The sequence below is a fragment of the Sediminimonas qiaohouensis DSM 21189 genome (assembly GCF_000423645.1).
Lineage (GTDB): Bacteria > Pseudomonadota > Alphaproteobacteria > Rhodobacterales > Rhodobacteraceae > Sediminimonas > Sediminimonas qiaohouensis.
This window is the reverse complement of the sequence record NZ_AUIJ01000026.1, coordinates 1-40,496: the sequence shown is the minus strand read 5'-3', so window position 1 is coordinate 40,496 and position 40,496 is coordinate 1. Positions and strand designations below refer to the sequence as shown.

Sequence of the window (40,496 nt, the reverse complement as noted above, 5' to 3'; positions counted from 1 at the left end):
AAAACGCCAAGCCGTGGAAGACCGTCACCGCGGGTGCAATGGCCAGAAACGAGGCCCTGCGAGCTTCGAAATACCTCGGCCGCGCGATCTGGCGAAACTGGAGTGGATACCACCGCCGAAGCCGCGTCGAGACCAAAATGCACTGCGTGAAAATGCTGGGCCAGCGCCTCATGGCGCGGGACTTCGATCGTCAGGTTGCGGAAGTCCAAGTCCGCATCCTCGTCATGAACGGCTATACCGCGCTCGGCATACCCATAACTGAGCCCGTAGGATGAGTCTGTCTGGGGAAAGGGGGCGTCTGGCCTTCAACCAATTTGTGCAACAGAGTCACAATCAACAGTCGCAAAGGGCATGAAACGCACCGTGAATGTGATTTCACTTTGGAAGGAGATGAATTGCACACGGCCGATCGTCGATCAGCTTTTTGCCGACCGATTGCTTACCCCCATCTATTACGGGAGGCCGGGCGCAAAGGGGCGGACCCAGAAAGCCGTGGATTGCGGGGAGGTTGCCATGCTGGTTGGCAAGCTGCACGCGAGGGCGGTCGCACTGGTTGCAGAGACTGATGAGCTGGTGCCTGTCTCGAAAGCCGCGGAGAAGGCTAAGGTGCCGGCGGTCACCGTCCTGCACATGATTCTGGGCGGATTTCTTGATCGCGTCTTTCGTCTGGTTGGTCAGAACGGGATTGCCGCGCTTCGGGTAGATCCTGTGGAGGTTAAGCAGCACTCAGCATTCTGCACGCCGGGCCTTTCGCCCTCGGAGGCATTCCGCGCCTTGAAGATTCCGAGGGAGGTTGGCTGGTGCTTGGTGGAGCGTTGCCCGAAAGAGGTGAGCCTCGCCGTCAATTGGGTCGCATGCCCACTGGGCGATCATCGGATACCTCGGTTCGATCCAGCGGTGGTGGCTGATTTCAAATCTCGGTTCACACATCCAGCAAGGATCGCGGAAAAATTTGACCTCCAGAATGGGGAGGTTTTTGGTCGGCTGATACGGTCCGGCGTTCGCCCGGTGGTGACCAGGTCCGATATCGGCGTAGACTTCTATCGCGTCAGCGATTTCGGGGCAGATTTGTTCACTTAAAATAATGGGTCTTCTTGGCCTCCCAACGTGTCAAACTTTCGCAGCCGCCCAAGAGGGCGGCTTTTTTGTGTTTGGTTTCGGTGATTGCGCAGAAGAACTACTGGGCGTGTAACGGTTGCAGGAAATAGACCTTTATTGATTGTAGAGTAGCTATCTCGCCCGCCGGTGCAGAAACACATGTCAATGAAATCAATGACTTAATATTTGCCGGTGGCGTTTAATCGGTTGTTCCGACAGTTTTTGTCGTTGCGGGCGTAGTTATGCCAAATTGGCCGATTTTACTGCCACGCGTCGGCGGAAGTTTTGCCGACGCCCGTAAGGATCTGTGAAATATAGACTTTTTCCGAAGCAGATTTTGACCCCCGAAATCTGGCCTTTCAGACTGAATTTGCGCGTCAACACCGGCACGGGTGTTTCCGGCGCGACCCTCTTGATGAGGTCGCGCCGAGCAACCCCGTGCCGGCAGTAACGCGGATGCCAGAAACGACATCATTTGACCGGAGCAGGGATCTTCTGACGCGGCCCATGGCGGGCCCGCGCATTCCACCAGGAAAGGTGATCCCATTAAACACATTCCCGATTATGATGCGTGAGCTTCTCGGGGCGGCGGTGTATCGCCGCGCCGACTTATAGCCGCCAACATCGAAAGTTTTCGCCTTTGAAGCCGCCCTGATGGGCGGTTTTTTATGCTTGGGTATCGGTTTGGCAAAACTGTAACCGTATTCTCGTGGCAGATCTTTACCCGTTCGCGTGGCAAAAACCGCCGCCGATTTTCGAGTGACATCTTTCGGGGCATTGATTTTATTGCATTTTTTGGCATCGGGCGAGCCCACCGCAAAACTTGGGCTGTTCCGACATGTTGTTGAACCACTTGTAGTGGGCGACGTCGCGCGCGGGGCGCACGGCAGGCTGTTCGTCTCGCAGGTCGAGCTTATGATCCGTCCCCGTCCATTGTGTCCGCTTGCCTTGGCCCCTTGGGCCGCCTGAAAGCGAGAAAGAGCAATGGCAGCCCCGTCGCCAAACCAAGGCCGATGGCCATCCACTCGCCCGCTCCAAACTTCCCATCCATCGCCGCGCTTCCGAAATGGGCGAGAACGAAGCTCGCCGGCAGGATCCCGGCCAGCGTGGCAAGCGCGAAGCGCCAGGCGTGCAGCCCGCTCAGACCTGCGGCATAGCTTATCGCGTCAAAAGACACGAACGGCAGCAGGCGGCTCCCGAAAACCGTCAGGGTCAGCGCATTTTGCGACCCAAGCAGCCCGTAATCGGCGTGCTTGCCCAAAATTTGTTGTACCGGTCGTCGTCCAAGTCCCCGTGAGATGGTGAAGGCAATCAGCGCCCCGGCCTCTGATCCGATGGCAACATAGAGTGTTCCGGCGTAATGCCCATATGCCGCGCCAGCCGCCAGCGCGATGGGGGCGCTCGGGATCGGGCTGGCCACCACGGCCATCGTCATGAGACCGATGATTGCGACCGGCCCCCACGCGCCGGCACTCTCGATCCAAAGCGCAGCGGTCTCCCTGTCGATACTGGAAGACCACCCTTCCGCGTGCCAAGCCATGATCCCGATCGCCACGGCGCCAAGGCCGGCAGCCAAAAGGATATTTCGTCTAATCGGTCGCATGGATGCCGCCGAAACAGCCGCGCCGCCCGGCAAGAGAGCCATTCAGGCAAGTTCGGGCCGCCGCGCAGCGGGCACAAGACCACAGGGCAAGCCTATGGCGGATCAAATCGCTCGCCCTGTCTGGCCCCGTCGGTCCCTGTCCGTCAGGCCGCGTCAACAGCTTCGACAAGCATGTCGCGCACTTGACCGGCCACATTGTGCAGCTCATCGTTGTCCACTGCCGACATGGAGGCGACGGGGTCAATGGCGCTAACCTCTGTTCCGCCGTCCACGCTGCGCAGGATCACGTTGCAGGGCAGCATCGCGCCGATGCGCGGCTCAAATCCCATTGCTTCCCACGCCATGTTGGGGTTGCAGGCACCGAGGATCTTGTAGCCGTCCATGTCGCGGTCGATCTTTTTCTTCATCGTCGCCTGCACGTCGATCTCGGTCAGAACCCCGAACCCCCTGGCCTTCAGCGCCTCGCGAACCCGCGTGTCCGCGTCATCGATACTGGTTCCCGGCAGCAGCCGGTCATGCGTATAGCTCATCGTGTTATCTCCTTCTCTCGTGATCGCCCGGCCTCGATTGAACGAGACCGGGCTAGCGCCTTTTGTGCATGGACGGCGTTAGTTGTCGTCCATCATGCCCTGGCCACGTCCGCCCATCGGGCCAGCACCCGGCATATTGCCGAAACCCTGCATCATGCGCTTGCGCAGCGATTGCATTCGTTCCATCCGATCAGCGGGTTTAACGACCTCGCCTTGCGTGATCTGACCATCGCCATCGGCATCAAGGAACTGGAAACGATCAACCATCGTCTGGCGGATGAGTGCGCTGTGCAAGGTTTCAAATTCGTCCAGCGAAAGCGACCCATCGCCATCGGCGTCATAATCGGCGAGCAGGGATTGAAGGCCCTCTTGCGCCTCCTTGGGCGTCACGGTGCCGTCGCCGTCCGCGTCAAGCGTCTCCATCATCGCCATCATGCCACCGCCCATCATCGCGCCGTGGCCGCCCATCATGCCGCCGGCGCCACCCATAGGCCCGATGCCGGGCATGCCGCCCTGCATCATGCCAGCGGGGCCGCCCATGGCCCCCATGCCGGACATGCCACCGCCCATCATGCCCGAATGCATCCGCATCATCATCTGCATCATGTCGTTTTTGCCGCTGCCGGGGCCGCCCATGCCGCGATCGCCATGACCGTGGCCGCTATCGGCCGCAGCCGCACCGCCAAGAGCCATCAGCGCAAGTGCCGCGCCCGAAAATGTTGTTCGCATCTTCATGTCTCAATCCTCCAACTTGTCGATTGCACAACCGACATAAGTGTTAGAATTGAAACCGAAACAGGCGTCATTCCCTGTTTTGTATCCGTATGTCGCAAAATGCGCTTCCGATACAAATGGTTACATCTTGGCCGCTGACGGTTTGTCTGAGACGCATGTAAGGAAAGACCATGGGAGACGCTCCACATATTCTCGTCGTCGACGATCATCGCCAGATCCGCGAGTCGGTCACGCGCTATCTTGAGCGTAACGGCATGCGAGCGACAACCGCGAAAGACGCGCGCGAGATGGACGCCAAACTGGCGGGTGGGCAGTTCGATTTGATGGTGCTCGACGTGATGATGCCGGGCGAGGACGGGCTTTCCGTCTGTCAAAGGCTTTCGGCCGAACGGCGCCTTCCGATCATCATGCTGACCGCCCTCGGACAAGAGACGGACCGGATCGTGGGGCTTGAAATCGGCGCCGACGATTACCTGGCCAAACCCTTCAACCCGCGCGAGCTGCTTGCGCGGATCAAGGCCGTGTTGCGGCGTGCGCCCCTGACCGAGCGCGAGCCGGGCAGCCTTGCCGGCAAGACGGTGCGCTTTGCGGGGCTGACCCTGAATGCGGACGCTCGCTACGTTGAAGATGCCGATGGCAACCGTGCGCAACTGACGACCGCGGATCTGCGGCTGCTGACCGTTCTGCTGGAGCGGCCGCGCGCGATCCTGAGCCGCGACCAACTGCTCGACCTCACCGCCGGGCGCTCCGCCGGGCCGCTTGACCGGACCATCGACAACCAGATCAGCCGCCTGCGCCGCAAGATCGAACCCGACCCCATGCACCCCACCCTCATCACCACGGTTCGCAACGGCGGCTACTGCCTTGCTGCCGATGTCATGGTGACCGAGTGATGCGGCATCCGTTCCAAAGCTTGCGCGCCCAACTGGTGCTACTGATCCTTGGGTCCCTTGCCATCGCGCAGGCCGTCAGCCTGTGGCTGCTGAGTGACGAACGCGGCCTCGCCGTGCGCGCGGCGATCGGCGCCGAGGCGGCCGGGCGCGCGGCAAATGTCGTGCGCCTGCTTGAGGAGGCACCGCCCGATCTGCGCCCCTCGATCCTGCGCGCGGCGAATTCGCCGCTGGTGCGTTTCGATCTTGGCCCCGAGCCGCTGGTGGTCAAGTCCGATCACCATCACGGCGATGTGGTCGTGGCGCGGATGCGCGCCTTGCTTGACGAGCGTTTCAGCCGCGAGATCCGCGTCAATCTGCGTGAGACCCCAATGCCCGCGATGTTGCCTGCGCATCTGGATGAAGATGGTGAAATGGCCCGGATGCACCGGCAGATGATACGCGAGCGTATTACACCCGTGGAACTAACGCTTTCGGTCGCTCTTTCGGGCGGCGAGTGGCTCAACGTTGCGACCCGTTTCGAGCGGCCACCACTGCAATGGCGCAACATCTCGATCCTGTCGTTCGGGGTGACGGCCGCGCTCCTGCTCGTCGCGGTTTTCTGGTTTCTGCTTGCGCGGCTAACCGGCCCGCTGCGGCGTCTGTCCAGTGCCGCAGACAGGTTTGGCCGCGGAGAGGCCACGGGCAGCCTGCCGGTCGCCGGCCCGACCGAGGTGCGCGATCTCACGGCGGCGTTCAACCGGATGCAGGGGCGATTGACCCGCTTCGTCAGCGACCGCACGCAGCTATTGGCCGCGGTTGGCCACGACCTGCGGTCGCCGTTGACCGCGCTCAGGGTCCGCGCTGAACTCGTGGATGACGAGGAGACCCGCGAAAGCCTGATCGACTCCATCGAAGAAATGCAGATGATGGCAGAGGCGACGCTTACCTTCGCCGAGGGTCTGACCGGCGCGGAAGCCTCCGAGACCGTCAACGTTGGCACCTGGCTGGCGGCTCTTTCCGGGGACATGGTGGCGCAGTTCGAAATTACCGGCGGCCCGCCGCTCCAGGCCCGGGTGCGTCCGGTGTCACTGCGCCGGGCGATCCGCAACCTTGTCGAGAACGCAATCCGCTATGGCGGGGGCGCTCGTGTCGGGTGGCATCGGGCGGGCGATGACCTGGTGATCGAGGTCACCGACTCTGGCCCCGGTATCCCCGCTGAGAAGCTCGACCGGGTCTTTGACCCGTTCTACCGGCTGGAGGGGTCCCGCTCACTGGAAACCGGGGGGCACGGCCTGGGGCTGTCTATCGCGCGATCCATCGCGCGGGCCCATGGCGGCGACATCACCTTGGAAAACCGGCCCGAGGGCGGCTTGAAAGCCACCGTCACCGTCCCCTTGTCACAAGACACGCACGATGAAACCCAACAACCTTGAAGGAATGAAAGAGATGACACGAACATCAACCGCAATAACGACAGCACTTCTCGCGGCTCCGACACTGGCAGGCGCGAGCCCCGGACAAGACTGGCAAGGAGAATATGGTCACATGATGTGGGGCGGCGGGCACGGCATCTTCGGGGGGCTGATGATGATCGCGTTTTGGGGCATCGTCATCGCCCTGATCGTATTCGCGGTGAAGTGGGCCTCCGACCGGCAGGGCCAGGGCCAGGGCACGCGGCGCGATGCAATGGACATCCTGCGCGAAAGGTTCGCCTCGGGCGAGATCGACGAGGAAGAGTTCGAACGACGCCGCAAGGTCTTGGAAAAATAATCGGTTGTCCGCCGCGATGGCGCATCAGGCACTACGCGATGTAGCCGAAAGGCGCCGATACAATCGATTACAAATCTTCGCCACCTCGCCTGGTGCTTGAGGGGATAAATTGGAATATCTGAAGGGTGCCGGCCAGCCGGCTGGTACATGGCTCGGACTGAACTGCGCCCTACGTCATCAGGAAGCATCGGATACTGAATATGAACAAACTCGGTTGGATCATAGGTGCGGTTCTACTTGCCGGCCTGGGTGTATTCCTCTGGGAGGCGAGCCGGCCGACCACCCAGACGCAGGCGGCCCGGGCGACAACCGGCGGCTCGGCAACGATTCCGGTGATCCGGCCGGGCGGCGACTCGATGACACCGCCCGATACATCGGCAATTCCCGACGGTGCGCCGATCGTCGCCGTTAACCTGCCAAGCAAGCTGTCCGACGAGGCCAAGATGGGCAAACGCGCATTCGAGGCCACCTGTGCGAAATGTCACGGGGAAAACGCGGCGGGGCAAAACGGGATTGCGCCGCCGCTTGTCTGGTCGACGTATCGGCCCGCGCATCACGGCGACGCGGCATTTCAAAGGGCCGCAATGCAAGGCGTGCGCGCACACCACTGGAATTTCGGCAACATGCCTCCGGTCAAGGGGCTGACGCGCGCCGACGTCAAGTATATCACCCGCTATGTCCGTGAATTGCAGCGCACCAACGGAGTCCAATGACCCTTCGTCGGCCAAAGTCGAATGGCGCGCTGCCCGTTCTTTTCGCGCTCGTGCTGGCCGCGCTCATGGCCGTGGCACCTGCACTTGGCGCGAGCATGTCCAACGAGCGCGCGGATCACGGCCACGCAGCCCAGAGCAGCGCGGCCTTGAAGGCGTTTGCCGAGCCGGCACCGCAACCTCACTGCCATCCCGATGTCTACTGCTATCTTGCAGCGGTCGAACCTCTTGCCCCGCCCCGGATCGTGTTTGGCCCGATGGACGCAAAGCGGCAACGCCCGCCGGATTCCGTTTCGCGCGGAAGGTCCATGGCGCCACGATACCCGCCGCCGCGCATGGCATGACCTGTACCGTACCCAAAAATGCAAGACACCCTGATACAGGACAGGAAAGACATGAAAACGAAACTAGACACCATCCTTGCGATTGCCGCCCTTGCACTCATCCCCGTCCCGGCGCTTGCCGATGCGGGGCATGGCGTGATCGGACGCGCCGGCAAGTCCGGCGCGGTCGATCGCACGATCGAAGTCTCGATGACGGAGATGAAGTTCGATCCGGCCGTGATCGACGTTGCGGAGGGTGAATCCGTCCGCTTCGTCGTAACGAATGACGGCCGCAATGTTCACGAGTTCAATCTCGGCACTTTGAGCACCTGGCGCGGACACGCGGCCGAAATGCGCAAGATGATGCAATCGGGCATGATGACGATGCGCAAGGTCCGTCGCGACAAGATGCAGGCGGCTGGCATGACGCATGACGACCCCAACAGCATCCTGCTGGAACCCGGAGAGACCGGCGAGGTGATCTGGACCTTTTCAGAGGTTGGCGAGATCGGCTATGGCTGCAACATGCCGGGCCATCTCGAAGCAGGTATGAAGGGTGACATCGCCATCAAGACGGGCGAAGGCTGAACCTGCCGAGCAGTTGCACGAGAGGGCGGCGGTGTCCGCCCTCTTATCCCCGGCTGTTCCGGGCACAGCGCACGGAAGGCGTCGACAAACGGAGCGGAGACAAGTCAATGAAATCATACCCGGATCACAAGGGGAACCGCATTTCGCGGCGCGATCTTCTGCAACGCGGCGCCTCGGCGGGGGCCCTGTCGCTCTTGCCTGCCGGCCTGCGGGCCGCGACCGAGGCGCGCGTGCCACTGACCGCCCGCAACGCCTCGTTCCAACTCGCGCCCTCCGGCTATGCCGCGACCGGGATCTGGGGTTATGACGGCGGCGCACCGGGGCCGGAGATCCGCGTTGCGCAGGGCGGGCGCGTGTCGCGCCGCCTGGTCAACGAGCTGCCGCAGGGAACTTCGGTGCACTGGCACGGCATCCGCATCGACAACGCCATGGACGGTGTTGCGGGCCTGACGCAGCAATCCGTCGCGCCGGGCGATACCTTCGATTACGACTTCGTCGTGCCGGATGCGGGAACCTATTGGTATCATTCGCACGACCGATCCTGGGAACAGGTTGCGCGGGGCCTTCACGGCGCGCTTATCGTCGAGGAAGCCGAGGTGCCCGACGTGGACCGCGAAGAAGTGCTGATCCTCGACGACTGGTTGCTCAACCCAGAAACCGCGCAGATCGACGACAGTTTTGATCACCCGATGGCAATGAGCCATGCCGGGCGCATCGGGAACTACGTCACCACCAACGCGCGTTTTGATTTCTCGCGCCCCGTGCGCCGGCACGAGCGCCTGCGCCTGCGGCTCATCAACGCGTCGAATGCCCGGATATTTACCTTGCAACTCAACGGCCTCACGGGCTGGACGGTGGCGCTGGACGCCATGCCGTTGCCCGCACCCGTGCCGGTCGAGCAAGGCCTGATCCTCGGCCCCGCCCAACGGGTTGACCTGATCGTGGATATCACCGCGGGGGAGGGTGAAACCGCGTATCTTCTGCGGCGCGGCGGCGATAACCGGCCTGTCTCGCAGGCGGCTTTTCCGGTCTCTGGTTCAGCAAGCCGTGCGCGCCGCGCACCGCCCGCGCCGCTCCCACCGAACCCGCGCATGAGCGCGCCGGATCTCGCGGCGGCCCGGCGCTTGCGGCTCGTAATGGCGGGCGGCGCCATGGGCCGCATGGATAGTGCCTTGCTTGGCGGTGAGCGTATCGGGTTTCGCCAGCTTGCGGCGTCGGGCCGCTTCTGGGCCTTCAACGAGATGGCCGAAATGACGCAGGAACCGCTTGGCGATCTGTCCCTTGGTGAGCCGGTACGGCTACAAATTGTCAACGATACCGTCTTCCCCCACGCCATGCATCTCCACGGGATGCATTTCCGGCAAGTCCGGGCAGACGGCGCCGCCAGCCCGATGCGCGATACGCTGTTGGTCGCCGCCGGGGAGACGCGCGAGATCGCGTTCATCGCGGACAACCCCGGCGACTGGTTGTTTCACTGCCACATGCTCAGCCACGCGGCGTCCGGCATGATGACGTGGGTGCGGGTCACATGAGGAGGGTCGCCCTTCCTTCGTTCAATCGATATAGCCCAAGAGACAGAGTGCGCAGGCGGGATTACAACTACGCGACCATGCGGGCCCCGATGGGCATCCGCAATTCGAGGAGAGAATGACTTGCTGACGAGACGCCATTTCATCATGACCGGCGCGGCGCTGTTCTCGCCGCCAATCGCCGGGCCGCTCATGGCCAGCACCTGGCCGACGGAGGCGCAGAAGGCCGCGTGGGACGCCGAAGTGACGCCGCCGAACTACGACCCGGCCACCACCAACCCCTGGGGCCTTCACCCGCGCTTCTTGCCGCAGCAGGTCATAGCCAATGACGGCCTGAAGCCGGGGGATATCCATGTGGATGCGGTCGCGCGCTACCTTTACCACATCGAAGAAGGCGGCACCGCGATGCGCTATGGCGTGGCTATCGCGCGCGGCAGCCTGTATGAGCCGGGCACCTACACGATCCGCCGCAAGGTGCGCTGGCCCCACTGGACCCCGACCCAAGCGATGATCGCCCGCGACCCCGAGCTATACGCCAAGTTCGAAGACGGGGTAGAGCCGGGGCCGACCAACCCGTTGGGGTCGCGTGCATTCTACCTTTTTGTGGGAAATCGCGATACTTACCTGCGCATCCACGGCTCGCCGCATCCCGAATCCATCGGCGGGCGGGCCAGTTCGGGATGCGTCCGCATGGTCATGGCGCACATCATCAGCCTCTATCCACAGGTCGATACCGGGGTTACCGCCTACCTGTACGCCCCCGAAGATGCCATTGCTGCACGGAGCTAAGGGCGCCCACCCCGGCCAATCGAATGATGCCGGGTAGCAACGGATTGGCAGGGCCGGCTCACCCGGCCTTTTCAACTGTGGTCGCCGTGCAGATCGGGCGACCGTCCACTGTGCGCAACGGCAAAAGGGTTGTCTCGACCCGGCCTGCGTGGAGATACCAATAGCATCCATCCTCGGCGCGCAGCCGCGCGGTTTCCAGGTCCTGATAGGGCGCGGCAAGCTCCAGGACCGCCTCCGGCACACCTGCGGACTGCCCCGCGCCCATATCGTCCGGCGCGGCGCATGCGCCAAGTGTCACGGCACCTGCCATCGCTATCAGTGACTGCCTTTTCATATCCACCCTCATTCAGATGCCCGTCGCCCTGCTCTCACACGCGGAAACCTATCCGTGTTCGCTTGCAACGGCAACATCCCGGGTGTGATCCTTGCCCGCCCGACCAGCGGTAAGTTCAGGTTAGGTTCAGTATCCATTTAATTCCTCTTCACGGCACAATTCAGCGGCCGAAAATCGAGCGGTGATATGAGCGAACTGTTCTGGCCGAGCGATGCGCAGATGCCGCTGCGCGCCTTGATCGGGCGATCCTTGCTGCTCGGCGGTTTCAGCTTCGCGCGTTTCTGGGTGCCGCTGCTCGCCGCAGCTGGATCGATCTGAGCTGGTCAGCGTGCCTAACCGGCGCGGAACGTCAGCAGCCGTAGGCCTTACGCGACCTCGGCAAGGGACCGCGCTCTGATGCCGTTGTCGCGGCGGTTCACCCCAACCCTTCGGCCAGGGCATCGAAGACAACCCGCATGCGGCGGGACCGGGCGATGTCGCGGTGGGAGACAAGCCAGATCGGGAAGCTGACCGGCTCGAAGTCCGGCGCCGCGCGGTCGACTGCCGGATCGGCGTCGCCAATACGCTCGTCAAGGATGCCGATCCCCATGCCCCGGCGGACCATTTCCCACATCACGGTGAAGTTGCGGCAGCGATACGGGAAATTGGCCTCGGTGAGCGCGAAACCCTTGCTGTTCAACAAAGCCATAAGGCTACCCTGGCCATCGATTTCGATGAACTCGGCGACCGTGAACTCCTCGACTCGCTCAAGTCGTCCGAGCCGATCGAGATACCCGGACGAGGCGTAGAGCCGAGCCGGCGCATCGCGCACCTTGCGGGCGATCAGGTCCGGCTCTGTGGGGCGGACGTTGCGCACCGCAATATCCGCCTCGCGCCGCGACAGGTCCGACAGCGCGTTCGAGACCACGACCTCGATGCGAATGCCCGGCTCGGCGGCGTGCAACCGCGCCAGGATCGGCGGCAGCAGGTAGCTGGCATAGGCGTCGGAGGCCGAGATCGCGATCTCGCCTTCCAGCGCCTCCGCCTGCCCCCAGGCAGCCAGCGACAGGGCGCGGGCGCCTTCGCCCATAAGCCGCGCATGATCCAGCAACTCATGCCCGGCCGGCGTGAGGCGCAACCCGCGCCCGGTGCGTTCAAACAGCGCGACGCCAAGCTCGCCTTCCAGCGCATCAACCTGCCGCCCGAGTGTCGGCTGCGCCAGATTCAGCGCGCGCGCGGCGGCTGAGAGCGACCCTTCCTCGGCGGTCACCAGAAACGCCCGAGCCCGGTTCCAGTCGAATGTGGTGCTGCGCCAATCCATGCATTTATGCATATCAGATCGGCCAACTTGGTCAATTCCAACCCTTTTCAAATATCCCTATGACGAAGAGCATCCTGTTAGGCCGCCCAAAAGGAGTTCCCGCCATGCGCGCCTTTGAACATCCATCCTCCCGCGCCTATGCCCGTTTGACCGGGGCGCTTTACCTGCTTATCGCCTTAGCCGGCGGTTTCTCGATCCTTTTCGTGCCCAGTGCGTTGAATGTCCCGGGCGACCCGGCCGCGACCTTCGCCAACATCGCGCGCCAACGTGCGCTATTCAACGCAGGACTGGTTGGCGATGTCGTGATGATGACGGCCGAGGTCCTGGTGTCGGTGATGCTCTATTTCATGTTCCGGCCGGTGAACGCGACGCTGTCGCTCGCGGCGTCCTATGCGCGGCTGATGATGGTTGCGGTGATGGCGGCGATGTTGTTTTTTCACGCCGCTTCCCTTGCGCTGGCCGATGGAACGATGTCGTTGAACAGTTTCTCAGAAGCGCAGCGGGTAGAACTGGCGGGGCTGATGCGGCACGTTCATGATGCCGGCGTCTGGATCTGGCAGATCTTCTTCTGCCTGCATCTGCTGTTGCTCGGCGTGCTGGTCATGCGCTCCGGTTTCTACCCGCGGTTCATAGGCGCCGGCCTGATCGTGGGAGGAACCGGCTACCTGTTGGACAGCGTGCAAATGTTCGCCTTCCCCGAAGCGACGACGCTGGAGACGGTGAAAATCGCCCTGTTGCTGATCGTCACGCTGGCCGAGATTGGCTTTGCCCTGTGGTTGCTCATCCGTGGCCCGCGCAAAAGCACGTCCGCCGCGCTTGCAGCTTGACGCCTCAACCAAAGGAGACATTGATGGAAACCTGCCCGCGCGGCATTCAACTTTCGTATCGCCGAGGTCCTTGGCGGACATACCGCCGTGCTGGCCCTGTTTCGTCACGACATAGAAGGCGCAGACCGCACCCCGGCATGTGACTTGCTCCAAACGACAGGGCCAGGGCCCCGCTCCATCACATTGCGCTCAGCCTGCCTTGGGAAAAACAGGACGCGGTTATGGCATGGTATGAAAATTCGGCTGGAAATACGGCGTTGAAACACGCGATTGGATGGGCCGGCGTGGTGTCTTTACCTTCGACCCTAACGATAACAACGTTGAACTGGTTTCAGGAGAACCGCTCAGTCAAGTGCGGCGTCAAAGGGCTGCATTATCGGCTCACACGTCCGAGATCCTCAGCACGAGTTTCCCTGCGACCGTTCCCTTCTCGACCCGGTCATGGGCCTGCCGCACCTCTGCCAAGGGCAGCACCTCGGCGACGACGGGGGCCAACCGCCCTTCGGTCAGCATCTGAAACAGGGTGGCCAGGTCCTCGCGGAACCATTCGGGGTGTTTTCGCCGCATCGCGCCGATTGAGTAGAAGGCGGTGGTGTGGCCATTCGGCAACCAGTTCCACAGCGTCAGCTTGACGAAATCCATCGGGATCGACCCGCCCCCGCCCAGCACCCGGTTCTGGAAGCCGAAGGCGACCAGCATGCCGCCCGGCTTCAGCGTACTGAGCGAGCGCGACAGGCTCTCGCCATCGAGGGGATCAAAGACCACATCGACCCCGCCGCCCGTCGCCTTCATGAGCGCCGCCCCTGACGCACCAATGTCGATGGGCGTGGCGCCGAGGCTACGGATCAGGTCGTGCTTGGCTACGACGTCAGTGCCGAAGGCCGTGACGCCTGCGTCCCGGGCAAGCTGGAGCATCGTGGTGCCTACCGCGCCGCCCGCACCGTGGATCAGCAAGCGCTGCCCGGCCGCTGCCTTCGCCACGCGGTGGAGCATCTGGTAGGGCGTCACCGCCGAAAGGATCATACCAAGCGCATCGACGTCCTACACGCCCTCAGGCACCGGGGTCAGCCGATCCTCGGGCAGGCAGATATACTCCGCATAGGCGCCGATCGTCGTGAGATCCGCGACCCGGTCGCCGGGCCGGAACCGGGTCGCGCCGGCGCCTGCCCTATCGACGATGCCGACCATGTCGTAGCCGGGGGTGAGGGGCGGCTTTTCCTTCACGTCCGGATACATCCCCTTGCGGATCATCACGTCGGTGAAGGCCGCGCTCGTTACCAGAACGCGGATGCGGACCTCTCCGTTGCGCGGCTCGGGCAGGTCGGCGACCGTCTCAATGTCAAGGTTTTCGGGACCGCCGAAGGCCTTCAGTGTGACACGGGTGTAGGGCATGGGGCTCTTCCGCAAAGGCTTAGGGGCGCGGTGCACCCCGAATGAAATCGTGAACTTCCCGCGTCAGATCGGCGTCGTGGCCGAGCCAGATATGACCGCCATCCGGGTAGACGGTCAGGCGCGCGCCCGCGATCCGGTCGGCCAGTAGCCGCGCCGTGTCGGCCGTGCCAAAGAGATCGTCCTCGCAGGACAGTATCAGCGTCGGCGCGGCGATGCGCTCAAACGCCGTCGACGTGGGCGTTCCCGCCCAGATGCCGTCGGCACGCAAACCGTCGGTCTTGCGGCTGATCGGCATCAACCCTTGCCGGATCAGGTCGGCCCTGCGCCGTTCCTTGGGGGAAACCCTTGCCAGCAAGGCCGGATCGGTGGCCAAGAGCGTCCGCAGCAACATATTCGGGGCAAGTGTCGCGAAGGCCCAGAACCAGACATCCGAGTTCAGGACGCGCTCGACCGCCATGCTTTGCAACGAAGTGAATTCTACCGGATCCCGGCCGGTCAGGTTCATCGCTGGCACGATCAGCACGAGATGCGAGCAGCGGTCGGGGTGGCGCAGGGCGAATTCCGCCGCCGTGAGCGCCCCTGCCGATCCGCCCGCAACAGCGATCCGATCAAGGCCGAGATGGTCGAGCAACTCCACCAACACATCCGCCTGATGCGCGGGCGAGGCATCTTCGGGAAAGGCGCTGCGCAGATAGCCAAAGCGCGATGGCACAACGATCTGGAAGCCGGCTTCCAGTAGCCCATGCGCGAAGGTTAGCCCCTGATCGAAGCCACCTCCGGTCCCGTGGATCATCATCAGCGGCGGCCCGCGCCCCGCAACCGCGTATTCCAGCGATCCAGCCTGCGTCTTAATGATGCTGCTGCGCCGTGAAATGCGGGCCTCGGCCGCTGCCATCGTGGCGCGATAGTCCCCCGTGCCCCAAGCCCCCGCCGTGAGCGCGATGCCGCCAAGGCCGGTCAGAATGGCGCGCCGGGCGATCATCGCACAGCCCCGATCGCGAGATCTGCGAGTGCCTTTTCAAGGGCCGAAACCACGCCGCTCGAGTCGTCGAGGAAGCCCGCATCAGTATTGATCTGGAAGGCTACTGTCAGGCCGTGATCGGCATAATGACTCAGGCTGGAGACATAGCCCGGGATCCAGCCTGCGTGTCCGTAGATCAGCCCTCGCCGGGTATCCGAGTAGGTCGCACTCCCTGCGCCACAAAGGATACCGAGGCTGCCCGGACCCACCGGCACACTATCCAGAAGCCGGTCGAGATGGGGCGCCGCCACCGCGCCCACACCGCCGGATGGCAACGGCGCCAGAACCGGGCCGCCCTTGATCAGCGAGCCGGCTACGAAAACAAGGGGCAGGAAAAGCAGGGCGCAAGCGGCAAGTGCCGAGGACGGTATTCCGGTCGGGCGTGTCTGACGTGGCTCAGGTTGCATGGGAAAAACTCCTAGGACCGGATAGGCATGAAACGCGATTTATCCTGCTTGGTGAAGGCCGTCGCTGATTTCGATCAAAGCGTACGGGGCTCGCGTGTGGGCGGACGGACCATGACCGCCCGGTTTGAATGGTCATCACATGCAGCAAAGGGCTCGACCACACCGCGCGCTACTTGGAGGCATTGGATGATGGCTTGCCATCGATACACCGCGGCGCAAGAACTTTGACCTCGCCGACAACAAGGGCAATGGTCGATATCGTACGGTTCAGCGCTACTTGAAGGGGATGCTGATCTCGCGGCCGAAGGTCTCTGTGGCGAGGTCTTCCAGATCGTCGTGATGCATGCTGGATAGATCAAGGTAGTGATCCGGCCGGTTGATCTGGTTTGGCGTGAGACCCGTGCGAACCGGCTCAACCGGATCGGGAGGATCGAAGACCCGATCGTCGAAGAATTTGAGCGCGTCTTCGTGATCCTGGATAAACTTGATGGGCATCCGTCCGCGCTTCGACGCCGCCGGTGTCTGGTCAAAGACGCGCTGAAGCCGCTGCGCGTTGCGTCCGCGGGCGAAACGGTCCGATCCTGCCACGGGCCGCACGCCACCGGTATCGAAGATCACCATTTGATACCCCGTTGGGCTCTCGGGATTGGGAACGATGTCGAAATTGGCCAGCTTATGGTCGGTCCACACGACGCCCCGGCGGTTCATCTGCCGGATTGCCAGCGCCATGGTCAGTTCTTCCGCGGCATTCGGGCGCCTTTGGGCGAAGCGGGTCTTGGCATCGGTGATGCCGCCGCCGGTTTGGGCCAGGTTCTCGTCGATTGCCACCATCCACCGTTCGCCGTTCGGGTCCGACATGATGAACTGGTCCTCGATCCGCGTCGTGCGAAAAAGCCCATTGCCGTCGGCATCCTGAACGGCCTCGGCCACGCGGCGACCGACAAGGTCAAGCTTGGCCATGTTCTTTGAATCACCCGAATACTTGACCAGCCGGATCACCTTGTTCTGATCAAGGGCATTCTCGAAGATGTTCGCGGTGGCGCCGGTCCCGATCAGGTCCCCAAGCACGACGTTGGAGCCGTCAGGTTTCCGCAGTAGCCGCCCCGGCATGACACGCGGTTTGGGGTTGGGGCCTTTCGTGAGTATTTCGAACGGCGGGCCACTGACGCGGCCGGTATCAGGGATGTTGTCGAGCGAGGCGAGGGACCCGGAAAAGCGATAATCGGGAGAGGTATCCAGTGCGGAATCCAGCAGCTCGGCCTCAAGCGGTTGCCGGATACGCTCGGCCTTTGGCGGCGCGCGTGCCGGGCTGTCGTAGAACGTGAAGTCGGCCCCCGGTTTCGCCTCCCCTTCCGGCCGCACGCCGCCTGTGGCATCTGGCGCTCGCTCGGCCGCGGGCAGATCGTCGATCCTGGCAGCAATAGCGTCAGCGTCCAGGTCCATGGTCGCGTCCGGATCGTGCGCGACGGCGGCCCGACCAACAGGCGCGTCCAGCGTGGGGTCGCGCATAGTTGTGTCAAACTCCGGGCCCGGCTCGACGCGGGTGGTGGCGGTGGCGTCCGGGCCGGGCTCGATGCGGGTGGTGGCGGTGGCATCCGGCCCGGGCTCGATGCGCGTGCTGGCAGTGGCGTCCGGCCCAGGCTCGATGCGCGTGGTGGCGGTGGCATCCGGGCCCGGTTCGACGCGGGTGCTGGCGGTGGCGTCCGGGCCGGGCTCGACGCGCGTGGTGGCGGCGGCATCCGGGCCGGGCTCGACGCGCGTGCTGGCGGGCGCGTCCGGGCCGGGCTCGATGCGCGTGGTGGCGGTGGCGTCGGGCGCGCGCCTGTCGGTCAGCACGTCCGCCATTCCCCGGGTTTCCTTTTCGGGCGCGACGGGGCGCGCCTCGACGGGGGTGTCGCGAACCGCGCCCTCCGCGCGTTTCACGCTACCATCGTCAAGGCCGACGGGCCCGTCGGCAGCGAGCGATCCCTCCGGCTGGGCAGTGGGGGCCTCAACAATCCTCGTCCGCGCCGGGTTTGAGGGGGCTGCCGTGGCCGTCATCTCGCCAGCCGAGCCATCGGTCCTCCGCGCGACATCACGGGCGGCATCCGCTTCGTGCGCGGCGTTGCGTGCCGGGGCGTCCATCCGCCCTGCGCCCCGCGCAGCATCCGTCGCGGCCCCGGCGGCATTTCCTGCGCGCCGGGCATCGCCAGCCGCATCCGCCGCACGGGCCGCGTCGGTCGCGGCGTCTGCGGCTTTCCCCGCAGTGGCGGCGTCCCCGGCCGCGCGGCCCAGGCGCGACGCTTTGAGCGCACCGGCAAGCGCGACCTCTTCAGCGCCAAGGATCGAGGCGGTGGCGTAGCCCGTCCCGCGCAGCGCCTCGCGTATGCCCGCCTCGCCCTGGCCCGCCAATTGCTCGACGCGGCGCCCGGCGTAGTCGGCAAGATCCCCTGCTGCCTCGCCGATGGCCAGCGCATCCGCCTCGGACAGCGTTTCGGCGGCGCCGACGATCGTGTCGAGGTTCTCGCGGCCAAAGGAGTTGAACTCATGGCCCGTGACATCGCTGAGGCCCGACTCGAACGCCTCCCCGGCCGTGTCACCCGCTTCGGCCGCGAGCATGGCGAGATCCGAGACGGCATCCTTGGTAGCCTCGCCCGCCCCTTGCAGATAACTGCCGTAGCGCTGCGCGAACAGCTCCGGGTTCTCCCACATTTCCGCATTGGAATCACCAAGATCGCGCGCGAAATCGTCGAGCGTGTATTCCTCCGTGGCCGAGCCGCCCAACGTGCGCGCATCGGTGGCGACGCGCCCCGAGACGAACGCGCGCGCAGCCTCCCGTGCCCCCCCTTCCAGCACTTCGACCGGGTTCTCGCCCTCCGATAGCAACAGGCTGGTCGCGTCCTGCACCGGGCCGATGCCCTCGCTGCGGTTTCGATCCAGAAGTCGCTGCTGCTCGCTCAGGCGCGACTGGTAGACGCTGTCGGTATGCTCACGCCACTGGTCGCGGGCGGTTTCCAGGCGGCTCTTGTCCGAGCGTAGCTGATCGGCATAGGCGTCGTTGCCCTGCGTCTCTGCCCGGTTGATCAAGGCGTCATAGGCGGCCAGCTTTTTCGCGTATTCTTGCTCGCCCTCGATGAGTTGCCACTTGTATTTGCGCGCATCGCGCGCCGCCTCGATCAGGGCGTCCCGCCGGCGCTGCTCCTCGGCGGCCAGGCGTTCGGGATCGGATCGGATCGCCTCCAGTTCGCGCTCACGGTCTTCTTCCGACAGCCGCTCACCGCGCCGGTCGATATAATCGGTCTTCTCGGCAATCTCGCCGTCGATTGCCGACAGTTGCTGATCTAGGCGCTCGACCAACGCTTCCGCCCGGTCGACCCATTCGCTGTCCCAGAAATAGCCCAGGGCGCCCGCTTCTTCGCGCTGCCGCTCGATTTCGTCGCGCAGGCGCTGCGCGCGCTCGGCTACGTCGGCCCGGCGCTGCCGCAAGGCATCGCGGTCGACATACGCGCGAAAGAGCGAGGCACAGGCCGCAGGCATTCGGTAGGCCGGGGTCTTGTCGGTCGCGGCCTGCACGCCCTCGGCGGTGAACGGAACGCCGACGCCCAGGGGCGCGCCGTCGATGACGGCCTCGGTCTGGGTCGCGTCCAGAGGAACCTGCCATTCGCGCAGGATGCGCATCTGCTCGGCCACGCGGCCCGCCATCTGGCGGGCGTCCTCGTCGCTCAGCTCGCGGTCGCTGGCGATGTCGGTTGGACCGGCGGCCTCTATCGACATCATGGCCGGCGTCCCGGCGTCAAAGACCGGACGGAATTCCATCGTTATGGTCACGGCGCTGTCTTCATCTGCCCCGGCTTCGCGGCCGGTGTCTGCACCCGCGGATGGACCCCGGGCCGAGGCCGAGGCGGCTGCCGCCCGGGCGGCGTCTGCTGCGGCTTGCATCGCCTCGGCTGCCGCGCCCGTTGCCGCGGCGCTTGCGCCTTCGATACGTTCGGCCACGCAGTTGATCGCGTTAACCATCCCGCCGCCATTGCATTTCACCGCCTCCCCCGCCCCGGCGGAACGCATCGCTGGCGCCGACGGAAACAGACCGTCATGGGCGGGGGTTGCCCCTTCCTCCAGCGGCCTGCTGACAGGGAATTCATAGCTCAGCGTGAAGGCCCGGCCGAAGAAGACACCGTCAGATCCGCGCGTGCAGATATCCTCGCTGAAGCCATCCGCCACGGCGGTCTGACCGAAGGCGGTAAGGGCGAGTATGGCGGCCCAGATGCGCAAGCGTCTCATCGCACCCCCTCCCTTTCGCGGCTGAACCGACGGCGATCGACCGCCAGGTGACTGTCGAACAGCGACACGTCCAATTGCCAGCGTGTGTCGACGAAGCGCATGCCGATGCGCAGATAGCTCTTGGCCAGATCGCCATCAAAGGGCACCTCGAACAGAAGCACACCAGCCGGCGTGGAGGTAACGAATTGCGCCTCTTTGAGCACACCGTCTTGCTCCAATTCTACGAACTCGAACATCCGGCGCCTGTTATCCACCTCGAAGGGCTTGCGGTCCGGGGCCCTCATCGCTGCGGCTAGTCCTCCGAAATCGGGCGAGCGGATGTCGTGGCGGATCGCGACAATCAGCTTCTCGCCACCCGGGATCGGGCGGATATCGACATGGCCCGCGAGGCTGATCGAGCCGTCTCCCCCCTCGTTCCGAAGCCTGAATACGCGCCGTTCGGATTGGAAGGATACCGGCCATTGCGGGCTAACGAACGCGTCCGTCAGCAGCCGGTGATGGGCCTCGAACACCCGGGCCAGGTCCGTATCCGCCGCGTTCGTTTCGGCCAGCATCGCCATGAGCCGATCGGTGTCGTATTGCGCAAGCCCGTCAAGACGCAAGCTGCGGCTTTCATCGGCAAACCGGCTCATCATCCGGCGGGCGCGCACCGGGCGAACCCACCAGCGCGGATCGTAGTCGTTGTTTTCAAACTTGCGCTCCTCCTCGCTCGCTGCGCTTTCGGAAAGGGAAAGCTCCGTCACCTCCGGCGTGATGCGACAATGCGCGGCCGACAGGCCCATGGCATAGGCGATGGAGCGGTCGATGCCGTTGCGCGCCCTGGGGGTCTTTTCCCAGTAGTCCGTGATCACCTGCCGGCGCACGGCCCGGGCTACGACTTGTTCCATGTTCAGCACCAACTCGCGGGTGCGATCGGCGTCGGCCAGTGTCAGGGCAGGACAGAGCCATTGCCCATATTTCCGCGTCCAGTAGTTGATGCGGGCGCGCCGCACCTGCGGAGCGGCGCCCAGGTAGGTGCGCACAAGCTCTGCGCCATCGGCCGAAAAGGGAAGGAACCCGTCATAACCGGCCGTGGCGGGGACGGGCAGCATCGTCAGCGCCCGGTCCGCCTCTGTTCCGTGACGCGCAAGATAGGCCATGGCCAGGCCCGCGTTGCGCCATGCCGCCCTCGATTTCAGGCTGCCCCATTCGATTTCATCGCCCGCCGCGTAGCGTTCTCCAACCTCCTGCAGCCGGGACAGGTAATCGCGCATGTGGCCAAGCGCGACCTCGGGCGCGGCCAGCACAAGCGTTTCGATCCCCCAAGGCACGGCATTCGTTGGCTTGGCCCCCTGCACCATCCCGGCGCGCATGGCGGCCAGCACATCAAGCGCCCAGGTGTCGCCCAGTCGCGCCATCGCCAGCACCGCCTTGCGCGCGACGGTGTCGTCGAGCGCCTGCTTGAGGCGCGAGACAACCAGGTCCTTCAGGGGCCCGTCCTCAAGACGGCCAAGGCGCGCCTCCGCACGGGCGGCCAGGTCGGTCGCCGGATAACCGGAATCGTTCGCGACAAGCGTTGAGATGAGCCAGCCGATGTCAGGCGCAGCTCCGAACTCTCCCAATATTTCCAGGTACATCCGCCGCTGATTGTAGAGGCGCCCCGCAAGCACGTCGTTGCCGGCCGCGCGCTCGGCCGATATCGTCTCGTCGAGTTCGGGGATGCGGGTGCGGGCCTCCTCAATCATCGCCTCGGCCAGATCCCGGTCGGCACCGCGCCGCGCGATCGCGTAGCTCCGGCGGCTCATCCATTCGCCCACGCGAAGCGGCCGCCACCCCTCAAGGATGCGCGATAGCACCTTCTCGCCGCGCAGGTGCAGATAGGCCCCCCGCAGAACCCGGCCCTCATCGTTGCGCGACACGAGATAGGGTTGCTCAAGCTCGGGCAGCGTCAGCGGCGTGCCCGGCGCGATCGTCACCACGCCCGCTTTCCTGCCGTCCAGCGCGATCTCATAAGTGCCGGGAAGAAGAGATAGGGGAAAATCCCCGGGGCGCACGACGTGTTCGCGGCCAGCCGCGTCCATCAGCGCGATCTCGACGGCATCGGGCAGCCAGCCGTCCTGCCCCGCCGGCGCGGCAAGACCAACACGTATCCCCGCCCGCTCCGCTCGTTCGCCCAGATCAGGCATGGCCAACAGGGCCGTCTCAAGCGCGACCGGGTCGGCCACGGCCTTGCCCCCTGCGAAATCGGCCAGCGCGAATTTCTCTGCCCGGCTCAGCCCGCCTGCCTCGACAAGGGCTGCAACGGTCAGGGAGGCTCCGCCGTCCGCGGGAAGGGGGCCGCCTTCGACCGGATCAGTCGGGCCGTCCGCAACAAATCGCCGCCCCCAATCCCCTTCCAGATCCCGCAGCACGAGGGTGCGCGCGACCTCGGTCGGCGCCGAGAAGAGCTTGTTATCGGCCGCGCCGATCAGGGAACTGCGATCGAGATAGATCGCCCTGTCCGACGCTCCAAGCAGCGTATTGGCCCGAAACTCTACGAGATCGGCGTTACTGGCGAAAAGCCCCAGCCCCTCGCCCGGCGCAACGATCGTGGTGTTCTCGATTGCCGGCGGTGTGCCGCCGTCGCCCTGCGCGATGTCCTGCAACACAACGCCGTAGCGTGCCTGCCCGCTGAAGACCGACCGCGTCACGCGTGCGCCAGCGACATCGCCGGACAGACGCATGCCGACATCGCCGCCCTGAACGCGGACCTGCTCAACGGTCACGTTCCGGCTGTCTGACACGTCGATATTGATGCTTTCTGTCGCGCTCTCGATCCGGCCGTTCCTAAGGGTCACGGGCCCGGAGACGCCCAACACTTGTACCGGCATTGCGGCCTCGGTCACAGAGAACCCCTCGACCGTGCCCCCTCCGCCGCCCTGAAGGATGAGACCGCCGTCGAATGGCCCGCGCACATCAAGCCCGGTTAATGAAACATCGGCGGCATCCTGGGCCAAGACGGCGCTGCCGCCGGCGCCCTCCAGCACGACATCGCTGCCCGTGACGGAGACGCCCTGCACCGCCACCAGCATGATCTGCGCCTCGCCGGACACGTGTAGCCCGTCTATCCGCGCCTCGCCCTGGCCGCGCAACAAAAGAGCATGCTGCGCCGCGTCCGAGATCGTCACGTCCGCAAGCGACACCTCCGCGCCGTTGGCATAGACCATGATTTCCCCGGCGCCTTCAAGGCGGCTACCCGAGATCGCGACGGCGGCGCCGGGCTGGGCGGTAATCCCGTTTCTGACCTTGGCCGCGCCCGCCCCGGCCATCCGACAGCCCGACAGCTCCAGCCGGCCCGCCTCCACGTGGAATGCCGTGTCGAACCCCCCTTCGATCCGGCAGTTCGTGATCCGAAGGGTGCCGCCATTCACATAAGCGGCAAAGCGCTCCTGCCCGGTCTTGCGGAAGGTGACGTTTTCCATCGTTACATCGCTGCCCGCATGGGCGACGATGATCGCCTCGTCTTCGGGCGCGGTCAGCGCGGTTCCGCCTTCGGGACCCAACAGCGTGACAGCGGCCTTTACATCGGCGCGGCCTGTGGTGCCTTCTGCCGGCAGATCGATCTGATCCCCGCCACCGGCGAGCAACTGCCAAAGGTCAACCTCGGCCTGCGCCGGCTGCGCTTGGACATGCAAAACCAGGCCAAAAAAGAGCGCGACCGTCCGCGACGCCAGCCGCCGAAACAAGCTTTCCCTGCCGCGCCAATCCCCAGACATCGTTCCACCGCTTCCGTCCGCGTCCTGCCAATCCTACTACGAATGGCCCCTTTCTGTCAGTAATTTCGCAATGCCGCTCACGCGGCGGGGGATGCTGCGGTGCGCGTAAATGGCGGTAGCGCCCAAGCTGCGCCGCAGCGATCGATAGCCGGGCCAGCGCGCCCAAGGCAACGCAGCCAACGCGGCGATCCAATGCAAACCGGCGGCCTTCCTCGGCCCCCAACCTAGGCGCCCCTCGTGAAAATTTCGTTGACATTTTCACGAGGCGTTGATTGAACTCAGCCGAGAGTTTAACGCCATGGTCGGGGTGCGCGATGACCGAAACCAACACACTGGGCAAAGACCTGCGCGCCTTGCGCAAATCGCGCAAGATGACGCTGGAGGATCTGGCCGCCCGCCTTGGTCGCTCCGTCGGCTGGATCAGCCAGGTCGAGCGTGACATCTCCACGCCCACGATGTCGGACCTGGAGGCGATCGGCGCGGTCTTCGCGGTGCCGCTGTCGCTGTTTTTCGGAAACGCGGACGCGCCCGACACCGAAAAGGGCCGCATCGTGCGCGACAAGGCCCGGCGGGTCATCGGCGAACACGCGGACGGGTTGATTGAGACGCTGATCTCGCCCGATCTCACCGACGATTTTGAGGTGATACACTCCACCTTCCAACCCGGCGCCAGCCGCCCGGCCCCGACATCGCGCCCGACGCAGGAAGTCGTCTGGATGGTGTCGGGTACGCTCGATATCTGGCTGGACGATACGTGTTTCACGGTCCGGGCCGGTGACAGTTTCCGCATCCGCGACCAAAGCTATCGCTGGGCGAACCCCTACCCCGACCCGGCGGTTGCCGTCTGGGTCATTGCACCCCCTGTCTACTAAGGAGCGCCTCACATGCCCCCACCCTCAACCGCAAGCGTCGTCATCATCGGAGGCGGTGTCGTCGGCGCATCCGTCGCCTATCACCTGACCAAACTTGGCTGGACCGACGTTGTGCTGCTGGAGCGAAAGCAGCTCTGCTCGGGCACTACATGGCACGCGGCCGGGCTAATCGCGCAGTTGCGGGCAACCCAGAACATGACCCGGCTCGCCAAGTACAGCCAGGAACTCTATGGCGGGCTGGAGGCCGAAACCGGCATGTCGACCGGATTCAAGCGCGTCGGCTCCATCACCGTGGCCCTGACCGAGGAGCGCCAAGAAGAGCTGCTGCGCCAAGCGTCGATGGCGCGCGCCTTCGGCGTCGAAGTCGAGCCGATCTCGCCCACCGACGTCAAGGCAAAGTACGAGCACCTGAACTGTGACGGCGTGGTCGGCGGCGTCTACCTTCCCCGCGACGGCCAGGGCGATCCGTCGAATATCGCGCTGGCGCTGGCCAAGGGCGCAAGGAAGCGCGGCGCCACGATCCTGGAGCAGGTCAAGGTCACGGGCCTGCGCCGCGACGGGCGGCGCGTGACCGGCGTCGATTGGCAAAGCGCCGAGGGAACGGGCACGATCGCCTGCGATCACGTGGTGAACTGTGCGGGCATGTGGGGACACGAGGTAGGACGCATGGCGGGCACCAATGTGCCGCTGCACGCGTGCGAGCATTTCTACGTCGTGTCGGACAAGATCCCCGGCCTTGCCGCGCTGCCGGTCCTCAGGGTGCCGGACGAATGCGCCTACTACAAGGAAGACGCCGGAAGCCTCATGCTGGGCGCGTTTGAGCCCAATGCAAAGCCGTGGGGCATGAATGGCATCTCCGAGGATTTCGAGTTTGATCAGCTTCCCGAGGATTTCGATCATTTCGAGCCCATCCTCGACTGGGCCGTGAACCGGATGCCGTTGCTGGCCGAAACCGGCATCCAGACCTTCTTCAACGGCCCCGAAAGCTTTACCCCCGATGACGCCTACCATCTGGGCCTAGCGCCTGAAATGGACAATGTCTGGGTCGCCGCGGGCTTCAACTCGGTCGGCATCCAGTCGGCGGGCGGCGCGGGCATGGCCCTGGCGGAATGGATGGATACGGGCGAAAAGCCATTTGATCTGGGGGATGTCGATATTTCGCGCATGCAGCCCTTCCAAGGCAACAAGACCTACCTGTTCGAGCGCTCGAAAGAAACGCTTGGCCTGCTCTACGCCGACCACTTCCCGTTTCGGCAAAAGGCGACCGCGCGCGGGGTCCGGCGGACACCATTGCATGGCCACCTCAAGGCGCGCGGCGCGGTGTTCGGGGAACTGGCCGGATGGGAGCGCGCGAACTGGTTCGCCGATGAGGGGCAGGACCCCACCTACCGCTATTCCTGGAAGCGCCAGAACTGGTTCGACAACGCCGCCCGCGAGCATCGCGCCATCCGCGAGAATGTCGGGTTTTACGATATGTCGTCCTTCGGCAAGCTGCGCGTCGAGGGGCCGGATGCCGAGGCCTTCATGAACTACGTCGCGGGCGGGGATTTCTCCGTGCCGGTCGGCAAGATCGTCTACACCCAACTGCTCAATTCCCGGGGCGGGATCGAGGCGGATGTCACCGTCACCCGCCTGAGCGAAACCGCCTATCTTGTCGTGACCCCCGCGGCGGCCCGGCTGGCAGATGAGACCCGTCTGCGCCGCCACATCGGCGATCGCCGCGTGGTCATCACCGATGTGACCGCCGGCGAAGCCGTCATCGCGGTCATGGGACCGAACGCACGCACCCTGCTGCAAGCGGTCTCGCCCAATGACTTTTCAAACGCGGCCAACCCGTTCGGAACCGCGCAAGAGATCGAGATTGGCATGGCGCTCGCCCGCGCGCACCGCGTGAGTTACGTGGGCGAGCTTGGCTGGGAAATATACGTCTCGGCCGACATGGCCGCCCACGTTTTTGAGACGCTCGACGCCGCCGGCAACGCGATGGGGGCGAAGCTTTGTGGTCTGCACATGATGGACAGTTGCCGCATCGAGAAAGCGTTTCGCCACTTCGGCCACGATATCAGCAGCGAGGATCACGTGCTCGAGGCCGGACTTGGCTTTGCGGTCAAGAAAGACAAGCCCGATTTCATCGGCCGCGACGCGGTGCTGCGCAAGCGCGACGCGGGCCTTGAGCGCCGCATGGTGCAGTTTCGCCTAACCGATCCCGAATGCCTGCTCTACCACGCCGAGCCGATACTCCGGGACAACCAGGTTGTCGGGCACCTGACCTCGGGCAGCTACGGCCACACGCTGGGGGGCGCGATCGGCCTGGGATACGTGCCCTGCCCGGGCGAGACACAAGCGCAGGTCCTGGCCTCGTCCTACGAGATCGAAGTGGCCGGAACGCGCGTTGCGGCGCAGGCATCGATCAAGCCGATGTATGATCCCACCTCGTCGCGCATGAAGGCGTAATCCGCCCTCCCCGGGGGCGTCATCACGCCCCCGCACACTCCAGCCGCTGGCCGCTAGCGTGATCGAAAAGGTGCAGATCGGCGGGGTTGACGCCCAGGTGCATTACCTCGCCCGGCCCCGGCAGATCGGTGCCCGAGAGGCTGGCGATGACCTCGCTTGCGCCGTCGTCCAGCACTCCGTGCACGTTGGCCGTGGCGCCCAGCCGCTCGACCACCCGCACCGTGACCGCAAGCGGCCCGCCCGGCTGCGCGCGCAGGTCCTCGGGCCGCACGCCGACGACCGCGTGCCCGGCGGCCCGCTCGATCCCTGCTGCCGTTGCAAGGGCGGCGCCGGTTCCGGGCGCAAGGACGTTCATCGGCGGCGAACCGATGAACCCCGCCACGAACAGCGAGGCCGGGCGCGCGTAGATCTCCATCGGCGGGCCGATCTGCTCGACCCTGCCCGCGTTCATTACCACCAACGTATCGGCCAGCGTCATCGCCTCCTGCTGATCGTGAGTGACATAGATCGACGTGGTGCCAAGGCGCTGCTGCAAATCGCGGATTTCCACCCGCGTCTTGACCCGCAGCTTGGCATCGAGGTTCGACAGCGGCTCGTCGAACAGGAACGCCGCCGGCTCGCGCACGATGGCCCGCCCCATGGCGACCCGCTGTCGCTGACCGCCCGATAGCTGCCGGGGCTTGCGATCAAGGTAATCCGCCAGGCCCAGCATCCTGGCCGCGGTGCCGACCTTTTCCGCGATCTCGGCCTTGGGCATGCCGCGGTTCTTTAGCCCATAGGCCATGTTGCCATGCACCGTCATATGCGGATAAAGCGCGTAGTTCTGGAACACCATCGAGATATCCCGCCGCGCCGGTTCAAGGTCGTTGACCTGCCGGCCGGCGATGTTGATCTCGCCATCGGTGACCTCTTCAAGTCCCGCAACCATGCGCAGCAGCGTGGACTTACCGCAGCCCGACGGCCCGACAAGCACGCACAGCTCGCCTGCGCCAATATCAAGCGACAGGCCCGGAATGGTGGCCTCGGCGGCACCGGGATAGACCTTGCGCACGTTGCGCAGCCGGATGTCGGACATCTGCGATTTCCTCTTTGCTATTTCTCGACCTCGACAAGGCCGCGCACGAACAGCCTTTGCATCCCCAAAATCACCACCACCGGCGGCACCAGCGCAAGGATCGCGGTCGTCATTATCAGGTGCCACTGCGGCGTTTCCTCGCCGGCATTGACCATGCGCTGAATACCCATCACGATGGTGTAATAACTCTCGTCCGTGGTCACCAGAAGCGGCCATAGGTACTGGTTCCAGCCATAGATGAACAGGATCACGAACAGCGCCGCGATATTGGTCCGCGACAGCGGCACAAGGATATCGCGAAAGAACTTCATCGGCCCCGCCCCGTCGATCCGCGCCGCCTCGGTCAACTCGTCAGGCACGGTCATGAAGAACTGCCGAAACAGGAACGTGGCCGTCGCGGACGCAATAAGCGGCACCGACAGCCCCGCATAGCTGTTGAGCATGCCCAGTTGCGCCACCACCTCGTAGGTGGGCAGGATACGCACCTCGACCGGCAGCATGAGCGTGATGAAGATCGTCCAGAACGCCAGCACCCGAAACGGGAACTTGAAATAGACGATGGCAAAGGACGACAGCAGCGAGATCACCAACTTTCCCAGCGTAATCGCCAGCGCCATGATCGTGGAGTTCATCAGCATCAGGCCGATGGGCGGGGCGCCGGCGGTCGATAGCCCCTCGCCCAAAACGGTGGCGTAGTTGTCGAACATCTGACCGCCGGGCAGAAGTGGCAAGCCGCTGTTGACCTCGCGTGCGGTATGGGTCGAGGCTATGAACGCCAGGTAGATCGGAAAGACGAACACCGCCGCCCCGAAGATCAGCACTGCATGCTGGATGAACAAAAGAAGGGGCCGCCGCTCAACCATCAGTATTCCACCTTGCGCTCGATAAACCGGAACTGGATCGCCGTCAGCGCGATCACGATCGCCATCAACACCACCGATTGCGCCGCCGAAGAGCCAAGGTTCAGCCCTTGGAAGGCGTCGCGCCAGACCTTGTAGACAAGGATCGTCGTCGCCTGTCCCGGCCCGCCATCGGTGGTGGCGTGCACCACGCCGAACGTCTCGAAGAAGGCATAGACGACGTTGACCACCAGCAGGAAAAAGACGGTCGGCGACAACAGCGGCAACTGGATCGTGACAAACCGCTTGAGCGGCCCGGCCCCGTCGATCGCCGCCGCCTCCGTCAGGGACTTCGGGATCGCCTGAAGACCTGCAAGAAAGAACAGGAAGTTGTAGGACACCTGCCGCCACGAGGCCGCAACCACGATCAGGGTCATCGCGTCGCCCCCGTCCACGTAGTGGTTCCAATCATACCCCAAAGCATCCAGCGCGTAGGCGGCGATGCCGATGGTGGGGTTGAACAGGAACCACCACAGCACCCCGGCCACGGCCGGTGCCACCGCATAGGGCCAGATCAGCAACGTGCGATAGGTGGTCGCCTGCCGCACGACCCGGTCCGCCATCACCGCCAGCACCAGCGCAACCGCCATCGACACGCCCGCGACCAGCGCGCTGAAGGTGATCGTGGTGTAAAAGCTCTGCAAATAAAGCGGGTCGTTGAACAGCTTGGCAAAGTTCGCCAACCCGACATACTCGGTCTTCAACCCGAAGGCATCCTGGCGCAGCACCGACTGATAGAGCGCCTGGCTGGCGGGCCAGATGAAAAACACCAGCGTGATCGCGATCTGCGGCGCGACCAGCAGGTAAGGTAGCCAGCGATGGCTGAATGTGACCTTCTTGGTGAGCACATGGACCTCCAGTGCAACGAGGCGGGCCATCTTGGCCCGCCCCGGGGTTGCTCATCCGGCCTAGGAATTGGAGCCTTCGAACTCCCGCAGAAGGGCATTGCCGCGTTCGGCGGCATCCGACAGCGCCTCGGCGGCGGTCTTGTTGCCAGCCCACAGATCCTCTAGCTCCTCGTTGATGATGTCGCGGATCTGGACGAAATTGCCGAACCGCAGGCCGCGCGAATTCTCGGTCGGCGCGTTCAACGAAAGCTGCTGGATCGCCGTGTCGGTGCCCGGGTTCTCCTCGTAAAAGCCTTGGCTATTGCTCAGCTCGTAGGCCGCCGTGGTGATCGGCACATAGCCAGAGAACTGATGCCAGTCGGCCTGCACCTCGGGCGAGCTGAGGTAGTTGAAGAACTCCGCAACGCCCTGGTACTCGGACTCCGGGTGCCCTTCGAGTACCCACAACGTCGCTCCCCCGATGATCGAGTTCTGCGCCGTCTCGGCGGCGTCGGTGTTGACCGGCAGCATCGCCTGCCCGAACTCGAACTCGGCCTGATCGCTGATCCCGGCGTAATAGGCCGAGGAGTTCATCCACATCGCGCATTCGCCCGAGGTGAACAGCGGAAGCGAGTCGCCCCGGCGCCCGCCATAGCGGAATGTGCCCGCCTCCTGGCTGTCGGCAATGCGCTGCAACAGGGTGGTCAGGTCTTCGCTTTCGTCAAAGACCAACTCGGTATCGAGCCCGGCAAACCCGTTTTGCTTGGTGCCGATCGGCTGATCGTGCCACGCGAGGTAGTTCTCCAGCATCACCCACGACTGCCAGCCAAAGGAAAACGCGCACTCGTGCCCCGACGCCTGCAGCTTGTCGGCGGCGGCGAACATCTCGTTCCACGTCTGGGGAACGTCCTTGATACCGGCCTCGTCCAGTAGATCGCGGTTGTACCACAGCACCGGCGTGGACGAATTGAACGGCAGCGACAGCAGCGCGCCGTCGGTGGTGGTGTAGTAGGATTTCACCGCCGGCAGGTAGGCATCCGCATCCCAGGTGATGTCGGCATTGTCCATGACCTGCTGCACCGGCTTGATCGCGCCCTCGGCGGCCATCATCGTGGCGGTGCCCACTTCGAACACCTGCACGATATGCGGCTGCTCGCCCGCGCGGAACGCCGCGATCGAGGCGGTCATGTTCTCGGTGTAGTTGCCCTTGTAGGTCGGCACGACGGTGAACTCGTCCTGCGTCTCGTTGAAACCGGCGGCGATCTCCTCGATCTTTTCGCCAAGCGCACCGCCCATGGCGTGCCAGAACTGGATTTCTGTTTCGGCAGCCACGGGCGACGCGCCCAGTGCCATCAGCGCGGCAACAGCCGTCGCGGAACGGGTCAGTGTCATATCTGTTCTCCGACTGGTTCGGTTTGAAAAGCCTTGCGCGACCGCATGCATGGCGGGCGGCCACGGCAAACAAGAACCACCTGGCCGGTCATCTTTCAAATGAAGTTATGATGACAACGCGTGCCGCCGAATCCAAAACGCGCAGCATTCACAATAATGCCCCGGATCGCCCGCGCCCGAGTGTGGACGCGACAAGGCGGAGATGACCCGCCCGGCGGCACCGCCGGGCAGCGCGTGCCTGCCCCCGGCAGACGCTTTCAACGGTGCAACTTGTTGAAATGTCACGATTTACTTGATGATATCGCCTTGGGCACCGGTAGGATAATGCGCCTACCCAGGCAGGCGCTGCCCTCTTTTCGCATCACGAGCGGGGTCACGAAGTAGCGCTTCAAACAGGCAAATCCCGCCGGTCGGCAATCGCCTCCATCGCGATATAGGACGTGACCGTCTCAAGCGCGGCGCCCTCGATCAGGCGTTGATAGACCAGGTCGAAATCGTTCATGTCGCGCGCCACGATCTTGAGCATATAGTCGTAGTCGCCCGCGATGCGGAAGAAATCGATCACGTTTTCAATGCCCAGAACCGTCCTGCGGAACTGCTTTAGCCAATCGGGCGAATGATCGCGCGTGCGCACCATCACGAACACCGTCAACCCAAGCCCCAGACGCGTCAGGTCTAGCCGCACGGTCTGTCCCTGGATCACGCCGGTTTCGCGCAAGCGCACCATCCGGCGCCAGCACGCGTTGTGCGACAGGCCCACCTCGTCGGCCACCTCGCGCTGCGACAGGGCGGCATCGCGCTGCAACACGCGCAGAATGGCGGCGTCGATGTGATCGATATTCTTGGCGGCATCTTGGGTCATATGATCGAAAAACAGCCCTTTTGACGCATAAACTTGTGATGATTTCACCCGATTTGCCTGAAATATTCCACGCATACAATCACAAACGCATAAATGAGGCCCCTCTTGCCCTGCCACCCTTCCGAACACAGCTTCTTTTCCCGCTTTTCGCGCTCGCTTGAGCGGCCCGACGTGATCGATCACCTGCGCGACGGGGTGATCGGCGAGGGGCTGGAGATCCCCGGCCCGGATGGCCCCCGTCCCCTGATCTACGCCGATTACGTCGCCTCCGGACGCGCCTTGCACCAGGTCGAGGACGCGATCACCGCCGAGGTGCTGCCCTACTATTCCAACGCCCATACCGAGGCGTCCCATTGCGGCCGGGTGATGAACCGTATGCGCGCAGAGGCGCGGCGTCTCATTGCCGGCGCATGCGGCGCGGATGATCCTCACGCGGTCATCTTTACCGGCTCGGGCGCAACCGCGGGCCTGAGCCGCCTCGCCCCGCTTCTGGGCGTGGACCGCATGGTGCAGACGGGCCAAAGACCCCGCGTCCTGATCGGCCCCTACGAGCATCACTCGAACATCCTGCCGTGGCGCGAAAGCGGCGCCGATGTGGTCGAGATCCCCGAGGCCCACGAGGGCGGCCCGAACCGCGCCGCGCTGGAACAGGCGCTTGTCGACGCGGGCACCCGCCCGGTGGTGGGCGCGTTCTCGGCCGTGTCCAACGTTACCGGCATCGTCACCGATGTCGCCGCGATCACCAAGCTGCTCAAGGCGCATGGCGCGCTTAGCGTCTGGGACTACGCCGCCGCCGCCCCCTACTTGCCCGTGGATATGGGCCTTGGCATAGATGCCATCGCCCTGTCGCCCCACAAGTTCATCGGCGGACCGGGGGCGTCTGGCGTGCTGATCGTGCGCCGGGACGCGGTCGCGCGCGAAACGCCCACCCTGCCGGGCGGCGGCACCGTGCGCTTTGTCTCGCCGTGGGGGCACGACTATTCCCACGATGTCACTACCCGCGAAGAGGCCGGCACGCCCAACATCATCGGCGATATCCGCGCGGCCCTGTGCTTTGCCGTCAAGGAGGCCATCGGCCAGGATCAGATGACCACGCACCTGCACGCGCTGCGCCGCCGCGCCTTGCAGGTCTGGCGGGCCACGCCGGGCCTTCATATCCTGTGCAATGAACACGCAAGCGACGTTCTGCCAGTGTTTTCCTTTCGCATCACGGGGTCCGACGGCGCGCCGGTTCATCCACAGCTTGTCACCCGGATCCTGTCGGATCATTTCGGTATTCAGGCGCGCGGCGGCTGCGCCTGCGCGGGGCCCTATGCGCACCATCTTCTCGGCCTCGGCCGCGTCCAGTCCGATCGCCTGCGGACCGCGATACTGGCCGGGCACGAGATCGACAAACCGGGATGGACGCGCCTGGCCTTTTCGGTCCTGATGAGCGACGCCAAGGCCGACACGATCATCCGCGCCGTCGATGAGATCGCCCGCACCCCTGGCGCATTCACCCGTGATTACCGCGTGGACACCCGCACCGCGCGCTTCACCCCCGAGGCCGCATAATGTGCCGTTTCCTAGCCTGGACCGGGGCAGCCCGGCACCTTGATGAGTTTGTGTTCAAGGGCGATCAATGCCTCGTTGCCCAAAGCCGCCACGCCCTGATCGGCAAGACCCCCCTGAACGGGGATGGCTTCGGGCTGGCCTGGTACACGGATCGCGGCACGCCTTGCATCTACAAGGATCTCAACCCCGCATGGTCCGATAGCAACCTCAAGCAGATCGCCTATCACACCAAGGCGCAGCTGTTCCTCGCCCATGTGCGCGCCTCGACCAGCATGGCGGTCTCGCGCAACAACAGCCACCCGTTCGGCGTGGGGCCATGGTGCTTCATGCATAACGGACAGGTCGGCGGGCACCTGCGCATCCGGCAGGCGCTGGACGCGATGATACCCGCCGACCTCTATGAGCGGCGCAATGGTGCCACCGATAGCGAGGCGATCTTCCTGATCGCCGCCGGCGGCGGGCTGGATCGTGAGCCGGTGGCGGCGATGGCGCGCGCGGTGGGACGGGTCGAAACGCTCGCCCGGGAAAATGGCGAAACCCCGTTCATGCGTTTCGCGGCCTGCTGGACCGATGGCAAACGGGTGTTCGCCGCGCGCTACGCCTCGGACCGCTTCGCGCCAAGCCTTTACTACAAGGTGCAACAGGGCGGAGTGATCATCTGCTCCGAGCCACTGGCCGAGGCAGAAACCTGGATCGAAGTGCCTCCCGGATCAGCTATTGAAACCGACGGCAAGGCGCTGAAGTTTCACGAGTTCGCCCCCATGAGCCTGCAACCCGCCTGACGCCTTGCCTGCCTGCTCGCCACCCGCAATGCGCGCGCGGCGGGCAGGATCATGCTCTATAGGCAACCCGCAATGGCCTGTCCGACAGAGCGCAGGAACGCAGGGTAGAACCCCGGGCCCGGCGCGATATCCGTGCCTTGCGGGTCGATCACGGCGGTCTTCGCCTCGGCCCCTGAAAACACTGCGTTCAGGATGCCGGGATTGAACTGCGGCTCGGTGAAGGCGCAGGTAATCCCCTGATTTTCCACGTATTCGCGGATCTCAGCAATCCGGGCCGCACTGGGATCGCTTGCATCGCTGAGCGAGATCGCCGCGGCGGCGGGAATATTGTACCGGGCCTCGAAATACTGGTAGGCATCGTGGAACACGATGAAGCGCGCATCGCTGAGCGACGCAAACATTTGCGCTACCTCGGCGGCCGCGGCGTCGATTTCCTTTTTCCCCTCCGCCGCATTGGCGAAATAGAGGCCCGCGTTCTCGGGATCGACCTGCGACAGCTCGGCCGCGATCACGTCCAGCCACGCCTTGCCGTTCTCGGGGTCAAGCCACGCATGCGGGTCGATGCCGTCATGCGCATGCTCATCCTCGTGCGCGTGCGCGTCCTCGTGTCCGTGCTCATCTTCATGCCCCTGCTCATCTTCATGCCCATGGGCCTCGAACGTGGCGCCCTCACGAAACTCCCGCGTCAGGGTTTTGGGGTTATCCAGCAACGCAACCACCCGTGCATCCGCCGCGAGCGATTCGATCGCGTGATCAAGCCACGGCGTCAGCTCTTCACCAACCCAAAACACGACATCGGCCTGCTCCAATGCCCGCGCCTCGGACGGGCGCAGGGAATACCCGTGCGGCGAGGCCCCCTGCTGTATGATCAGATCGGGCGTGCCGACGCCGTCCATCACGCGCGCAGCAAGCGAATGGATGGCCGCGATATCGGTTGCCACGCCGGGCGCTTGCGCCCAGCCGGGTGCGCCCAGCGTCATCGCCGCCCCGATCCCCAGCAACACGGATTTCAAACGATGCATGGACATGCTCAGCTCCTGTGATTATATAACATATCGAAACAACCTATAGGCAATACAGTATAACATTGCAACCCAATCTCGACGGAGGAGACTCCACCGATGACCGCACCCGGTTTTGAAACCCACGATCACGGCAGTTGCGTCGCCGACAGCCTGCAACAGGCCGAACAGCACTGCGCCGAACAGCGCCTGCAGCTTACCCCGACGCGCCGGCGCGTGCTTGAGATCCTGCTGGAAGGGCACCGCTCGATGGGCGCGTACGAGATCCTCGACCGGCTCCGCGCCGAGGGGCTCGGCTCGCAACCCCCGGTCGCCTACCGGGCGCTGGATTTCCTGACGATGCACGGCTTTGCCCACCGGATCGAGGGGCTGAATGCGTTCATCGCCTGCACCCACCTCAGCGACACCCATTCGCCCGCCTTCCTGATCTGCCGCGCCTGCAACCGCGTGGTCGAGGCCGAGGCCGACCCGATGGCCGGCGAACTGGGCCGCGCCGCCGCCGACGCCGGTTTCGTGATCGAGCGCAGCGTGCGCGAGGCGATCGGCCTGTGCCCCGCCTGCGCCCAAGAGGCCCGCGCATGACCGATCCACTTGTTAAGATCAGCGGGCTGAGCGTCCGCTACGGCAGCAATACCGTCCTCGATCACGTCGATTTCCGGATCGATCGCGGCGAGATCGTCACCATTGTCGGCCCCAACGGATCAGGCAAATCAACCCTCCTGCGCGCGGTGATCGGCGGCATCAGCCCGTCAGAGGGCCGCATCACCCACGCGGCGGGTCTGCGCATCGGGTACGTGCCGCAAAAGCTGGTGCTTGATCCGACGCTTCCGATGACTGTGGCGCGGTTCCTGTCCCTGCCCCGCCGCGCCAGCGCCGCGCGCATCGCCGACGCGTTGGACCGGGCCGGCGTGCCCGGTTTGCAGACGCGGCAGATGGCGGCGCTGTCGGGCGGGCAGTTTCAACGCGCGCTACTGGCCCGCGCCCTTCTGGATAGCCCCGATTTGCTTATCCTCGACGAGGCGACCGCCGGCCTTGATCAGCCGGGCGCGGCCGCCTTCTACCGCCGCATCGAAGAGGTCAGATCGGAAACCGGCTGCGCCGTGCTGATGGTGAGCCACGATTTGCATGTCGTGATGAGCGCCTCCGACAGGGTGATCTGCCTCAACGGGCACGTCTGCTGCGAAGGTACGCCGCAGGTCGTGGCCGAGGCGCCGGTTTACCGCGCCCTCTTCGGCGAAGGAACGCAAGGCACCCTTGCCCTCTATCAGCACCACCACGATCACGACCACGGCCCCCACGCCAAACCTGCGGAAGAGGCGCATTGATGCTGGATGATTTCATGACCCGCGCGACGCTGGCAGGCGTCGGAACCGCACTCGCCGCCGCGCCGCTAGGGTGCTTCGTGGTGTGGCGGCGGATGGCCTATTTCGGGGATGCGACGGCGCATGCCGCGATCCTTGGCGTGGCGCTGTCGTTGGCGTTTTCCATGCCCATCTTCGTGGGCGCGATGATCGTCGCGCTGGTGATGGCCGCCGCCGTGACGCTACTGACGGGGCGCGGCTATGCGATGGATACGCTTTTGGGGGTGATGGCGCATTCTGCGCTGGCATTCGGACTGGTGGCGGTGTCGTTCCTGTCGGGCGTCCGGATCGATCTGATGGCTTACCTGTTCGGCGATATCCTGTCGGTGTCGCACGTCGATCTGGCGGTGATCTGGGGCGGCGCGCTATTGGTTGTCGCGCTGGTGGCGTGGCGCTGGTCGGCGCTGTTGACCGCGACGCTCAACCCCGATTTAGCCCGTGCGGCGGGGATCGAGCCGCGGCGCGAGCAGTTGATCCTGACGCTGGCGCTGGCCGTGGTCGTCGCGGTGGCGATCAAGGTTGTCGGCGTGCTGCTGATCACCGCCATGCTGATCGTCCCGGCGGCCACCGCCCGGCCCTTCGCCCGCACGCCCGAGGCAATGGCGGCCTTTGCCGTCGCCCTTGCGATGGTCGCGGCCTGGATTGGGCTACAGACCTCGTATCAGTTCGACACGCCGACAGGGCCGACCATCGTCTGCGTCGTCGCCGTGATGTTCGCCGTCTCCAGCATCGCCAGCACCCTGCGCCGCGTCGGGTAATCGCGGGCGGCGCATGGCGGGCAGGCGCGTTTGATTCAGCGCAAAGCGCGGCATTGCCGAATTGGTGCATCATCCATGTACCAAACAAAGGAATGCTCCCATGTCCCACGACCGCACCAACGATCCCGGCCGGCGCCGGTTCCTTGGCCTGGCCGCCGGTGCCGGCGCCTTGGCCGCGACGGGGCTGCCCGGCAGGCCGCACGCACAAGTCGCAACCAAGGCCCGCATCGTGATCCTGGGCGCCGGCGCGGCGGGCACGGCCCTTGCCAACCGCCTCGTGGAACGCCTCGAGGGCGCGCAGATCACCATCGTCGATGGCGGCGCGCAGCACTGGTATCAGCCGGGCTTCTCGCTGATTGCCGCCGGGCTGAAGCCGCCAAGCTACTCGGTCAGCCGCACCGCCGACTGGTTGCCCGCCGGCGTCACCCTCAAACCCGAGAACGCCGCCGCCATCGACCCCGAAGCGCGCACCATCGCCCTGCAATCGGGCGAAACGCTGCGCTATGACTACCTGATTGTCGCCACCGGGTTGGTGCTGGATCACGGCGCGATCGAGGGGTTCAGCCTCGACATGGTCGGCGAGAACGGCATCGGCGCGCTCTATGCCGGGCCGGACTATGCCGCCCGCACATGGAAAGCGGCATCGAAGTTCATCGACGAGGGCGGCAGCGGCCTTTTTACCCGCCCGGCCACGGAAATGAAATGCGCAGGCGCGCCGCTCAAACATACCTTCCTGATCGATGACCTGGCGCGCAAGGCGGGCACGCGCGGCAAGTCCGACTTCGTCTATGCCGCCCCGCAGCAATCGCTTTTCGGGGTGCCCATCGTGGCCGAGAAGGTGCGCATGCTGTTCGGCGATCGCGGCATCGGAACCGGCATGCAGGAAACGCTGACTTCGATCGAGCCGGGCGCCAAGCGCGCCACCTTTCAAACGCCCAATGGCCGGGTCGAACGCGCGTATGACTACCTCCACGTCATCCCGCCGCAACGCGCGCCCGAAGTGGTGCGCCAATCGGGTCTGTCATGGGCCGACAAATGGACCGATCAGGGCTGGGTCGAGGTGGACATGCACAGCCTGCGCCACCGCCGCTACCCGGACATCTTCGCCGTCGGCGACGTGGCCGGTGTACCCAAGGGCAAAACCGCCGCCAGCGTCAAATGGCAGGTGCCCGTGGTTGAGGAGCACCTCGTCGCACAGATCGCCGGCGACACCACCGACGCCAGCTATAACGGCTATACCTCCTGCCCGCTGATCACGCGGGTCGGGCGCGCCATGCTGATCGAGTTCGATTACAACAACAACCTGACCCCCTCCTTCCCCGGCATCATCGCGCCCCTTGAGGAATTATGGATCAGTTGGCTGATGAAGGAAATCGCGCTCAAGGCCACGTATAACGCCATGCTGCGCGGCAAGGCCTGAGGAGGGCGAGACGATGAAGGATCTGACATTCGAAACCCTGATCGCCGTGTTCGAAGAGATCTTCGGCCGCGGCCTGTTCTGGACGATGGTCATACTCGCCGCGGTGATCACGCTGGCCTATTTCTACGTCCTGATCCGCGACCGCGCGGTCAGTTGGCGCAAGTTCCTGTGGGCGCAGCTCTCGATGCCTATCGGCGCCGTCGCGGCGGTGCTTTTCGTGCAAAAGGTGACGCGCTCGGGCTTTGCCGATATCGGCGGGCCGATCGACGTGATCGTCCTGCTGGGCGTCGCGGTGGCCGGGGCCGTGGGCCTTGCGGTGCTGGTCTACACGGCGGAATCCCTGCTCTGGCCGAAATCGGACAGCGACAGCTGAACAAAGCAAAAGCCGCCCGTATCACGCGGGCGGCTCATAGGTTGCGGTATCGGCTTGCGCGCCGACTGCGCCTTGCGTCAGTAGCGCTGCAGAGGCACGCGAATACCAATAGCGATGACATGCGCGGTGTTGTCAAATGTCAGCGGCTTTGTCGGCTGCGAGCCTGTTCCAATGGGCTGCGCGCCACCTTCCGCGGTGCCATAGTCGTAATAGCGCCAGGACGCCTCGAGCATCACCGGCCATTCACCCGGCCGGGTGAGCTGATACGCCGCCCCCGCACCGACCGACCATGCCAGATCAACCGAGGAATTGCCTTGGTACGTGCGGGTTTGCGTGGTCGCATTAGCATTGAACCGCGTCCATTCACCAACCTTGTTGCGCGCCAGCCCCAGACCGGCCACCAGGAACGGCTGAAAGCGGCTGTCGTTTCCGGCTTGCTCCAACGGCGAATAGAACACGTTGCCCATCACCGCCGCCGTGCTGATCGAGGCATCGGTGATGTCCGCATGGTCGTCGCAGGGAGAGCCGTTGGACGCGCTTGAACAGGGCCCGGCAACGTTGGCGGAGCCGCTCACGCTCAGGGACACATCGCCGCGAAACCCGTTTTGCCAATCATACCCGACGGCCAACGCGCCAAAACCCGTTTTCTTGGCGGAAAGGTCGAAATTCACTTGCGGGGAGATATAGCTGAAAGTTGGTGATGGCCCCTGAGGGGCGGCATATCATGGCGGTGTTCACGCGCCGTCAATTCTCCGAAGAGAAAGGGATATGCCACATGACGAAGTCTACCATCACGCCATTGCCTGATCCATCGGGATTTTCGCCCGATCCGCTGACGGATATCCTGCGCTCGGGCGCGCGTCGCCTGATCGAGCAGGCGGTGGAAGCGGAACTGGCCGCTCTGCTTGCCTCCCATGCCGATGACAAGACCGAAGATGGCCGGTCCCGCCTCGTGCGCCATGGCTATCTGCCGGAGCGCGAGGTCATGACCGGGATCGGCCCGGTGCCGGTGAAGGTGCCCAG

The 40,496-nt window shown here is 64.5% G+C and carries 38 protein-coding genes and 2 pseudogenes; 22 read left to right on the top strand and 18 right to left on the bottom strand.

Annotated features, from left to right (window positions below; translation table 11 throughout):
- Positions 1 to 275 (top strand): annotated as a pseudogene (locus G568_RS0114980) (IS5/IS1182 family transposase); the annotation flags it as partial.
- 76 nt (positions 276 to 351) lie between these two features.
- Positions 352 to 1,080, top strand: a complete 729-nt coding sequence (locus tag G568_RS19025) for a hypothetical protein (RefSeq protein WP_051203053.1) — start codon at positions 352 to 354, stop codon at positions 1,078 to 1,080.
- A 931-nt stretch (positions 1,081 to 2,011) separates the two neighbouring features.
- Here the strand turns inward: G568_RS19025 and G568_RS19020 are convergent.
- The 3 genes from G568_RS19020 to G568_RS19015 form a co-directional block, all read right to left on the bottom strand.
- Positions 2,012 to 2,638: a TVP38/TMEM64 family protein gene (locus G568_RS19020; protein ID WP_425423413.1), complete on the bottom strand. Its 627-nt coding sequence runs from the start codon at positions 2,636 to 2,638 to the stop codon at positions 2,012 to 2,014.
- 206 nt (positions 2,639 to 2,844) lie between these two features.
- Positions 2,845 to 3,231: a DUF302 domain-containing protein gene (locus G568_RS0114965; RefSeq protein ID WP_026758787.1), complete on the bottom strand. Its 387-nt coding sequence runs from the start codon at positions 3,229 to 3,231 to the stop codon at positions 2,845 to 2,847.
- Between the two features lie 78 nt (positions 3,232 to 3,309).
- The gene (locus G568_RS19015) at positions 3,310 to 3,966 is read right to left on the bottom strand and encodes an EF-hand domain-containing protein (RefSeq protein WP_084627423.1); all 657 of its coding nucleotides are present in this window, start codon (positions 3,964 to 3,966) and stop codon (positions 3,310 to 3,312) included.
- A gap of 170 nt (positions 3,967 to 4,136) precedes the next feature.
- On the opposite strand from G568_RS19015, the gene G568_RS0114955 reads away from it, so the two are divergent.
- The 8 genes from G568_RS0114955 (at position 4,137) to G568_RS0114920 (ending at position 10,547) form a co-directional block, all read left to right on the top strand.
- Positions 4,137 to 4,859 (top strand): response regulator, encoded by a 723-nt coding sequence (locus G568_RS0114955; RefSeq protein ID WP_026758786.1) that lies wholly within the window; start codon positions 4,137 to 4,139, stop codon positions 4,857 to 4,859.
- Positions 4,859 to 6,271, top strand: a complete 1,413-nt coding sequence (locus G568_RS19010; RefSeq protein WP_037374285.1) for an ATP-binding protein — start codon at positions 4,859 to 4,861, stop codon at positions 6,269 to 6,271. Before G568_RS0114955 ends, G568_RS19010 begins: the two co-directional genes overlap by 1 nt.
- Before the next feature lie 13 nt (positions 6,272 to 6,284).
- Complete coding sequence (locus G568_RS0114945) at positions 6,285 to 6,608, top strand: SHOCT domain-containing protein (RefSeq protein WP_245582963.1); 324 nt, start codon at positions 6,285 to 6,287, stop codon at positions 6,606 to 6,608.
- 200 nt (positions 6,609 to 6,808) lie between these two features.
- On the top strand, positions 6,809 to 7,321 hold the full coding sequence (locus G568_RS0114940; protein ID WP_026758784.1) for a c-type cytochrome: 513 nt from the start codon (positions 6,809 to 6,811) through the stop codon (positions 7,319 to 7,321).
- Positions 7,318 to 7,662, top strand: coding sequence for a hypothetical protein (locus G568_RS0114935; protein WP_026758783.1), 345 nt, complete (start codon positions 7,318 to 7,320; stop codon positions 7,660 to 7,662). Before G568_RS0114940 ends, G568_RS0114935 begins: the two co-directional genes overlap by 4 nt.
- A gap of 51 nt (positions 7,663 to 7,713) precedes the next feature.
- On the top strand, positions 7,714 to 8,229 hold the full coding sequence (locus tag G568_RS0114930) for a cupredoxin domain-containing protein (protein WP_026758782.1): 516 nt from the start codon (positions 7,714 to 7,716) through the stop codon (positions 8,227 to 8,229).
- Between the two features lie 107 nt (positions 8,230 to 8,336).
- Positions 8,337 to 9,761 carry a multicopper oxidase family protein gene (locus G568_RS0114925; protein WP_037374283.1) on the top strand — a complete coding sequence of 475 codons (1,425 nt, stop codon included), beginning with the start codon at positions 8,337 to 8,339 and terminating at the stop codon, positions 9,759 to 9,761.
- Between the two features lie 120 nt (positions 9,762 to 9,881).
- Positions 9,882 to 10,547, top strand: coding sequence for a L,D-transpeptidase (locus G568_RS0114920; protein ID WP_026758780.1), 666 nt, complete (start codon positions 9,882 to 9,884; stop codon positions 10,545 to 10,547).
- A gap of 58 nt (positions 10,548 to 10,605) precedes the next feature.
- On the opposite strand, the gene G568_RS0114915 is transcribed toward G568_RS0114920, so the two are convergent.
- Positions 10,606 to 10,845, bottom strand: coding sequence for a hypothetical protein (locus tag G568_RS0114915; protein ID WP_425423412.1), 240 nt, complete (start codon positions 10,843 to 10,845; stop codon positions 10,606 to 10,608).
- A gap of 222 nt (positions 10,846 to 11,067) precedes the next feature.
- On the opposite strand from G568_RS0114915, the gene G568_RS20825 reads away from it, so the two are divergent.
- Positions 11,068 to 11,199, top strand: a complete 132-nt coding sequence (locus G568_RS20825; protein ID WP_281169016.1) for a hypothetical protein — start codon at positions 11,068 to 11,070, stop codon at positions 11,197 to 11,199.
- Positions 11,200 to 11,296: 97 nt separating this feature from the next.
- Here the strand turns inward: G568_RS20825 and G568_RS0114905 are convergent, their stop codons facing one another.
- On the bottom strand, positions 11,297 to 12,181 hold the full coding sequence (locus G568_RS0114905) for a LysR family transcriptional regulator (RefSeq protein WP_245582962.1): 885 nt from the start codon (positions 12,179 to 12,181) through the stop codon (positions 11,297 to 11,299).
- A gap of 59 nt (positions 12,182 to 12,240) precedes the next feature.
- Here G568_RS0114905 and G568_RS0114900 point away from each other — a divergent pair, with 59 nt between their 5' ends.
- Complete coding sequence (locus tag G568_RS0114900; protein ID WP_245582961.1) at positions 12,241 to 13,008, top strand: DUF4386 domain-containing protein; 768 nt, start codon at positions 12,241 to 12,243, stop codon at positions 13,006 to 13,008.
- Between the two features lie 381 nt (positions 13,009 to 13,389).
- Here G568_RS0114900 and G568_RS19765 read toward each other — a convergent pair whose 3' ends face one another.
- The 6 genes from G568_RS19765 to G568_RS18995 form a co-directional block, all read right to left on the bottom strand.
- A complete protein-coding gene (locus tag G568_RS19765; protein WP_051203051.1) occupies positions 13,390 to 14,031 on the bottom strand; it encodes a zinc-binding dehydrogenase in 642 nt (213 codons plus the stop codon).
- 18 nt (positions 14,032 to 14,049) lie between these two features.
- On the bottom strand, positions 14,050 to 14,400 hold the full coding sequence (locus G568_RS19760; RefSeq protein ID WP_051203050.1) for an alcohol dehydrogenase catalytic domain-containing protein: 351 nt from the start codon (positions 14,398 to 14,400) through the stop codon (positions 14,050 to 14,052).
- 19 nt (positions 14,401 to 14,419) lie between these two features.
- Complete coding sequence (locus tag G568_RS19000; RefSeq protein ID WP_051203048.1) at positions 14,420 to 15,382, bottom strand: alpha/beta fold hydrolase; 963 nt, start codon at positions 15,380 to 15,382, stop codon at positions 14,420 to 14,422.
- Positions 15,379 to 15,828 (bottom strand): hypothetical protein, encoded by a 450-nt coding sequence (locus G568_RS0114885; RefSeq protein WP_026758776.1) that lies wholly within the window; start codon positions 15,826 to 15,828, stop codon positions 15,379 to 15,381. The genes G568_RS19000 and G568_RS0114885 overlap by 4 nt, the downstream gene beginning before the upstream one ends.
- A gap of 273 nt (positions 15,829 to 16,101) precedes the next feature.
- Positions 16,102 to 20,088, bottom strand: coding sequence for a hypothetical protein (locus tag G568_RS0114880; protein WP_026758775.1), 3,987 nt, complete (start codon positions 20,086 to 20,088; stop codon positions 16,102 to 16,104).
- The gene (locus G568_RS18995; protein ID WP_037374280.1) at positions 20,085 to 23,822 is read right to left on the bottom strand and encodes a right-handed parallel beta-helix repeat-containing protein; all 3,738 of its coding nucleotides are present in this window, start codon (positions 23,820 to 23,822) and stop codon (positions 20,085 to 20,087) included. The genes G568_RS0114880 and G568_RS18995 overlap by 4 nt, the downstream gene beginning before the upstream one ends.
- A gap of 314 nt (positions 23,823 to 24,136) precedes the next feature.
- Between G568_RS18995 and G568_RS0114870 the strand changes: the two genes are divergently transcribed.
- On the top strand, positions 24,137 to 24,694 hold the full coding sequence (locus tag G568_RS0114870; RefSeq protein WP_026758774.1) for a helix-turn-helix domain-containing protein: 558 nt from the start codon (positions 24,137 to 24,139) through the stop codon (positions 24,692 to 24,694).
- Positions 24,695 to 24,706: 12 nt separating this feature from the next.
- Positions 24,707 to 27,148 carry a GcvT family protein gene (locus G568_RS0114865; protein ID WP_026758773.1) on the top strand — a complete coding sequence of 814 codons (2,442 nt, stop codon included), beginning with the start codon at positions 24,707 to 24,709 and terminating at the stop codon, positions 27,146 to 27,148.
- Positions 27,149 to 27,170: 22 nt separating this feature from the next.
- Here the strand turns inward: G568_RS0114865 and ugpC are convergent, their stop codons facing one another.
- From ugpC to G568_RS0114840, 5 genes are all read right to left on the bottom strand, one after another.
- Entirely contained in the window at positions 27,171 to 28,223 is a 1,053-nt protein-coding gene (gene ugpC / locus G568_RS0114860) for a sn-glycerol-3-phosphate ABC transporter ATP-binding protein UgpC (protein ID WP_026758772.1), read from the bottom strand.
- 17 nt (positions 28,224 to 28,240) lie between these two features.
- Positions 28,241 to 29,086: a sn-glycerol-3-phosphate ABC transporter permease UgpE gene (gene ugpE / locus G568_RS0114855; RefSeq protein WP_026758771.1), complete on the bottom strand. Its 846-nt coding sequence runs from the start codon at positions 29,084 to 29,086 to the stop codon at positions 28,241 to 28,243.
- Complete coding sequence (gene ugpA / locus G568_RS0114850; protein WP_211222263.1) at positions 29,086 to 30,000, bottom strand: sn-glycerol-3-phosphate ABC transporter permease UgpA; 915 nt, start codon at positions 29,998 to 30,000, stop codon at positions 29,086 to 29,088. Before ugpA ends, ugpE begins: the two co-directional genes overlap by 1 nt.
- Positions 30,001 to 30,030: 30 nt before the next feature.
- Positions 30,031 to 31,341 (bottom strand): sn-glycerol-3-phosphate ABC transporter substrate-binding protein UgpB, encoded by a 1,311-nt coding sequence (gene ugpB / locus G568_RS0114845; RefSeq protein WP_026758769.1) that lies wholly within the window; start codon positions 31,339 to 31,341, stop codon positions 30,031 to 30,033.
- Positions 31,342 to 31,729: 388 nt separating this feature from the next.
- Complete coding sequence (locus tag G568_RS0114840) at positions 31,730 to 32,203, bottom strand: Lrp/AsnC family transcriptional regulator (RefSeq protein ID WP_037374287.1); 474 nt, start codon at positions 32,201 to 32,203, stop codon at positions 31,730 to 31,732.
- 93 nt (positions 32,204 to 32,296) lie between these two features.
- Here G568_RS0114840 and G568_RS18990 point away from each other — a divergent pair, with 93 nt between their 5' ends.
- Together G568_RS18990 and G568_RS0114830 are read left to right on the top strand one after the other, a co-directional pair.
- The gene (locus tag G568_RS18990; RefSeq protein WP_037374279.1) at positions 32,297 to 33,757 is read left to right on the top strand and encodes an aminotransferase class V-fold PLP-dependent enzyme; all 1,461 of its coding nucleotides are present in this window, start codon (positions 32,297 to 32,299) and stop codon (positions 33,755 to 33,757) included.
- Entirely contained in the window at positions 33,757 to 34,539 is a 783-nt protein-coding gene (locus G568_RS0114830; RefSeq protein WP_026758767.1) for a class II glutamine amidotransferase, read from the top strand. The genes G568_RS18990 and G568_RS0114830 overlap by 1 nt, the downstream gene beginning before the upstream one ends.
- Before the next feature lie 56 nt (positions 34,540 to 34,595).
- Here the strand turns inward: G568_RS0114830 and G568_RS0114825 are convergent, their stop codons facing one another.
- The gene (locus G568_RS0114825; protein ID WP_342664622.1) at positions 34,596 to 35,567 is read right to left on the bottom strand and encodes a zinc ABC transporter substrate-binding protein; all 972 of its coding nucleotides are present in this window, start codon (positions 35,565 to 35,567) and stop codon (positions 34,596 to 34,598) included.
- A gap of 93 nt (positions 35,568 to 35,660) precedes the next feature.
- Here G568_RS0114825 and G568_RS0114820 point away from each other — a divergent pair, with 93 nt between their 5' ends.
- The 5 genes from G568_RS0114820 to G568_RS0114800 all read left to right on the top strand — a co-directional run bounded on the left by G568_RS0114820 (position 35,661) and on the right by G568_RS0114800 (position 39,473).
- The gene (locus tag G568_RS0114820; protein WP_026758765.1) at positions 35,661 to 36,143 is read left to right on the top strand and encodes a transcriptional repressor; all 483 of its coding nucleotides are present in this window, start codon (positions 35,661 to 35,663) and stop codon (positions 36,141 to 36,143) included.
- Positions 36,140 to 36,886: a metal ABC transporter ATP-binding protein gene (locus tag G568_RS0114815; protein WP_026758764.1), complete on the top strand. Its 747-nt coding sequence runs from the start codon at positions 36,140 to 36,142 to the stop codon at positions 36,884 to 36,886. Before G568_RS0114820 ends, G568_RS0114815 begins: the two co-directional genes overlap by 4 nt.
- Complete coding sequence (locus G568_RS0114810) at positions 36,886 to 37,680, top strand: metal ABC transporter permease (protein ID WP_026758763.1); 795 nt, start codon at positions 36,886 to 36,888, stop codon at positions 37,678 to 37,680. Before G568_RS0114815 ends, G568_RS0114810 begins: the two co-directional genes overlap by 1 nt.
- 100 nt (positions 37,681 to 37,780) lie before the next feature.
- Entirely contained in the window at positions 37,781 to 39,100 is a 1,320-nt protein-coding gene (locus G568_RS0114805) for an NAD(P)/FAD-dependent oxidoreductase (RefSeq protein WP_026758762.1), read from the top strand.
- Positions 39,101 to 39,113: 13 nt separating this feature from the next.
- Positions 39,114 to 39,473, top strand: a complete 360-nt coding sequence (locus G568_RS0114800; RefSeq protein ID WP_026758761.1) for a DUF5368 domain-containing protein — start codon at positions 39,114 to 39,116, stop codon at positions 39,471 to 39,473.
- Positions 39,474 to 39,550: 77 nt separating this feature from the next.
- On the opposite strand, the gene G568_RS0114795 is transcribed toward G568_RS0114800, so the two are convergent.
- A complete protein-coding gene (locus G568_RS0114795; protein WP_026758760.1) occupies positions 39,551 to 40,144 on the bottom strand; it encodes an outer membrane protein in 594 nt (197 codons plus the stop codon).
- Positions 40,145 to 40,248: 104 nt separating this feature from the next.
- Between G568_RS0114795 and G568_RS18985 the strand changes: the two are divergent.
- Positions 40,249 to 40,496: pseudogene (locus G568_RS18985) on the top strand (IS256 family transposase); the annotation flags it as partial.

Bases quoted from the DNA above. Each gene is read 5' to 3' on its own strand.
- G568_RS0114820 (WP_026758765.1), top strand. From the start codon at position 35,661: ATGACCGCACCCGGTTTTGAAACCCACGATCACGGCAGTTGCGTCGCC.
- G568_RS0114830 (WP_026758767.1), top strand. From the start codon at position 33,757: ATGTGCCGTTTCCTAGCCTGGACCGGGGCAGCCCGGCACCTTGATGAG.
- G568_RS19765 (WP_051203051.1), bottom strand. From the start codon at position 14,031: ATGATCCTTTCGGCGGTGACGCCCTACCAGATGCTCCACCGCGTGGCG.
- G568_RS0114900 (WP_245582961.1), top strand. From the start codon at position 12,241: ATGACGAAGAGCATCCTGTTAGGCCGCCCAAAAGGAGTTCCCGCCATG.
- G568_RS0114800 (WP_026758761.1), top strand. From the start codon at position 39,114: ATGAAGGATCTGACATTCGAAACCCTGATCGCCGTGTTCGAAGAGATC.
- G568_RS0114955 (WP_026758786.1), top strand. From the start codon at position 4,137: ATGGGAGACGCTCCACATATTCTCGTCGTCGACGATCATCGCCAGATC.
- G568_RS0114945 (WP_245582963.1), top strand. From the start codon at position 6,285: ATGACACGAACATCAACCGCAATAACGACAGCACTTCTCGCGGCTCCG.
- ugpB (WP_026758769.1), bottom strand. From the start codon at position 31,341: ATGACACTGACCCGTTCCGCGACGGCTGTTGCCGCGCTGATGGCACTG.
- G568_RS19010 (WP_037374285.1), top strand. From the start codon at position 4,859: ATGCGGCATCCGTTCCAAAGCTTGCGCGCCCAACTGGTGCTACTGATC.
- G568_RS0114870 (WP_026758774.1), top strand. From the start codon at position 24,137: ATGACCGAAACCAACACACTGGGCAAAGACCTGCGCGCCTTGCGCAAA.
- G568_RS0114825 (WP_342664622.1), bottom strand. From the start codon at position 35,567: ATGTCCATGCATCGTTTGAAATCCGTGTTGCTGGGGATCGGGGCGGCG.
- G568_RS18990 (WP_037374279.1), top strand. From the start codon at position 32,297: ATGAGGCCCCTCTTGCCCTGCCACCCTTCCGAACACAGCTTCTTTTCC.
- G568_RS0114935 (WP_026758783.1), top strand. From the start codon at position 7,318: ATGACCCTTCGTCGGCCAAAGTCGAATGGCGCGCTGCCCGTTCTTTTC.
- G568_RS0114840 (WP_037374287.1), bottom strand. From the start codon at position 32,203: ATGACCCAAGATGCCGCCAAGAATATCGATCACATCGACGCCGCCATT.
- G568_RS0114865 (WP_026758773.1), top strand. From the start codon at position 24,707: ATGCCCCCACCCTCAACCGCAAGCGTCGTCATCATCGGAGGCGGTGTC.
- G568_RS19020 (WP_425423413.1), bottom strand. From the start codon at position 2,638: ATGGCTTGGCACGCGGAAGGGTGGTCTTCCAGTATCGACAGGGAGACC.
- G568_RS18995 (WP_037374280.1), bottom strand. From the start codon at position 23,822: ATGTCTGGGGATTGGCGCGGCAGGGAAAGCTTGTTTCGGCGGCTGGCG.
- G568_RS0114930 (WP_026758782.1), top strand. From the start codon at position 7,714: ATGAAAACGAAACTAGACACCATCCTTGCGATTGCCGCCCTTGCACTC.
- G568_RS0114815 (WP_026758764.1), top strand. From the start codon at position 36,140: ATGACCGATCCACTTGTTAAGATCAGCGGGCTGAGCGTCCGCTACGGC.
- G568_RS0114810 (WP_026758763.1), top strand. From the start codon at position 36,886: ATGCTGGATGATTTCATGACCCGCGCGACGCTGGCAGGCGTCGGAACC.
- G568_RS0114925 (WP_037374283.1), top strand. From the start codon at position 8,337: ATGAAATCATACCCGGATCACAAGGGGAACCGCATTTCGCGGCGCGAT.
- G568_RS0114805 (WP_026758762.1), top strand. From the start codon at position 37,781: ATGTCCCACGACCGCACCAACGATCCCGGCCGGCGCCGGTTCCTTGGC.
- G568_RS0114965 (WP_026758787.1), bottom strand. From the start codon at position 3,231: ATGAGCTATACGCATGACCGGCTGCTGCCGGGAACCAGTATCGATGAC.
- G568_RS0114940 (WP_026758784.1), top strand. From the start codon at position 6,809: ATGAACAAACTCGGTTGGATCATAGGTGCGGTTCTACTTGCCGGCCTG.
- G568_RS0114905 (WP_245582962.1), bottom strand. From the start codon at position 12,181: ATGGATTGGCGCAGCACCACATTCGACTGGAACCGGGCTCGGGCGTTT.
- G568_RS19000 (WP_051203048.1), bottom strand. From the start codon at position 15,382: ATGATCGCCCGGCGCGCCATTCTGACCGGCCTTGGCGGCATCGCGCTC.
- G568_RS19015 (WP_084627423.1), bottom strand. From the start codon at position 3,966: ATGAAGATGCGAACAACATTTTCGGGCGCGGCACTTGCGCTGATGGCT.
- G568_RS20825 (WP_281169016.1), top strand. From the start codon at position 11,068: ATGAGCGAACTGTTCTGGCCGAGCGATGCGCAGATGCCGCTGCGCGCC.
- G568_RS0114885 (WP_026758776.1), bottom strand. From the start codon at position 15,828: ATGCAACCTGAGCCACGTCAGACACGCCCGACCGGAATACCGTCCTCG.
- ugpE (WP_026758771.1), bottom strand. From the start codon at position 29,086: ATGGTTGAGCGGCGGCCCCTTCTTTTGTTCATCCAGCATGCAGTGCTG.
- ugpC (WP_026758772.1), bottom strand. From the start codon at position 28,223: ATGTCCGACATCCGGCTGCGCAACGTGCGCAAGGTCTATCCCGGTGCC.
- ugpA (WP_211222263.1), bottom strand. From the start codon at position 30,000: ATGGCCCGCCTCGTTGCACTGGAGGTCCATGTGCTCACCAAGAAGGTC.
- G568_RS19025 (WP_051203053.1), top strand. From the start codon at position 352: ATGAAACGCACCGTGAATGTGATTTCACTTTGGAAGGAGATGAATTGC.
- G568_RS19760 (WP_051203050.1), bottom strand. From the start codon at position 14,400: ATGCCCTACACCCGTGTCACACTGAAGGCCTTCGGCGGTCCCGAAAAC.
- G568_RS0114880 (WP_026758775.1), bottom strand. From the start codon at position 20,088: ATGAGACGCTTGCGCATCTGGGCCGCCATACTCGCCCTTACCGCCTTC.